Genomic DNA, 57504 nt, shown 5'->3' with positions numbered 1-57504 from the left:
AGGTAGCAACACCAAATTCGCGAGCTAATGGCTGGTAGGCCTGCTCAAAATCTGCGCGGTGCACCAGGTTGTACTGTGGCTGAATTGCTGCAGGCAAGGTGAGGTTGTTAGCAGTTGCATACTCCAGCCATTCACGAATGCGCTCTGGGGAATAATTGGACAACGCAATATTGCGGACCTTGCCGGACTTCACCAAAGAGTCATAAGTGACAGCCTGATCTGCGATTGACACATTTTCATCATCATAGTGGCTGTAGAAAATATCGATGTAATCAGTCTGCAGGCGCTCCAATGATGCCTCGAGAGCTGCAACTACGGAATCATGCTGCTGGTTGTCATAGGGAGCCAATCCGCCCATCTTGGTGGCCAGGACGATCTGCTCGCGGTTGCCGCGCTCCTTAAACCACTCGCCGAGGATGCGCTCTGACTGGCCGCCAGTGCCATCGCCTACCCATGATGCATAAAGGTCAGCGGTATCAATGTGGGTGCCACCAGCAGCAACGAAGGCATCAAGGACGGCGAATGAGGTTTCGCGGTCTGAGGTCCAGCCGAAGGTATTGCCGCCGAGGACCAGGCGTAGGTTTGGGGTGACAGTGTCAGCCATTAAAACTCCTATGTTAATTTGCTTAATTTTTGGGTGGGTCCCCACCCTAAGCCCGCTAACTTGATGTGTCAACTTGACGCGTCAAGTGATGGGTTATACTTGGGTTTATGAATCAACCAGAATCCCCTCGCTGGCTTAATGCAGAAGAAATGGACACCTGGCTTTCCCTATGGTCAGTCATGGAATGGCTACCCACTCGCCTAGATGACCAACTGCGAGAAAATGCCGGTATCTCCTTAGCTGAATATAACGCGCTCTCCCAAATTTCTCAGGCGACCGAGATGTCAATTCGCATGAGCACATTGGCAATAGGCGCCAATATGAAATTGCCCCACTTATCGCGTGTGATTACGCGTATGGAAAAAGCAGGCTGGGTGCGGCGTCTCCCCGACCCCACCAATGGCCGCTTTGCTTTGGCGCAGCTAACCGATGCGGGCATGGAGAAAGTTAAAGCCACCGCACCAGGCCATGTAGACGCCGTGCGACGCTTTGTTTTTGATCATCTTTCCAGCGAACAAACCACAGCTTTAGGGCTGGCCACGGCCACAATTGCCAATGTTATTGATGCGCCGGGCTGCACCACCTAAGGCGGTGTTGACTCAGGCAAAATGAAACCCCTGTGGGGCCTCTCTCTTCCTCTAGAGAGGCCCCACAGGGGTTGGTTTGTACCTCGAATCCGGAGGGGATTCTGATCCGTACTGCCAACTAATGCACATTAATCAACAATACGAAGCTGTACTTCAAACCGGTGTTCATCCGCTAGATTTTCTAGCACCTCTCGGAATTTGTTGAGTTCATCATGGGTTCCGGTAATCACCTCTCGGCACTCAATGAGGCCAAGTTCAAAAGGGTCACGGCGCCATGCCGTAAACCAATGAGCGGTGAGCGGATCCTTATTAGAACCGCACAATTCCGAAGGGCTCGGAATGCACACAACCATCGCAGATTCAACAGTCTGACGAAGCGCACTTGGCATAGCGCTAATTTCTAGAACAGCAGTATGCGCAGGGCGTGCAACCTCTTCAAAAGAATCCGCCACGGAGGTTTTAAGTTGGGGTAGTCCCGTGTCCTCCCAGAAGTCTGCCTTAAACAGGTCCGCCTGATGACGGGTCCGGGTGGGCACGGTTAATGCATTGTTCGTCATGTCGGGTTCCTTCGGCAACACTTGACAACCTTCAACCTCTCACCACGCCGAAGCACACTAAGAAATTAAAGGAAGTAAGACGAGGTTCGTCTTCCCCAACGGCCTCGCGTGTGCGTCAATTTCCTTCAAAGACTTAAAGGCGATTCTGGTTGAGTTAAAGTCCGCCGGCAACCCTCAATCTGAGGTTTATCCCCCATTTAATAAACCTCAAGTTGAGCTTTAAACTTAGTCCTTTTGCTGGGCTGAGTTCTTGTCACTTGGTTCACATCAGACTCAAATAGTCCCAGTTTCCCCAGTGCAGGGCTATAAAAGAGCCATAAGACTAGGCATTAAGCTCTGCCCAGACCTCATCATTAAAAGGTGTCCATGCTTCTTTAGCCCAGGGACCGAAGTCACGGTCAGTGAGCACCACGCCTGCTTTGCCGGTGCCCGGCGCCATCCAAAGGAAGGTGCCCGACTGCCCAAAGTGTCCAACAGTGTTGGCTGGCATGGAATTTCCAGTCCAGTGCGGGGACTTAGACCCCTTAATTTCAAAACCTAGCCCCCAAGGACAAGGCTTCTGCATGCCATAACCTGGCACGGTGCCAATTAATTCTGGGAACTGCACAGTGCAGGCTTCTGCAAAGGTTTCTGCAGAGATCAAGGTCGGCGCAATGATTTCTTGAGCAAAGGCGGTGAGATCGGCAACGGAGCTGCGTGCACCGAAGCCTGCCGAGCCCCAGAGTTTGGAGTTGGTCATGCCCAGAGGCGCAAAAAGTGCTTCCTGCAGGTACTCCCGATAAGGCATTTCTACTTCTTGAGCCACTGCATCGGCCAAAATATCCATGCCCGCGGAGGAGTAAATACGACGCTCTGCCACGCCTTTTTCAGCAACTGGCATATTCGCGGCCACGCCAGAGGCATGGGAAAGCAAGTGGCGAACGGTCGAGCCCTCAGGCCCCAAAGGCGTATCTAGCTCAAAAACGCCTTCTTCCAAAGCAATGAGGAAACCATAGGAAGCGAGCAGCTTGGTCACACTCATGAGCTCGAAAGGCTGATCCACATCTCCGAAGGTATGAACAGCGTCATCAGCAATCACACTGGCAGCCACATTCGGGACTGGCCAGGACTTGAGTGTGTTGAAGCTTTGCATAGTTCCAGACACTAGCAATCACTCTGTTAGATTCCTGGCAACCTCACCCGCGACACGCCCAAAAATTTGGTTCTCCCCCATGATTACACCCACCCAATCACAGCCAGCTCCCCTAAGATTTCAACAAAGCTGCAGCTAGATACAATAAACCCCACTCACACCGAGATTAAGAGATGTAAGTGGGGCAATTGTGGGGCCACCGGGGCTCGAACCCGGGACCAATGGATTATGAGTCCACGGCTCTAACCGACTGAGCTATAGCCCCGACCGCTGCGCATAGGCAACGTGAACATTATAGCTATGCCTACTTCACCTCACCGAAATACCCACCCGAATTAATTAATTGCGCTGCACAACCACCACATATGGAGGATCATCAAAGCAACAGGTTCCAACTGATCACCGTCGATGGGAGCGCTACCATGCCAGAAAATCAGCTATCTAGGCGCACATTTCTACAATCCTCCGCCCTGGCGCTCGGAGTCACCGCCCTACCCACCACTGCGCATACCCACGCAAGCGAGCACCGATTGTTCCAACATGGTGTGGCCTCCGGCGATCCGACGCCCACATCTGTAATCATCTGGACGCGCATCACCCCCACTCCAGAGGCCATCCCCGGCAGCAACCTCGGGCCAAACATCACCCTGAACTGGGAAGTCTCCCCCACCGCAGACTTCCACACCATCACGCGCAGTGGCACGGCCACCTCTTCGGCCACCAGCGACCACACCATCCACATCGACGTCACCGGCCTCGAGCCGGCCCGCCGCTATTTCTACCGTTTCAGTGTCCCCAACGGTGAAAAGTCCACCGTCGGCATCACGTCGACAAGCACGCTTTTCAACGCACCCCTCAGCCAGTTGCGCATTGCGGTTGCCTCCTGCGCCAATTGGGAGGCGGGATTTTTTGCCGCCTATGGCGATATTGCCCGCCGAGCTCAGCGCGGCGAACTCGACGTGCTGATTTTTCTTGGTGACTATATCTACGAATATGCCCGCGGAATGTTCGCAGGTAAAAGCGGTGCTGTTCGTGATCATGAGCCAGCCTGGGAGACGCTCACGCTTACCGATTATCGCGTGCGTTATGGCCATTACCGCGGTGATGAGCAGCTCCAAGCAGCCCATGCTGCCCTGCCCTGGATTGCGATGTGGGATGACCATGAAACCGCCAATGATGCCTGGCGGGAAGGTGCTCAAAATCATTCAGCTGCTGAAGGCGATTGGAATATTCGTAAATCCGCAGGGTTCCAGGCCTATCTGGAGTGGATGCCGATTCGCGCCACCACCACGTTATTCCGCAGTTTCCAGTTTGGGGATCTCGCCACACTGTCCATTCTTGATCTACGCAGTTTCCGCGACGTCCCACCGACGCATCAACAATGGCTGCAGGGACAACGTGAGAAAACCATGATGGGCTCCGAACAATTCCAATGGCTAAAAAACACCGTGGAAAACACCACAACTTCCTGGAATATCATCGGCAGCTCAGTTATGTTTGCCCCCATGCAGCTCAGCGGCGCTCCCCTGGCTCAGCTTCCCGATCCACTACCAGCCAATATGGACCAGTGGGATGGATATTCCCAAGAACGCGATCGTCTCTTGAGCATTCTAGCTGGCACCGGGCAACCCACGCTCTTCCTCGCCGGCGATATCCACTCCGAATGGGCCAATGAAATCCGCTTTGATAACCAGAAAATCGGCGTCGAAGTAGTGTGCAGCTCTATTACCTCCGCAAATGTCGATGATTATCTGCATTTACCCGCAGACAATTCCGTGTCGGTGCAAGCGGAGAACTTTATTCGCAGCAATAGCCCAATTGTGCGCCACGTTGATGTTGATGCCCATGGTTATTCCACTGTGGTTCTATCCCGCGATCTGGTGCGCGCTACTTGGCACCGTGTTGCAGATCTTTCTCAGGCTGACTCACCCGTGCAGCCAATGGCCCAATTGGACTGGAAACCACGCTCCGGATTTACCTCCTAAGCTGGCGATTTGTAACTCTTTTAGGCTTAAAGATATAGTTACATCTCGTTGCAAGGAAGAAATTCCAAACAGCTTATTCCTCTATAGCTCAGTTGGCAGAGCATTCGACTGTTAATCGAAGGGTCACTGGTTCGAGCCCAGTTGGAGGAGCAAATACTTCGCCCACAGTTCTTGTGAACTGTGGGTTTTTTGTTGCCCAAAATGGCACCCACCTGCCGATTTTGCAAAAAGTACACTTCTGACTATGCTTGATCAACGTTAGATGGAAGCACTTCCAGACAACTTATTCCTCTATAGCTCAGTTGGCAGAGCATTCGACTGTTAATCGAAGGGTCACTGGTTCGAGCCCAGTTGGAGGAGCAAATACTTAAAAGTCAGCCCCGGCCTGTGAGGTCGGGGCTTTCCTTTTCCCAACTGTCACCTATAGCACTATAGAAAATCTCTGAATTCCTTTTCTGTAGGACAGATTCGTTCTACTCTGGCTGCATGACCATTCCCAGTACCGCCCCGCAACACGATATTCCCCTCGATACTCTGCTGGAAGATTATGCCTTCATCTCAGATACGCATACCGGCGCATTAGTATCCAAAATGGGCAGTATTGACTGGCTCTGCCTGCCACGTTTTGATTCCCAAGCAATGTTTAGCCGTTTGCTCGGCGACCGCGAACACGGACACTGGAGCTTAAGAATCGACAATGGTGAGGTTATTAGCCAAAGCTATTTGGGGGATTCCTTCGTGGTGCAAACCGTATGGAGCTCGCCCACCGGCACCGCCCGCGTGGTGGACTTCATGCCCATCCATGGCACCGATCAACCAGACCTCACCGACCTGGTCCGCTCTGTGCACTGTGTGGAAGGCGAGGTAGAGGTGGAATCAATCCTGCGCCTGCGCTTTGATTATGGTGAATCCACACCATATTTCCGCACCACCACGGTTCATGGCCTAAGCATTGTCCAAGCTGTTGCTGGCCCCAATGCGGTCTATGTACGTGGCCCCGAAATGCCACACCGTCCCTCCAAGGACTGCCATAGCGGCTCCTTTAAACTTACTGCTGGTGAGTCTGCGGAGTGGGTGCTTACTTGGACGCAGTCTTTTGATGAGCATCCTCCGATGCCTGATTATTCTCACTCGCTTGAATCAACGCTGGCCTTTTGGGCGAGCTGGGCGGATCAGCTGCCACCGCAGAATCTTTATGATGCGGAAGTTCGTCGCTCCATGCTGGTGCTGCGCGCGCTCACCGATTTACGCACCGGTGGCATCGTAGCCGCTCCCACTACCTCCCTTCCAGAAGATTTTGGGGGCGTGCGCAACTGGGACTACCGCTATGTCTGGTTGCGCGATTCTGCGCTCACCATTGAGGCGCTAGTGGAATATAGCTTCTCCAAGGCAGCATTGCAATGGCGCACCTGGCTCTTGCGCGCCATTGCAGGTGATCCGGAGAACCTAAGAATTATGTACGGTCTCGGGGGCGAAAGGCACCTTCCTGAACGCGAACTCCATCACCTGCGTGGCTATGAGGATTCCACCCCAGTGCGCGTGGGCAATGGCGCAGCCGAGCAATACCAAGCCGACGTGGTGGGCGAGGTCATGATCGCGCTGGAAACAATTCGACGTGCAGGGTGCGCCGAGGATGAATTCTCCTGGGGCATGCAAAAGGCCATTTTGGAGTTCCAGGAAGCCAATTTTGATCGCAAAGATCAGGGCATTTGGGAGATGCGCTCTGAGCCGCAATTTTTCACCCATGGCCGCGCCATGATGTGGGCTGCCTTTGACCGCGGTATTAAAGCCATTGAGGAATACGGCTTTGATGGCCCTATTGAGCGCTGGCGGGAACTCCGGGCGCAGCTGCGGACGGAAATTATGGAGCAGGGCTTCAACGAGGACATCCAAGCTTTCACCCAGTGTTATGACAACACCACCATGGATGCCTCGCTGCTCCAGCTCGCCCAAATCGGGTTTATTGGCTACGACGACCCCAAAATGCTCAGCACCGTAGCACGCATTGAACAAGAGCTTCTCGACGCCGACGGTTTCCTGCACCGCTACCCCACCGATGGATCAGATGGTCTCACCGGCGATGAATATCCCTTCTTGATCTGTTCTTTTTGGTTGGTGGAGCAATACGCCCACACTGATCGTCTTGACGATGCCAAAGAGAAAATGGCCCGGATTCTTGCGGTCCAAAGTCCACTGGGGCTGCTGGCCGAAGAATATTCCACCACCCATAAGCGCTTGGCTGGCAACTTCCCGCAGGCCTTTTCTCATATCGGCTTAATCAGTGCTGCCCGAGCCATCAATTTCGAAGAGGCGCGAAACAGGTAAGATCGGAGGTGTTATAGCCACAGCGGGTTGCTGTGGTTTGAAGATCAAAACTTTGTAGGGAGAGTTATCCACACATGATCCAGTTAGTGATCGGCGCTGCAGCTGGCTACGTTTTTGGAACGAAAGCAGGACGTAAGCGTTACCACCAGATCAAAAAAGGATATGAGGTTGCGGTTAACTCGCCCGCCACTAAAGCAGCAGTAAATGCTACTCGACGGGCGATCGCCAACAAGCTTGATCCACAACCTCGTATGAAAGAGGTTAAAAACCTACGTACCAACGATGGACACCAGGTTCTAGAACCAGATCAGGACTAGCCCCGGAAAGCACGGTCGAGAAGCTCTCGCCGTGCTTGTTCCAGCGCTACCAAATCTGCAAAAAGGGAGTTATAAGCCTGCTCATCATCAGAGGGGCGCATCCTTTGCAATTGACTCTTGAGAATCGCAATCTGATTTCCTACTCGAGTCTCCTGCAAACGTGAAAGCACACCATCGGTATATGACTCCAAATCGGCAGTTTCCACCTCAATTTCTTCCATTGCCAGCTCGGATACCAAAGAGGTGCCCAAAAGATCGGTCATATTTTCCGACACACTGGGCAGCCAATCTTTGCCGTCAAGAGCCTGCGCACATCCACCAGCAGCAGCAATGGCATCACGCACCATCCGATAGGCCGGATTAGTAAAGCTATCCTGAGGCAGTCCATCAAAATAGGATCCCGCTAGCTCTGGGTATTGCAAGGCAATCTTGAGGGACTCCCGCTCCTGCCACAACACGGGGTTGCGCGGATTCGGCAGCGACATTGTAGGCCTGGTCTGCTGGTTTTCCTGTGGCTTATCAAAACGGGTTGCACGCAGTGGCTTTTTATCCCGCTTTGGTCGGCGCACCTCCTCATGAACCTGGCGCAAAACTTCTGCTGGATCTGCCCAACCAACCCAGCCGGAGAGCAAACGCGCATATTCGGATTGCAGAGTTTTATCGCGAATCTCAGCCACAATCGGCACCGCGCGTCGCAAAGCAGAAAGACGTCCTTCAACGGTGTCGAGGGCGTATTCATTGATGATGGACTGCAGCACAAATTCAAACATGGGGATGCGGCGGGCCACCAGGTCGCGCACTGCGGCATCACCGCGTTCTAGACGCATATCGCAGGGATCCATACCGTTGGGGGCAACGGAGACAAAGGACTGCCCAGTGAACTTCTGATCGCCCTCAAAGGCGCGCATAGCTGCCTTCTGGCCGGCTTCATCACCATCAAAGGTGTAGATGAGCTCACCGCGGAAATAGTTGTCATCCAGCATGAGACGACGCAGCATCTGCAGGTGCTCTTCACCAAAGGCGGTGCCACAGGCAGCCACAGCGGTGTCTACGCCGGCAGCATGCATAGCCATAACATCGGTATAGCCTTCCACCACGACAGCCTGGTGGCTGGCAGCAATCGCCTTTTTGGCGGTATCAAGGCCAAAGAGCACCTTTGACTTCTTGTACAACAAGGTCTCTGGGGTGTTCATATACTTGCCCATTTTGTCGTCATCAAAAAGTTTGCGGGCGCCAAAACCGATGACATCGCCAGAAAGATTCTTAATGGGCCACAGAAGGCGGCGCTGGAATTGATCAATCGGTCCGCGCTTGCCCATTTTGCTCAGGCCCGCAGCTTCCAATTCCTTATATTCAAAGCCCTTCTTCAGCAGATGCTTGGTTAAGGTATCCCAGCCAGCTGGTGCATATCCACATTCAAATTGGTAGATATGCTGCTGGCTAAAACCACGCTGCAAAAGGAAATCTCGGGCAGGCTGCGCTTCGGGAGTTTCTAATTGTTCACGATAAAACTGGTGCGCAGCCTTGTTTGCAGCAATAAGGCGCTGGCGGGTGCCTGGTTCTTCCCGGTTTCCCGGCCCACCACCCTGGTAGTTAATTTGGTAGCCGATTTTTTCAGCACAGATTTCTACCGCCTCAGGGAAGGAAATATGTTCCATCTCCATGAGGAAGGAGAACACATCTCCGCCTTTGCCAGTGGAAAAGCAGTGGTAATAGCCGCGGTTGGGGCGCACGTGGAAAGACGGAGTCTTTTCATCTTTGAAGGGGGAAAGACCTTTGAGGGAATCTGCACCAGCTGATTTGAGCTGTACATAATCCCCTACGATCTCTTCGATCGGCGTTCTTTCCCGGATTGCCTGAATATCACTTTCCGGAATGCGTCCCTTAGCCATGCCCATCACTTTAGCCCTTTCCAAGCTTGTGCCAATATTGATGTTATGCAAAATGGTAAGAAGGCTCTTGGCGGTGTCCTGGGATTAGTAGTTGTACTTGGTGCAGCCTGGTTTGGAATTGATCTCACTGATTCAAATACCCAGACTTCGAGCGCCTCAAGCAGCCTCGCGGCCACAACTTCCCCCAGCTCTACCAAGAAGAGCACCTCGGCTACCAGCGCAGCCCAAAGCACCAGTCGATTAGATACTTGCTCACTTGATGAGCTACCGGAGCAAGCGGATCTGGTGGTCGATGATATTCTCGCCGGTGGACCATTTGATTATCCCGAAAATGACGGTGTGCGCTTTGGTAACTATGAGGGCGTACTTCCCGATGAAGCCAGCAGCTACTACCGCGAATACACGGTGGAAACTCCAGGTCTAAGCCACCGCGGCCCCTTAAGAATTGTTACCGGTGGTGGCAGCGAAACCGATCCTGAAGTGTGGTACTACACCTCAGATCACTATGAGACTTTTTGTGAGATCACCGATGCGGAGAATTAGATGAATATTGTCCTTAGTGGAACCTTTAGGACTCGCCAGGATTTCTTTGTACTGCTGGGACGTGCGGCCTGGGGCATTGAACGCCCAGCACCTACCAATCTGGATGGCATGGTGGATTTGATTCGGGAAACCGGCGTCAATCGCATTAGCGTTACAGGAACTTGGTTGGTGAACCCGCGGGAATCGCTCAAGATTGAAGAAGTTTGTGATGATTTGGGGGTTGACCTCAACATCAACTTCTAACTCCTAAAGACAAAGATCCTGCCATGTGGAAACCCACGTGGCAGGATCTTTTCGTCGAAAAGCGCGCTTTTATTCGACGGTGACGGACTTAGCCAGGTTGCGTGGCTGGTCCACGTTGAAGCCCTTTGCGGTGGCTACAGCGCAAGCGAAGATTTGCAGTGGTACGGTGGCCAGCAGTGGCTGCATCAGGGTTGGTGCCTGTGGGATGCGGATGATGAAGTTAGCGTAATCGTTAACAGCCTCATCGCCTTCCTCGGCAATAACGATGGTGACAGCGCCACGGGCGCGGATCTCCTGGATGTTGGAGACGACCTTGGAGTGCAGGGAATCGCGACCGCGAGGGGAAGGAACGATAACGAATACCGGCTGGCCTTCCTCGACCAAAGCGATAGGACCGTGCTTAAGCTCGCCGGCAGCAAAGCCTTCAGCGTGCAGGTAGGCAATTTCCTTAAGCTTCAAAGCGCCCTCGAGGGCAACTGGGTAACCAACGTGGCGGCCCAGGAAGAGCACGGACTTGGCGTCGGCCATGTCTTGGCCCAGCTTCTTAACCTGCTCTTCATTGTCAATCACGCGCTGGATCTTCTCTGGCATTTCGCGCAGGCTCTGCAGTACGGTTGCAACCTCATCAGCGAACTGGTTGCCGCGCAGCTGTGCCAGGTAAAGACCAAGCAGGTAGGAAGCAGTGATCTGAGCCAAGAATGCCTTGGTGGAGGCAACGGCGATCTCAGGACCTGCGTAGGTGTAGATAGAAGCGTCTGCTTCACGTGGCAAGGTGGAACCAACGGTGTTACAGATAGCAACAACCTTGGCACCCTGCTCACGGGCGTGGCGGACAGCCATGAGGGTGTCCATGGTCTCGCCGGACTGGGACAGAGCTACCACGAGGGTCTTCTCGTTGAGGATTGGGTCGCGGTAACGGAACTCGTGAGCGAGCTCAACCTCGGTTGGGATACGGCACCAGTGCTCGATAGCATAACGTGCAACCTGGCCTGCATAAGCAGCAGTGCCACAGGCAACGATGATGATCTTGTCGATGCTGCGCAGGATTGATTCGTCGATGCGGAGCTCGTCTAGAACCAGCTTGCCCTCTTCGTTGAGGCGACCCATGAGGGTATCGCGCACAGCTGCTGGCTGATCGTGGATTTCCTTATCCATGAAGGAGCTGAAGCCACCCTTTTCGGCAGCTGCAGCATCCCACTCGACATCAAAGGGCTTACCTTCAGCTTCGGAACCATCAAAGTTGGTGATGGTGTAATCATCAGCGGTGATGATAACTACCTGGTCATTAGCCAGCTCAACAGCCTTGCGGGTGTAATCAATGAAGCCGGAAACGTCAGAGCCAAGGAAGTTTTCGCCTTCGCCAACGCCGATAACCAAAGGAGAGTTACGACGAGCTGCAACGATGCGGTCAGCGTGATCAGCGTGAATAGCAAGCAAGGTGAAAGCACCTGCAAGACGCTTGCCGGTGAGCTGCATTGCCAGGGTGAGGTCACCATTTGCCTCGGTGTTATAAATTTCAGCAAGCAAAGAAGCAGCAACTTCAGTATCGGTATCAGATACGAAGTTGTAGCCCTTAGCGGTAAGTTCAGAGCGCAGTTCTGCGAAGTTTTCAATAATGCCGTTGTGGACAACAGCGAGCTTGCCGTTGGAAACAACATGGGGGTGCGCGTTTACGTCGGTAGGTCCACCGTGGGTTGCCCAACGGGTGTGGCCAATACCAAGAATTGAATCTGGAAGAGGTGCTTTGGCGATTTCTGCTTCCAGTGCAGCAACCTTTCCAGCCTTCTTTCGGTAGCCGATCTCGCCGTTGGCGTGAACAGCAATACCGGCGGAATCGTATCCACGATATTCCAGGCGACGCAGCCCCTCAAGGACAACGTCTAAAGCAAAATAATCACGGGAGTCGCCCGCTTGGCCAATATATCCAACAATTCCACACATGCGCACGACTTTACAACAAGTTCAGCATTAATACCCGTTTAAGTCCCCTCTTAGAATCACCCACTGCACTGACCATGGGTTTTTCCCATTAATTGTTATCCAAATTAAAGGAGGAGACCCTAATTCAGAGATCTACCGAAGGACTTTTTGTCACATTTTTCAAATTTTCTTTAATTCTTCCACTTAAGACAAAAGCACTGGAAAAATACACAAAATGCCCATTAACCCCTAGCCACTTCGGCGAATTTCGTCACATTTTAAACAAATCTGTCAGTATCCCACCTCAAAGCACTTCAGCAGAGTTGCAGCTTCAGTATTGCGGTCAAACACTCGAATATAAAAGGACCTCAACTGCAGCCAGAACGCGCAGCCTCGCACTGCCCCTCGCAGTCTCCCAAAATCAGCCCAAAAATCCAGAAATCTCCGCGGCATTCCGCGCCAAACGTTCCAAACGGGATTCCGTCATTGAGGCAATCTGATCAACCACCACACGCGCACGGGCGGCATCGGAGTCAGCCTCCACAAACCACTGACGGAACATCGGATCCAAGGACCCCGGCGCGCCGAGCATGAGGTATTCATAAACTCGGAAAATGCGTTCGCGCTGGCGATCTTGCCGTGCCATATGCCCTGGATCATCCATCACATATAACACTGCCAAGGTTTTCAGCAGTTTCACCTCGCGCGCAGCAACCTCCGGAATCACCAGATCCCCAAACATGCGCCCCACGGTTATGCCCTGCTCACGCGCAGCTTCCTTGGTGGCAGCGATGGTGGCACCAACATAACGCCCCACCAATTCCGAGGTCATGGCTTTAAGCGCGGAATAGGACCGCAGCGTGAAATCAAAATCAGCAGCAGCCACTACCACCGGCAGTTCCCGCAATGAGGCAGCACCTTCAATAAGTTCTGCTGGATCGCCACCAAAAGCTCGCGCGCCTTTCTCAGCCAGGGCTGCAAGCTCCACCAAGTCCCAGAGGACTTTCAGATCAATGCGGCCAGAAACAATGCCGTCTTCGACATCGTGGACGGAATAGGCGATGTCATCAGAGAAGTCCATAACCTGGGCTTCCATGGGTGGGCGCAGATCCGAATGGCCTTCACGCACCCAATGCAACAGCTCGGCATCCTCATCATAGGCACCATATTTACGGTTCACGCTGCCATCAGCATTGGTTTTGGTCCACGGGTATTTGCAGGCCGCATCCAAAGTCGCGCGGGAAAGGTTGAGCCCAAAACTCTTACCTTCCGCAGAAACCACCTTGGGTTCCAAACGGCTTAAAATCCGCAGTGTTTGCGCATTCCCCTCAAAGCCACCGCAATCTTGAGCAACTTCATTAAGCGCTGTTTCCCCATTGTGACCATAAGGCGGGTGGCCAATATCGTGGCATAAACCAGCCAAATCACAGAGGTCTGGGTCCAGATCCAGACCAGCGCCAATACCGCGGGAGATTTGCGCGACCTCCAAAGAGTGCGTCAAACGGGTGCGTGGGGTGTCACCGTCATTTGGTCCAACCACTTGCGTTTTATCAGCAAGTCGTCGCAAAGCAGCTGAGTGCAACACGCGCGCCCGGTCGCGTGCAAAGGCGCTGCGGGAGTCGGGGGCCTCGGCGCTAAGCTGGCTTAATTTGGGCGCTTCAACAAAAAGCCGAGCATTATCTGCAGGTTGATAAGGGTACATCTACTTCTTTAGCCTCCGCAGCTGGTCATGGCGGGCGCGCCGGGACGGCCTAATAAACGCCTGAATCGAGCGCAATACATCCTCAACTTTAATAGCCGCCCCGCGCCCCAGTGTCCGCGACACGTCCTGCACCACTACCCCGCCCCACTCGTGGGCTAAGGTCAAAAAAATAGCTTGTCGACGCAAACCTGGTGGGGCTAAACGGAGTCGGTGAGGGAAAGGCCCGAAAACCTAGGCGGCGCGCCAGGCGCACCGCTCGATAAGAATGGTTGGGGTCAGTAATAATAAGCACCCTTCCGACTGCTTCCGGATCTAATGCCATATAAGAGGTATAAGTGTCATTCCCAATGGGTGAGACCTCAATGAATTCTTTGGGCACCCCAGCCTCCTGCAAGTAAGTGGCTGCAACCTCTGCCTCGCTAAAACGGTCGCCAGGCAGATTTCCACCCACCGTATAAATCATCTGACTACGATGCTGCTGCCACAATTGCGCAGTATGTTTTAGCCGCGCAGCAAATTGCTGGGATGGACGACCATCATATTGCGCCGTGCCCAGGACCAATAAAGAATCCACCTGTTGGGGATCATTGGGATAACGCCGCAGGGAATAAAGCTGAATTCTTAAGACCAGTTGGGCTATAAGTGCCCCGCTGCCGATTGTGAAAGCTTGAAAGAACTTTTTCATCCCCACCAGTCTGCCAGGGGTTCTCGGTAAGGTGGTACCCATGAATCCACGTTTGGTGCCTTTTCAAAAAATAGCTGCTCGTTCCTGTATCTCCCTGGCCATTGGAGTTGGTTCCTTAACGTTAATGGCCATGCCTTTAGCCCAGGCTGAGGAGCTCTCCGTGCTGGCGGAGGCGCCGGATTATTACACAGAAAATGTCACCGATTACACCGGTTTACTCAGCTCCACTGAGCAAAGCGAAATTCAAACAGCAATTGATGAGGTTAAAGCCTCTGAACAAAAGGTCATTTTTGTCATATACCTCAACTCCTTTGATGGCATGGATGCCCAAACTTGGACCGAACAAGCCTTAGAGATCAATGGCTCCGGCAATGTGCTGATCTACGCCGTATCCCCGGAAGAACGCCAATATAGCATTGCTGGCGGTACACAGTGGAGCTCCACCGAATTAGATAATGCCAATGAAGCCGTTTTCCAGGCACTCTCCCAGGATGATTGGGCTGGTTCCGCGCTAAACCTTGCGCAATCTGTCACCGGTGGTGGCGCTGGTTCTTCTGGTTCCTCTGACTCTTCTGGTTCCTCGGCAGCCTGGTTGGGAGCAGCTGGAGTTGGCGTTGTAGCTGCAGGTGGTGGCCTCTGGGCTTATAACCGCAATCGCAAAAAGAAGACCGATTCCGCCACCTTAGAAGACGCCCGCAGTATTGATCCCCGCGATACCTCCCGCTTGATGCGCTTGCCATTGGAGACCTTGGAGGCTTTGGCACAGGAAGAACTAACCTCCACCGACGAATCCATTCGTGGCGCCAAAGAGGAACTAGATATTACAACTGCGGAATTTGGCCCGGAACGAACTCGCAGCTTTATCCGCGCCATGAATAACTCCACTGGCACCCTCCAAAGAGCCTTTGAGATCCAGCAGCGCCTCAATGATTCCATCCCCGAATCTGAGGCTGAAAAGCGCTCCTTGCTGGTGGAAATCATTTCTTCCTGTGGTCAGGCCGATGATGCACTCGCAGCCGAAGCCAAAAACTTTGCTGATATGCGCAACCTGCTCATCAACGCCAATACCCGCCTTGATGAGTTCACCCGCCAATCTGTGGACCTAAGAACTCGTTTGCCACAAGCCACCGCCACCTTGGAAGGCTTACGCACCCGCTACTCCGCCGAGGTTTTGGAGAGCATCGACGATAACGTGGTCCTCGCAACCGGTTCCCTCGAGGAAGCCGAAAAGGTGTTGGCGCAGGCTTATGAGCTAGAGGCAAAGCCAGCGGGCGAACAAGCAGGTCTGATTGATGCCATCCGCCACATCGAGCACGCACTGGCCACGGCCGATAAATTGCTTAAAGGTGTAGAAAACGCCGATACCAATATCTCCACGGCAAAAGCCAATATCGCGCCTCTTATCTCCGAGGTGGAAGTTGAGATCAACGAGGCTGCCCAGCTTAAAACCACTGCTGCCAATGATGGTGCCAAAGCTGATTGGGCTACCCTAGACGATACTGTGCGTGCCGCTTCCGCTGCTTTAAGCACAGCCCGTACCACTGCTGATGCCGATCCTCTCGGCGCCTATACCACACTGGTTGATGCAGATTCTGCCCTGGATACCCAGTTGGATCTTTTGCGAGCCACCGCCACTGATCAGGCCAATCAATTGCGAATTTTTGACCAGCAATTGGCCACCGCCCAGCAACAAATACAAGGTGCCGAAGATCTTATTTCCACCCGTGGTCGCATTGTAAAGTCCGAGGCGCGCACGCACCTTGCCAACGCTCAAAAACTCCACGCCATGGCTATGCAAAACCGGGTTCGCGATACCCGCGCCGGTTTGGATTATGCACGCCAGGCGACGGTGGCTGCGCAAAGGGCAAGCACCGCAGCTAAAAATGACGTCACCGAATACAACAACCGTAATCGCCGAAACAACTCCAGCGGTGGGGCGACCGGCGCAATTGTCACCGGTATGGTGCTGAACTCCATCCTCAACAGTGGTCGTGGTGGCGGATTCGGAGGTGGCTTTGGTGGCGGCGGTGGCAGCTTCGGTGGAGGCGGCGGTGGCGGAGGATTCCGCGGTGGCCGCTTCTAGGGCTTAAATTTTAGGCCTTAAATTTTGGGTCTGCGTACTGCGGAATCAACCAGGACGCAGGCCCAACTTAGAAACACTGCATCCACAAAAGGCAGGGCATCTTCACCTGCAGTGCCCACCGTAAATTCCACTTTTCCACTGGTCATGGGCCGCATTTTGGCCACCTCTAGACCTTGGTTGGTGATAATACGTTCTTTGCGCCAGGGCGAAACACGCTTGAGCTCATAGGTCCTTTTACCGCACACTGCTTTAAGGTCTGCGACAGTAAAAGATTCCTGCATGACGGTATAAACCTCACCGCCGGATAAGGTGGCGCGACACCGGAACTTCATTGTCCCGGGAGTTGATTCAATAAGCAGGCGTTCATCGGCTACGTAGAGGACATCCGAGCGCACATCAGAAATAACCGCGCCCGAAGCGTCGAAAAGCTCATTGCCCAGCCACACCCATGTTTCCTCGGCGTGCCGACCGAAAATTCCCGCTTTTGGGCGCTCAAAACCGTCCATACCTAGATCCCCAGTTCTTAGATAAAGGTCATAAAAATGATGAACGGGGTGAGGATGATTAAGAAGATTGTTAAGCCCCAGCTAGAGCCCAACATTCTCGATTCCAGGGTTTTGCGCGCGATCCAGGACAAAAATACTTCTTGTTCGGCGGAGACGGTGCTACCTTCTTCAAACTCTAGAACGGAAGCACGCATGCCGTTATTAACGCCACTGAATTGAGCTACTTTCTGTTCATTGGCGTCGTCGATAATCCAATTGGCTTTTTCTTCATTGATGGCGGTCATTTCAACGCCAGCCATATCGATGGTGATGCGTTTAGCGTGGGAGAAGCCCTTGTCTACAACTTGTGCTTTGAAAACGCGACCATCTGGCAAAGTGGCGGTGGCTGTGCCTGCGATATCGAAGGATAAATTCCACTGCTGCTCCCCCACTGTGGCAGTGGTGTCAAAAGCTTTTGCGGTTGACTCACCGAAGGTCGCAATTTTGGATTTTTCTTGCCCCCGAAGCAAATCAACAAAAAGCTGTCCGTCCTTCTTAAAGCGCTTGCCCCAAGAGGTATAGGAGGAGTTCACAATCAGATCCTTCGTTGTCATGCGAACAGAATAGCACCGGCCGAAGGTGGCCGGTGCTATGTGTGGTGGAGATTAGTGCCTTAGAAAAATTAGCAACCAATCAGACGCTGAGCCAGGAAGCCCTGCAGCTCATCGATAGGAACACGAACCTGCTCCATGGTGTCGCGCTCGCGGACGGTGACTGCCTTATCCTCGAGGGAATCAAAGTCAACGGTGACGCAGAATGGGGTACCGATTTCATCCTGGCGACGGTAGCGGCGACCAATTGCTCCGGAGGTGTCATAGTCGACGTTCCAGAACTCACGCAGGTTAGCTGCCAATTCCTCAGCAACTGGGGTCAAGGTGTCCTTCTTGGACAGTGGCAGAACTGCCACCTTGACTGGAGCGAGGCGGCGGTCAAGCTTCAAAACGACGCGCTTATCGACGCCACCCTTGGAGTTTGGAGCCTCATCCTCGTGGTATGCGTCCATGAGGAACATCATCATGGCGCGGCCAAGGCCTGCGGCTGGCTCAATAACATAAGGAATCCAGCGCTCGCCGGTCTCCTGATCGAAGAAGGAAAGATCTTCGCCGGAGCCTTCGGAGTGCACGCGCAGGTCATAATCGGTGCGGTTGGCGATGCCTTCGAGCTCGCCCCACTTGCTATTGGCAAAGTTGAAGGCGTACTCGATATCAACGGTGCGCTTGGAGTAGTGAGAAAGCTTCTCTTTGGGGTGCTCGTAGAGGCGCAGGTTCTCTGGCTTAATGCCGAGGTTGAGGTACCACTGGTGGCGGGTATCAATCCAGTACTGGTGCCATTCTTCATCCTCGCCTGGCTTGACGAAGAATTCCATTTCCATCTGCTCAAATTCGCGGGTACGGAAAATGAAGTTACCTGGGGTGATCTCATTGCGGAAGGACTTACCCATGTTGGCAATGCCGAATGGAGGCTTCATACGTGCAGAGTTCATCACGTTCTTGAAGTTCACGAAGATACCCTGAGCGGTTTCTGGGCGCAGGTAGTGCAAACCTTCTTCATCATCAACTGGGCCAAGGAAGGTCTTGAGCATGCCGGAGAAAGCCTTTGGCTCAGTCCAGTTACCTGGCTGACCGGTCTCAGGATCGTTAATGTCAGCAAGGCCATTTACCGGTGGGTGGCCGTGCTTTTCTTCATAAGCCTCGAGCAGGTGATCTGCACGGTAGCGCTTATGGGTGTGGAGGGATTCCACCAGCGGATCGGTGAAGACCTCTACGTGGCCTGAGGAAACCCAGACCTGGCGAGGCAGGATGACGGAAGTGTCTACGCCAACTACGTCTGGGCGGGAAGTAACCATGGCACGCCACCACTGGCGCTTGATGTTTTCCTTTAGTTCAACGCCCAAGGGACCGTAATCCCAAGCAGAACGAGTACCGCCGTAGATCTCGCCACAGGGGTACACCAGTCCACGTCGTTTACACAGGTTAACCACGGTGTCGATGATCGATTGCTGAGCCACGTCGGATGCTCTCCTCCAGGTCGAATGAAAATTACTCAAAGCTTCGCGTCCCCTTCGGGACATACTGACCCAATCTTAGACCAAGCATTAACCGAGTCGACTGATAGGTCTAAAAATCTTCCACAACTCAAGTTTTACTTATATGAGTCGTTTGATAGATAAGAATAAAATTGCACAAAAGAAAACTTGCACATTGTTCAATCAGAACAATAAATACACACCCCAATCATAAAACCCCAAGTGGAAGAAAGCGAAGGTGAAAATGTGGTTTTAGCTTTTTAAGTAAATCCTTAATACTGGATGTGTGCTAGTTCTCAAGAATTCCCACGGCGGGTTTTCATTAGAGGAATGAGGTATTCAAATGATTCCAAACTCCACACGCAACTTCTTTAGGTCAGCCAATGAAGGCCTAGGTAGTCGAACCATCGGTGAGATGGCCACCGCCCCCTCCTCCCACTTTGACTCCAAAGAAGTCTCCATGCTGGGCAATGTGCTTCGCGCTTTGGACTCCCCAGTGCGTATTGAGATCGTTTTGGCACTCAACGAACGTCCTCACTATGTCCATGAGCTTGTCAAACGACTTAATAGTTCACAACCGCTTATCAGCCAGCATCTCAAAGTGTTGAAGTCTGCACACGTTGTTGATGCTGAACGCAAAGGTCGCCAGATGACCTATTTTCTCGCGGAGCCTTTGGTCATCGACATCTTTGGTTTAGCCCTCAAAGCTGCCAAAGCCGAGCAAGTGTAGACTTCCACTAAACAAATTTCTTGTTGAGGAGGACTTCCGATGGCTATTAAGCAGAGCTCCACTCCAAAGTTGGGGGTCCGTAGCACCAAGCAACGCAAAGCTGTGGTTGATGTTTTAGAGAACATGGACAACTTTGCTTCGGCCAAGGAAATTCACCTCGCCTTGTCCGCCAAAGATCTCGCAGTGGGACTCACTACGGTGTACCGTACGCTACAGTCTCTGGCAGATATTGGTGCAGTTGATGTCCTCAATGTCACTGGTGGCGAAACGCTCTATCGGCAATGTCATGCTGAAGGCCACCACCACCACTTGGTGTGCACCAACTGTGGCCGCACCGTGGAAATTGATGGTGGCCCAGTGGAAACGTGGGCGCAGGAAGTTGCCCGCGAAAATGGCTTTAGCGTGAGCAGCCATGAAGCAGAGATTTTCGGGCTCTGCGAAAACTGTCGCTAAAGCACCATGCCAAAGGCTAGGCCCAGCACATAGGTAATTAGTGCTGCGCCATAGCCAATTGCCAACTGCCTAATGGCTCTAAAAGCCGGTGGTTTTCCAGAAAGCACACCCGTGATGCCACCAGTTGCCATCAGCGAAATTCCCACCAGAATGAGTGAAATCACGGCAGCAGGCAAGCCCTCTAGCCCCAAAAGATAAGGCACGATGGGAATGAAGGCGCCAATCGCAAAGGCACAAAAGCTAAAAAGTGCTGCCGAGCGCGCAGAACCCGCATCATGCACGACCGGGTCTGCCAGCGTATTTTCTGTAAAGCGCTGCTGGTTTTCAAACCTTTCAAAAACTGCAGCGGCTCTCTCCTGAGCTTCTACTTCACTCAAGCCACGCGCCCGGAAAACCAACTCCAGTTCATTAGCTTGGACATCAAGTTCACCAATGGCTTCATGAGCTTTGGGGTCTGGGATGGATGCATCCAGCAGTTCGGTTTGGGAGCGTACTGAAATAAACTCACCAGCTGCCATGGATAATGCACCAGCGAGCAGTCCGGATACACCGGTAATAATGACCACCTGCGGTGCCACACCACTGGCCATCACACCCATGACCAGGGCGACATTGGACACCAGGCCATCGTTAATGCCAAAAACAGCGGCACGGAAATTGCCACTCATTTGTTCGCGACCACGGCTGGCCAAACCGCGAACTACCTCGGCGTGGATTCTTTCATCGGCCGACATTTGTTTGGCGGCGTCAGCATCGGAATCATAGGGGCTACGAGATTCTGCGGACTGCAGGAGCGCCAAGGTAAAAACTGAGCCAAAACGACGTGCCAAAAAGCCCAATAACCGCGTTTTTAGATCAGCCTTCGGGGGATTGAGGGCGGCGTCGCCAAGCTTATCTAGCCAATAAGCCTCGTGGCGAGCTTCGGCCTCAGCCAGCGCCAGCAGAATTTCTCGCTCCTCGCCCTCGCGGCGATCGGCGAGGTCGCGGTAGGCGGCGGCCTCTGCGCGCTCATTGGCCAGGTAGCCACGCCAACGTTTAATTTGCTGGGCGGTGGGCTGATCTTGGGTCATGGTTTCCTTTAGGCGCTGCCGAAACGGCGATCGCGTTTGGCGTATTCCAGCACGGCATCAAAAAGATCCTGCGGGGTGAAATCTGGGAATAGCTTGTCTTGGTAGACCATTTCCGCATAGGCGGACTGCCAGAGCAAGAAGTTGGAGGTGCGTTTTTCACCGGAGGGGCGCAGGAAGAGATCAACATCGGGCATATCCGGTTCATCCAAGAAGTTCGGGAAGGTCTTCTCGTTGATCTGCTCCGGGCGTAGTTCCCCGGCGGCTGCCTGACGGGCAATCTCGCGGGCGGCGTCGATAATTTCTGCGCGGCCGCCGTAGTTGACGCACATGGCCAGCGTCATTTTGGTGTTGTTTTTGGTTAGTTCTTCGGCAGCTTCCAGCTCTTGAATAACTGATCGCCACAAACGTGGGCGACGGCCAGCCCAGCGTACGCGCACGCCCTTTTCATTTAGGACATCGCGCTGGCGACGCAAAACATCACGATTAAAGCCCATGAGGAAGCGGACCTCATCGGTGGAACGACGCCAATTTTCAGTGGAGAAAGCATAAGCCGATAGATAAGGAACACCGAGTTCGAGGCAGGCGTCAACCACATCCATTAGCACTGCTTCGCCGCGCTTGTGGCCTTCGGTTCTTTTCATTCCGCGTTCCGTGGCCCAGCGTCCATTTCCATCCATCACCAAAGCAATATGCTTGGGCAGAAACTTGGCTGGAATATCGGGTTTCACAAATTCGCTCACAAAGAACCATTGTGCCATGAACCGCGCTTAGGCTTGGTCAAGCACTGCCAAAGTGGGAAGCTTGCGCTCCATATGCCATTGCAAATGTGCAGTAGCCAGGCGATGCACCGTGGGCATTAGCTCAGGGTGTTCTTGGGGAACGCGCAAAGGTTGGCCATTGGCCACCAGCCACATCATATGGAGTGATTCAGCGGAAACTTCTGCACTGCCTGGGGGCCGGCAATATAGGCATACTGCTCCCCCAGCTCCCGGGTGGAAGGCATTATGGGGGCCAGTTCGGCCACAGGCTGCGCAATCAAAGAGGCTGGGAGCCCAACCGGCGTGATTCATTGCGCGCAGCATAAACTCATCAAGCACCAGCATTGGGTGCGAGGCATCTTGAATGGCCTGGAGTGCGCGAGTGGTTTCGGCAAAAAGATGGGCGTCTTCATCCATTCCCACAATGTGGGTGGCAATATCTAAGATCGCCGAGGCGCAGGAGTAGCGGGTGAAATCCTCAATAATGCCTGAGGCATAATAAGCCACCGTGTCCGCACCGGAAATGGTGGCCAAGTTACGGCCTGGATAGAGCTGCACATCTAGTTCAACAAAGAGCTGTAGCCGGGAGCCAAATCGCGATTTTGAACGACGCACTCCTTTGGCCACAGCCCTCACCAAGCCATGGTCGCGTGTGAGAAGGACGATAATGCGGTCTGCTTCCCCATAATCATGGGTTTTGACCACTAATGCTCTATCTCTAAAGCTTTCCCTACGCACCGCTAACCTTTAAATACTTGTTTTTAGAATCCGAGGCGGTTCAAAGCCTTTGGATCGGACTGCCAGTTCTTCAAAATCTTAATGCGCAGGTCAAGGAAGACATTCTGGCCCAAGATTCGGATGATGTCCTGGCGGGAGTTGTGGATAATTCGGCCCAGGCGCTGACCATTACGGCCCACAATAATATCCTTTTGACCAGGACGTTCCACGTAGATGATGGCGTGGACGGTCAACACACCATTGCGCTCTGGATCTGGCAGGATCTCATCAACTTCCACGGCAATAGAGTGTGGGAGTTCATCTTTAAGGCCAGCTAGCGCTGCCTCACGGATAGCCTCAGAGATGCGGGTATCGCTATCTTCATCGGTGAGGTGGTCATCTGGGTAGAACTTTGGCCCCTCAGGAAGCAGGCTGGTCATGACCTCAATCAAGGTCTCGATGTTTTCGCCAGAGGTAGCAGAAACAGGTACCACCTCGCTCTTTCCGTCGAGAAGCTCATGGACAGCCATAAGCTGTGCTGCAACCAGGTCGCGGGAAACACGGTCAGCTTTGGTGACAATGCCGAGGATCTTGGTCTTAGGCGACACATTGCGCACGGCGTCTAGGATCCAGCGGTCGCCGGGACCAATTTTTTCATTGGCAGGGATGGTCAGACCGATAAGGTCAACATCGGCATAGGTATCTTTGACGGCCTCATTGAGGCGCTCGCCCAGCAAAGTGCGGGGGCGGTGCAAACCGGGGGTGTCCACCACGATGATCTGCGCATTCTTGCGGTGTACCAAACCGCGGATGGGGTGGCGGGTGGTTTCTGGCTGGTTTGCAGTGATCGCAATTTTTTCGCCCACGAGGGCATTGGTCAACGTTGATTTGCCGGTGTTTGGGCGTCCAACGAAGCTGACAAAACCTGAACGGAAACCTTCAGGGGTGTCATTAAAATTCATAAATCCTCTAACTGATTTGGGGATGATCGAAATAGCTCTCGCCTTTGGGTCTAGAAACACAAAAGAGACTATTTACCTTGGTCTCCCAAGCATAGTCCCTAAAGGCAATGAATCCCCCATCTACTTTAAAGATCGTTATTCATCTTCTACCTGGTGTGGTTCTGAGACGACCACCACGACAGAGTGCATCCGCAAACGTCCACGGCGGTTTCTTTCACCTTCTGCAATAAGTTTCAGGCCCGAGCTTTCCACTGTTGCACCTGGCAAAGGCACACGACCGAGCTCATAGGCAATCAGGCCGCCGACGGTATCCACCTGATCGAGGACATCCTCGGAAAACTCCACTTCCTGTTCCAATTCTTCCTCAATAGTTTCTTTGAGGTCATCCAAGGAGAGGCGGGAAACAACGCGGTAGGTGCGCTCGCCAATCTTTTCAATGGGAGCTACTTCACGGTTGTCATATTCATCGGCGATCTCGCCAACAATTTCTTCCAAAATATCTTCAATGGAAATCAGGCCAGCTACGCCACCATATTCATCAATGAGGATTGCGATGTGATTGTGTTCCTCCTGCATTTCCTGCAGCAGTGCATCCAAAGATTTAGAGTCTGGCACGAAAGTTGCCGGACGCATAACCTCATCGACGGTAACGGAACGTCCGCCATCGGTAGCATAATAGGTTTTTTGCACCAGGTCTTTGAGGTACACAATGCCGATAATGTCATCCACATTCTCCCCAATGACGGGAATGCGGGAGTGGCCTGAGCGCACGCACAGAGCAGTTGCTTGGCCTGCGGTTTTTCCAGATTCAATCCAAATCATCTCTGGGCGTGGCACCATCACCTGGCGCACGGTAGTGGAGGCAAGATCAAAAACGGATTGGATCATCCGCCTTTCCTCTACTTCCACAATGCCGTGTTCCTGGGCGATATCCACCATTTCACGCAATTCAACTTCAGTGGCATAAGGTCCGTTGCGGAAGCCTGGACCTGGCGCAATGATATTTCCCACCCAAATGAGCACGCGGGCTAAGGGGCCAAAAACCTTGGCAAAAATGCCAAGCATAAACGCGGAGCGCAACATGAGGGTATAGGGATTTTTCCTACCCACGGTGCGCCCAAAAACGCCCACCACGGCGAAGGTTACCAAGGCAACACTGATAATTGCGGCGAGGATGCCCCAAGCCCAATTGTCAATGATGCTAATGGCAATTGCTCCGGCCAAAACTGCAGCTGTGGAATCCAGCAGCGTGCGCAGCATAACAAGCATATTGATATGGACGGCACGGGTATCAATGACATGAAGCAGCGCGGCAGATCCTGCCACTTCATCCTTATGCATTTGTTCCACGCGCGCCCGTGAGACCATGGATAGTGCCGATTCCATTGCTCCAAAGAAGCCAGATAGGATCAGCGCCAGAATCGTGGCAATGCCTAACCAAATGACATAGTCGTCCACTTAAGGTTTTTCCTCCGCAGTCGGCTCTTCTGCGCCCGAAGCAGCGCCGCCAGGCACACCCGAGGCATCAGCAATCATCTGTTCATCCAGCTCCAGGCGATCCGCAGCGGTGGGGAAAGCTCCTGGACCTGAAGGCTTGGGCTGGTAATTCACTCCGCGCGCTTCTAAGTTGTCATACCAATCAGCGAGCAGCTCATTTTGCAGAGCGAACATTTCGCGCTCTTCAGCTGGATCCACATGGTCATAGCCCAAAAGGTGCAGGCTGCCATGCACCGTGAGCAGCGCTAATTCATGGGCTAGATCATGTCCAGCTTTTTCGGCCTGCTTAGCAGCAAATTCTGGGCAGAGCACAATATCACCAAGCATGGATGGCCCAATATCGGCGCCGTCTGGACGGGCATAACCAGGGGTGAGCTCATCCATGGGGAAGCTCATCACATCGGTTGGGCCTTCCAAATCAAGCCATTTAGCGTGGAGATCAGCGATGGTCTCTAGATCCACAATGTGGATGGAGGCTTCAGCATCGGGGTGGATATCCATTTCCCCCAGGGCGAAGGAGAGCACGTCAATGAGCATTTCCTCATTAACACCCTCATAGCCTGATTCATTAAAAACTTCGATGCTCATTAGTTAGATTCCTCTCGGGATTCTTTTCGAGCTTCCTCACGAGCACGAGCTCGCTCCGCAGCACGCTTTGCTTCTAGATCTTCATAATCCTCATAAGCATCCACAATGCGACCAACCAACTGGTGGCGGACCACGTCGGAGGAATGCAATTCTGCGAAGTGGACATCATCAACATCGCGGAGGATATGACGCACCAAGCGTAAACCAGATTTCTGACCACCAGGCAAGTCAACCTGAGTGATATCGCCGGTCACCACCATCTTGGAACCAAATCCCAAGCGGGTCAGGAACATTTTCATCTGCGCTGGAGTGGTATTTTGCGCCTCATCCAGGATCACAAAGGCATCGTTAAGGGTACGGCCACGCATATAGGCAAGTGGCGCAACTTCCACAATGCCTGCTTCCATAAGCTTTGGGATAACCTCAGGCTCGACCATATCGCGCAGTGCATCATGCAAAGGTCGCAGGTAGGGGTCAATTTTTTCATTGAGGGTACCGGGCAAAAAGCCCAGCTTCTCGCCGGCCTCCACGGCAGGACGAGTCAAAATGATACGGCTGACCTGCTTAGCTTGGAGGGCTTGTACCGCCTTGGCCATAGCCAAATAGGTTTTACCGGAACCTGCAGGACCCAGGCCAAAGACGATGGTGTTTTCATCAATGGCATCTACATAGGACTTTTGTCCAAGTGTTTTAGGTCGAATAACCTTGCCACGGCGGGCAATAATGTCACCGGTGAGGATCTCTGAGACTGTCTGCGGGGTTTCCACATTGATAATGCTGATGACATTTTTGACAGTCTCAGGGCTAATCACATGGCCACGGCGCGCAATGGCCTGCAGCTCATCAAAGATTTTGCCGGCACGGGAAACCTCAACGATAGGTCCGGTGAGTTCAATGCGGGTGCCTCGGACGTGGATATCGCAGTCGATTTGATTGTCCAAAACTCGTAGGTTTTCATCATGAATACCTAAAACGGTCTGGGCATATTCACGCTCTAGGTTATAGCTCGTGGTTACCACATCGGTGCGGGTGCTTCGCGGGGCGGTCACAGTGCTGTATTCGCCTGCTTTCTGGGATGGATTTTCTTTGAATTAACACTACCAGCGCGCAGAGAGCACACCGATGGCTGCAAGTGCCACCATGCCCGCTGAGGCTGTTCTTAACACTTCCGGACCAAGCTTGACGGTATGCGCGCCGCGAGCACTAAAACGCTCAATTTCCTCCGGCGCCACACCACCTTCTGGTCCAATAATGACCACCACATTGCCGGAGAAATCTAATTCCCGGATCGCCGCGGTTGCCTCCTCGTGCAGGATAATCGCGAGGTCAGCGTCGTCGATAAGCTTCTCGACGTCCTCAGCGCCCGCTACCCCACTGATTTCAGGGATGGTGGCGCGCCGCGATTGTTTGGCAGCCGCTTCCGCGGCTGCCTGCCATTTGCTTAAGGATTTAGCTTCTTTTCCTGCCCACTTCGCTACACAGCGACTAGCCTGCCAGGCCACAATTTTATCGGCGCCACCTTGGGTGAGCAGATCAATGGTCAGCTCGGAGCGCTCCGACTTGGGGATCGCCTGCACGATGGTGACATGGGGGAAGGGGCGTGGGATTTCTGCCACCGAATCCACCACCACATCGAGTCGGTCTTTGCCACTGACGGCGCGGACGGTGCAGGTACGCGCGGTGCCACGGCCGTCGATAAGCGTGATCTTTTCCCCAGCCGTAATGCGTTTCACGGTCACTGCATGGCGGCCTTCGGGGCCGGTGAGGGTGGCGGTTTCACCGGCGGCGGCGGAGGTGTCGGAGATGAAGACAGGAAGCGACATTACTTGCGGAACTTATTCTTTAGCTTGTCAAAAAATCCGGCTTCTTCGCCTTCGCGGTGTACGCCAGCGCTGTCCTTGCGGTGGCTGCGGATTTCCTCAAGCAGCGCGCGGGTGCGATCGTCCAGGTCGGTAGGCACAAAGAGATCCACATGTGCCATGAGGTCGCCGTGGCCTTCGGCGCGCAGGCGTGGCATGCCCTCGCCGTCCAAGGTGATCACATCATTAGGCTGAGTACCTGCAGGAACGCTGATCTTTACCTCTTCACCATTGAGAGATTCCACCTCGAGGTCGGTTCCCAAAGCCGCATCGATCATAGGTACGCGGATGCTGGCGTGGAGGTTGTCACCATCGCGGGTAAACACCGCGTGTGGGCGCACCATGACCTCAATGTAGAGGTCGCCAGCAGGGCCACCACCAGCGCCAACCTCGCCCTGGCCAGCCATGCGGATACGCATACCGGACTGGATGCCAGCAGGAATGTTGGCAACGATGTCACGGCGCGCACGCACGCGACCATCGCCAGCACATTCAGTACAAGGATCTGGGATAACTTCACCGGTGCCATCGCAGGTGTGGCAGGCGCGGGAGGTCATCACATTGCCCAGGAAGCTGCGCTGTACCTCTTGGATTTCCCCGCTGCCGTTACAGGTTGTACAGGTTACTGGCTTCTTATCGGAGGCAGATCCGGAACCATGGCACTTGGTACACAGCACGGCGGTGTCCAGGGTGAGATCCTTCTTAGCTCCGCTATAGGCTTCCTCCAGGGTGATGGAGGTACGCCACAGGGTATCGCTACCAGGCTGAACACGGGAACGTGGGCCGCGGGATCCGCCGGCGCCACCACCAAAGAAGGCATCAAAAATATCGCCCAGGCCACCGCCACCAAAGCCGCCGCCGAAGCCACCGGCTCCAGCTCCGCCGCCTTGCTCCATGGGGTCTCCACCCATGTCAACGATGCGACGCTTATCAGGATCGGTGAGCACCTCATGAGCTACTGAAGCTTCGCGGAATTTCTCCGCTGCTTCCTCGCCGGGGTTCACATCTGGGTGGTATTTGCGGGCAAGCTTTCGGTACGCCTTCTTGATCTCTGACTCGGTTGCATTGCGATCGACTCCGAGAATGCCGTAATAGTCACGTGCCACGGTGGGTGATACTTCCTTTGGTTAAAATCAGAGGGATAAAAGATTATGAAACAAGTGGTTTATTATACCCGCAGCCTATTCTCCTGCGAGCACACGACCAACATACTTAGCAACGGCTGAAACCTTCGAAATTGTTCCCGAATAGTCTATATATGTTGGGCCAACCACACCTAAAGCTCCTAAAGCACTGCCCTGGGAACCATAAGCGGTGGTGATCACCGAGGCGCTGTGCAATTCCACATCCTCATTTTCACCACCAATATGCACCCGCACCTCATTGAGGTCCGTGACATTGGAGAGCAATTTCAGCATCACCACTTGTTCTTCCAGTGCTTCCAACACCATAGGCAAGGTTGCCGAGGTCTCTCTATTAAGCCTGGTCAAGTTGGAGGTACCCGCCAAAATCAAGCGATCCGAAGGCTGATCCACCAAGGTATTAACCAAAACATCACAGCATCTGCGCAGCGCTCCCCTAATTTTCTGCGGGGCCCGCGAGGCTAATTCCTCCAAAGCCGCAGAGGCAGCGCTCAGCGTCTTTTCTGCCAAGGTGCCATTAATAAGATCGCGCAGCACGTTAACATCTTCGGCAGCCAGGGGTTCGTCTAATTCCACATTGCGCTGGTCCACGCGCCCGGTATCGGTGATGAGCACCAGGAGCAGACGCATTGGTGAAAGTGCGACCACCTCGCAGTGTTTTACCCGCGCGGTTTTAAGGGTAGGTAGCTGCACCACAGCAGCCTGGTGGGTGAGCTGGGAAAGTAACTGCACCGAGCGGCGCAGCACATCTTCCAAGTCCACGCCACCTTCAAGGAAACCTAAAATGGCACGGCGTTCAGCCAGGGAAAGAGGCTTAATGTCATGGATGGAATCCACAAAAAGGCGATAGCCCTTTTCTGTTGGCACGCGCCCAGAACTTGCGTGTTCTTGGACAATATAGCCATCTGATTCCAGCACGGACATATCATTGCGAATCGTTGCGGAACTGACGTTGAGTTTATGCCGTTCCAGCAGCGATTTGGATCCCACCGGCTCCTGGGAGGCGATGTAGTCCGCAACGATAGCCCTTAATACTTCGTATCTGCGCTTTTCCGTTGAGCTCGCCATGATAGATACCCTACTAATCTTTTGAACTTTTATGCTTCTTCACTAAGGAGAATATCGGCGATGATTCCGTCGGCAAGCAAACGCCCGGCCGCGGTCACCGCAATATTGCCGCGCTCGTTGAGCTCCAACAACCCGCCCTTAATATGGCGCTCAATCACTGGAGTGGCCGCAGCCGAGAACACCGTGCGTGGCACGCCCTGTTTGAGGCGCAAGCCGAGCATGACCCTTTCGGTGTGGTGATCAGCAGCGCTGAGCAGCTCAGTTTCCTTAATAGGCAGCTCACCGGTGGCAATTTGGGCGGCGTAACGGGCTGGATGCTTGACATTAAAAAAACGGCGATCGCCCATATGGGAGTGCGCACCAGGGCCTGCACCCCACCAATCGCCATCAACCCAATAGCCCATATTGTGCTTGCATTCGCCGCCTGGCTTCGCCCAGTTTGATACCTCGTACCAGTCAAAACCAGCTGATTGCAGGCGCTGATCAATCATCTCATAGCGGTCGGCGTAGGTGTCCTCATCGGGCTGCGACAGCTCGCCTTTATTGACCTTGCGCGCCATCGCAGTGCCGTCCTCCACAATGAGGGAATATGCAGACACGTGATCCACATCGGCATCCAAAATGGCATCCAAGGTGGCGCGCACATCGTCATCGGTTTCGGTCGGGGTGCCATAAATCATGTCCAAATTGACATGTTCAAAGCCCGCAGCATTTGCCTCCTTGGCCGCCGCGACTGGGCGACCTGGGGTGTGCTTGCGATCCAAAACCTTTAAAACGCTTGACGACGCCGACTGCATGCCTAAGGAAATACGCGTATATCCAGCCTCTTTTAGCTGGCTAAAAAACTCTGGAGAGGTGGATTCCGGGTTGGATTCCGTGGTGATCTCGGCCCCCGGAGCAACCCCGAAGGTATTGCGAATTCCATTGAGCACCCGGGTTAGACCATCGGCGCCGATAAGTGATGGCGTGCCACCCCCGATAAAAATTGTTTCCGCCTGACGTGGATCATCCAGCGAGGCCACAGCCATTTCTAATTCTTTTTCCAAAGCATCCAAATAGCTATCTGGACCCGCACTGGTACCCAATTCACCTGCGGTATAGGTGTTGAAATCACAGTAACCGCACCTTGTTGAGCAAAACGGCACATGAATATACACACCAAAAACTGACATACCCCCAAGCCTAGTGTGTACCCCCTTTACATGAGAATTTGGAGCACAACATTCCAATTTGCTGTCAAAGCGGTAAAGTGCACACTATGAACCGGAAGTTTGCTGCAGCCTCAGTGCTTGCTGCGCTCTTTTTCCACGTGGCCCCTGCACAAGCTTCTGAAACCCCTGCCTCCACCACCACACAGCCAGACACTGTGCTGACCACTCTCGTGGCAGAGCCCAACGCGATTACTACCGAGCCTGCGGATGAGTGCGATTTTTGGCAGGATGCTGCTGGTCAGCCCGGTGCAGTCCTGCGGATTCCTTTTCAGGGTGAGCAGAAACTCTCCGATATTAAGGTAGAAACCTCCAAAGCTTTTGAGGATTTCCGCACCATGGTGGAGCTGGACAATAGCATTTTGGTTTATATCCCCAGTGATTTCCAGGGCGCAAATCAGGCCTCAGCAGTGTTTAAAGTTTCCGATGATTTTGGCGAGATCGATACCTTTGCCATCAAGGTCGATTACCCTAGTGCCGCTGCAGCGCCTGAGGAGAATCATTCTATCCTCTTCAAAATTATCTGTGAGCTGGCCTATCGTATCCCCCAGTTGCCTTTTGCCTCCAGGATTTTCGGCTTTTAATTCCTTTTAGCTTCACACGCTGCGTGCAGAGCCACTAAGTGTGGAGTTTAGGAAACAGCGTTGCGCTTTTGCGCCAATTTATCAGCCACGCGCGCCACCACGGCATCAATTCTTACGCGTTCTAAGAGGAATGCCGGCGGATTACTGCCACGCATGGTGCGGACATAAGCCGGGTTCGCGCTAGCTACCGCGTCCATCCACGCCCGGGTAGCGCTTTCCACCACGGCTGCAACGCGACCATAAAGCAGTGGCAGAGACAGCGAATCCAAGTCATTGGCCACCTTATTGGTTTGCGCCAAAACCCAGTCCACCGTTAATTCCAAGCGCTTCACCACGGCCTCCGAACGCGCATCCAAAGCTATGGATAAATCGCGCACATCAATGGGGCCACCGTCGATCTCAAAATCTTTTTCCAGCTCCGGCCCGGTTAGCCTTTCAGGCTTGTCGACGTGCACCTCCACCGCGTCGCGGGCGCTTACAGTGCCCTGACGGATTCCACTGGTCAGCGCGTGGCGCAGACCAGAAAGTTCAGCCACCACGCTGCGGGAGTCATCGCGAGCCTCAGCAACGATTTCTTCAAATTCTGCGAGGCAATCTTCTACGAGTTCCACGTCCCAGTCGGAAATGGCTTCCATGAGGTGTTCAATGTATTCGGCAACTTCATCGCCGATATTAAAAATTTCCTGGGTGAGTTCGCGATGGCGTAGTTGTGCGGTGGTGCTGTTCATATGAGCCGATACACCTTCCTTTTCTGCAATCCGAGCTGGCTTTTGACCAGCGTTCACACCAGGAGTTAGCAATAACAACATTGGTTTTATTGCACCCCTTGAGACCCTCAAGTAACACTTGAGAGTTTTCTCTAACGGGTGTTGACTTTATGGGAATCAGCTTGGAAAAGCAGAGTGGCGCGCCGGTGAATCCCATCAAAAAAATTGCAAAACAAAAACCTGCCCGCAGCCTCCACGGTTGCGGAGAATGCGAGCAGGTTGGTGATGTTGTTTACCAGGGCAAAGGTGGTAATTTCAGCGCTGCGACTAATTCATTAAGAATATCGGTGGCCGCACCGCGCGGTTTTTCGTCGTCAAGCCTGGAAAGGTACTTGTCAACCACCTTCAAGGCAGCTGGCTCGCCCATGCACTCGACCACGTACTGGGGGTTGTCCTGGGCAAAGAACCACTCGGCGTCGCCGAAGGAGAGCCCCGGGTTGGAACCGAGGGTGAAAAATTCCTCATCACCCTCGGAGCCAGTGGCGGTGATATAGGCAAAATCTTCCATCACACCGACGGCAAACTTGGTGGACTCTGCACCAATTTCCGTTTTGGTCCAGGTTGAACCATCCCAATCAAATTGCACGTTTGCTCCGCTCATCGGTTGTAAATGTGGTCAATGGCGTCAGCATAACGCTGGACCACAATGTTGCGCTTCACCTTCAGAGTTGGGGTGAGCTCATTATCTGCCTCGGTGAGATCACGATCAAGAATATAGAATTTCTTGATGGCCTCCGAGTGAGACACCGTGGCGTTGGCATTGTTAATGGCGTCTTGGACCTCCGCGCGCAGTGCTGGGTTGGTGGCGATGTCAGCGACCGAGCGAGATTCTGGAATATTGTGGTTTAGCTTCCAGCGCTTGAGCATATCGGGATCCAGAGTGACCAGCAGGCCCACAAAAGGCTTGCCATCGCCAACAATCATCGCCTGGCTTACCAATGGGTGTGCCTTGATGATGTCTTCCATCGGGCCTGGGGATACATTCTTTCCACCTGCGGTAACAATCAAGTCCTTCTTGCGGCCAGTGATTAGGAGATGGCCGGAATCCATAAGTTCACCGAGGTCGCCGGTGTTAAACCAGCCATCCTGTAGGGCTTCGGCGGTGGCTTCTGGGTTGTTCCAATAACCCTGGAAGAGCATCTCACCCTTGAGCAAGATCTCACCGACCTCATTAATACGGATGGTCATACCGCCTAGTGGCTTGCCCACGGTGCCGATCTTTTGGTCCTCAAAATCCACGGCTGCGGCAGCGGCGGATTCAGTAAGGCCATAACCTTCATAAATTGGGATGCCAATGCCGCGGAAGAAGTGCAAAAGTTCCTGTCCCATGGCAGAACCACCGGTGATGGCGTACTGCACAGAGTTGCCCACTGCTGCGCGGATCTTGGAGTAGATCAGGCGGTCAAACACCTTGTGTGACAACAGCAGCGCACGGCCTGGGCCTTCTGGAGTATCCAGCGCCATGGAGTATTCGATAGCGGTTTTCTCAGCGCGGGCAAAAAGTGCAGCCTTAACAGGGCCACCTGCTGCAGCGTTGGTGGCTGCGGCATTACGCACCTTTTCAAAGACGCGAGGCACACCCAGAATGAGGTTGGGGCGAGAACGTTGGAATTCCAAGGTCAGGGTGCTGAAATCAGACCAGTGAGACTGAGTTGCGCCAGCAATAGCAAAAGCCAGGTGCACTGCACGTGCCAAAACGTGAGCCAAAGGCAAGAAAGTAAGGATGCGGGTTCCCGGAGCTGCAATGGCACCGATGGGGTTGGTGAGTAGTCCACGTACCTCAGCTAGCCAGTTGTAGTGGGTAAGCACACAGCCCTTGGGGCGGCCGGTGGTGCCGGAGGTATAAACCAATGACGCGAGATCGGAAGACTTGGTGTTGTGGATGCGCTCCCACACTTGCTCATCGGGGAGGTCACGGCCTTCAAACTTGAGGGTATCTAGTGCGGAGGCATTAATTTCCAAAATGCGCCGCAGCTTTGAGCCGGAGCCCTTAAGTGCTGGGGTGCCGTCTTCACCAAGAACCAGGTTCTTCATGAGGTCGGTGTGTTCCGGGGTTTCGGTGATTGCCAACACCGCGCCGGAATCCTCAATAATCCACTCCACCTGAGACAGGGAGGAGGAGCTATAAATGGGTACGCTAGCAGCACCTGCAGCCCAAATGGCGAAGTCTAAAACTGCCCATTCGTAGCGAGTATTCGCCAGCAGAGCAACACGATCGCCCTGCTCCACGCCAGTTGAAATAATGCCCTTGGCGACGGCAAAAACCTCATCCTGAAATTCTTGGGCGGTAACATTAACCCATTCAAAGTTGGCGGGCTTGGTAAAAAGCACACCATAAGGGCGGGCTTTTACTTGATCCAATAATGCGGTCAAGCAGGTGTCTGCTTCTCCGATTGTGTATTGGGCAGGGGTGGAATATTCCTGCAGGGTGTTTTGCGCTGTCATCGTGAGATTCTTGCCTTTCGAATATCTTTAAGGATCTGATTCCTAGCAATGGGCAGGTGTTCTCTATAGTTCTAAAGCTCTCGGGCTCTAAACCTCTAGGTGCCATCTTAAAGAATCTTTGACACATGGTTCCCACTGGTTCCCCTCCTCGTCCCTTCCTCTTCCCCTCCTCTTCTCAGTTCTCGCTGGCCGAATTGCGCTGTCAGCTTTGCTGTTGATTGGCTACACCTTCCTCATAGCTTGCACTGTGCTGCAAAACTCAGCAGTGAGCAAAAATATTTTTAAGCTGAGAAGAATATCCGTAACCATGCTTTAGCTGCAGTTTTGATTATTTTTAGGAAAGGAATTTACCCACTTTTGCACCCTCGGTGCAGGTTTAGGTGTCAGCGGGCGTTATTGGTGGCATGATATTGACTTGTGACTGCACGAGGACCTTTGAATGAATTGGCCGACATATACGGCGTATCCACTTCCTACACCGATTACAAGGGCGCACATGTGGAGGTCAGCGATGACACTCTAGTGAAGATCCTCCGCGCTTTAGACGTGGATCTTGGCTCCCCAGAGACTTCTGCCGAACCCAGCGATGAGGTACTCAACGAGGCGATTAGCCGATTCCACGACCGCGAATTTTCCCGCCCGCTGCCACCTTGCGTGGTAGCAATTCAGGGCACGGAAGTTACCTTCCCCGTCCACGTTCATGATGGCGCCCCCGCCGAGGTTCATATCACCTTGGAAGATGGCAGCACCCGCGAAACCTACCAGGTAGAAAACTGGACGCCCCCGCGGGAGATCGACGGCATCACCTGGGGTGAGGCTTCCTTTAAAATCCCGGCAGACCTCCCTCTGGGCTGGCACCAGCTGCACCTTAAATCTGATGAGTTGGAATATAGCTGCGGTTTGATCATCACCCCGGCGCGCCTGTCCACTGCAGATAAGTATCTCCAGTCCCCTCGCACCGGCGTAATGGCCCAGATTTACTCTGTGCGTTCTACCCTTTCTTGGAGCATGGGCGACTTTAATGACCTTGGTAACCTCGCCAGCGTTGTAGCCCAAGATGGCGCAGACTTCCTGCTGATTAACCCCATGCACGCTGCTGAGCCACTACCTCCTACCGAGGATTCCCCTTATCTGCCCACCACCCGGCGCTTCATCAACCCCATCTATCTGCGCGTGGAGGATGTGCCTGAGTTCAATCAGCTAGATATTGAACTTCGCGATGATGTGGCCGAGCTGGCTGAGGAATTCCGCGAACGTAACCTCAGCTCCAACATTATTGAACGCAATGATGTGTATTCCGCCAAGCTGCAGGTTTTGCATGCTATTTATGATCTCCCGCGCACTGCAGAACGCGAAGCAGATTTTGTCGCTTTTGTGCAGCGCGAAGGCCAGGGACTTATTGACTTTGCTACCTGGTGTGCCGATCGTGAAATTGATCAGTCGGCCTCTGCCCATGCAGAATTGCCAGACCGTGATGAACTCACCATGTTCTATATGTGGCTGCAGTGGCTCTGTGATGACCAGCTCGCAGCTGCGCAAAAGCGTGCAGTAGATGCCGGAATGTCCATTGGCATCATGGCTGACCTCGCAGTTGGCGTACACCCAGGCGGTGCCGATGCACACAACTTGGAATATGTGCTTGCCCCTGATGCTTCTGTGGGTGCTCCCCCAGACGGCTACAACCAACAGGGTCAGGACTGGTCACAGCCACCCTGGCACCCAGTACGCCTCGCAGAGGAAGGGTATATCCCTTGGCGTAACCTGCTGCGTACTGTATTGCGTCACTCCGGCGGCATCCGCGTCGACCATGTACTTGGTCTCTTCCGCCTATTTGTCATGCCTCGTATGCAGTCCCCTGCAACCGGTACCTATATCCGCTTTGATCATGAAGCCTTGGTTGGCATCCTTGCCCTCGAGGCTGAACTGGCCGACGCGGTGGTTATTGGTGAGGATCTCGGTACCTTTGAGCCATGGGTCCAGGATTTCTTGGCCGAACGCGGCATTATGGGCACCTCCATCCTGTGGTTTGAGCATTCCCCCTCACAACAGGGCCCTCGCTTGCAGCAGGAATATCGTCCGCTGGCACTGAGCTCAGTGACCACCCATGATCTGCCTCCTACCGCCGGATACTTGGCGGCAGAGCATATTGAACTGCGGGAAAAGTTGGGCGTACTCACCACCGATCCTGCAGTAGAAGATGCTGAGGATCTGCAGTGGCAGGCGGAGATCCTGGATACTGCGGTAGCAGCTGGTGCGCTGCACCCAAGCTCCCAAGAAAATGGCAGCTATGTGGGTCTTCCCCGCGATGAGCGGGGCAGCCTGGCCGACCTCATGGCTGGTCTCCACGCTTTTGTTGCCGGCACCCCATCGGCACTCACATGTGTGTCCTTGGTGGACATGGTGGGCGATAAGCGCGCGCAGAACCAGCCTGGTACTACCCGCGAGCTTTATCCCAACTGGTGTATCCCACTGTGTGACAATGATGGCGAGCCAGTAAGCATTGAGGCGCTGCGCGACCAAGAGCTCTATCACATTGTGGCGCAGGCAGCCCGCCGCCCAAAGCAATAAGGCACTAAATCACCACAGTTGAAAATAATTGTTGACTGGGACGCTGATCTCTTCTTGAGAGATCATCGTCCCAGTTTTCTTTTTAGGCTCACTCAGCTTGTGGGCACTAGATTTGTCATGAACAATTGATTTTTCACAACCGCCCACATTGTCTAGAAGGCCACCACCCATGCGACTTCTCAGTCGAATTCTTAAAACCACTTCAGCCCTTTGGCCCTATTATCTCGGAATTATCCTGGTCTCCATTGTGGTGGCTGGGCTCTCCCTGGTTTCACCCTTTATCCTCCGCGCAGCCACCAACGCTATTGTTTCCGCAGTTACCGGCGATGTTTCCATCGAGGATGTCACCCGCACCATCATTTTCTTAGCACTTGGTCTTTTTGCAGCCGGCCTGCTGAACACCCTGATGAGCAATATCGGCGGCTATATCGGTGACGTCATGGCGTCACGTATGCGCCAAATCCTGGCTACTCGTTATTACGCCAAGCTGCTGGCACTGCCCCAAAAGTACTTTGATAATCAGGTCACCGGCACCATTATTGCCCGCTTGGACCGCTCAATTAACGGCATTACGCAGTTTATGCAGAGCTTCTCCAACAACTTCTTCCCTATGCTCATCACCATGGTGGCAGTGCTGATTATTTCTGCCATCTACTACTGGCCACTGGCCATTTTGCTGGCTGCACTCTTCCCCATTTATATGTGGCTTACCGCGCTGACTTCCAAGCGCTGGCAGGTCATGGAAGCAGATAAAAACAAAGAAATTGATATTGCCAATGGCCGTTTTGCCGAGGTTGTGGGCCAGGTCAAGGTTGTGAAGTCCTTTGTTGCTGAGACCCGCGAGCTCTCAGATTTTGGCAACCGCTATGGCCGCACCGTTGCCATTACGCGCCCGCAGTCCAATTGGTGGCACCGCATGGACACCCTGCGTGGGGCCGCGCTCAACATCATCTTCCTAGCGATTCACCTGCTGATTTTCTACCGCACCCTGCACGGTTATTTCACCATCGGTGATATGGTCATGCTCATTCAGCTTGTCACCATGGCACAACAGCCTGTCTACATGATGAGCTACATTGTCGATGCCGCCCAACGCGCCATCGCCGGTTCCCGCGACTACTTCGAGGTCATGGAGCAGCCTGTGGAACCCACCGCAAACAAGGAGCTGGTGGCTGCCACCGAAACCAGCGACACCCCTAAGCTCAGCCCAGTCAACCCGGCACCGCTGCCTGCCGGGGAACCCGCCATGCTTTTCGACGACGTGACCTTCGCTTATGAAGAAGGCAAACCAGTTATCTCCAATGTCACCATCAGCGCTCGTCATGGTGAAAAGATCGCTTTGGTTGGTGAATCTGGCGGTGGCAAGTCCACCCTGGTCAACCTGTTGCTTGGCCTTTATAAGCCAAATTCTGGAAACCTCGCCGTCTGTGGCCAAGATGTCCGCAACCTCACCTCTGAGCAATTGCGCGCTTCTGTGGGCGTGGTCTTCCAAGATGCCAGCCTATTTTCTGGCACCATCGCGGAAAATATTGCCTATGGCCGCCCCGGCGCCACCAAGGATGAGATCATCGCCGTGGCTAAAAAAGCCAATGCACATGACTTCATTTCTGCCTTCCCCGAAGGATATGACACCATCGTCGGCGAGCGTGGTCTTAAACTATCCGGTGGTCAAAAACAGCGTGTGGCAGTTGCCCGCGCCATGTTAAAAGATGCCCCGCTGTTGGTGCTGGATGAGGCAACCTCAGCCCTTGATACCAAGTCGGAGCGTGCAGTCCAAGCAGGCCTTGAGCAACTTATGGAAAACCGCACCACCTTGATGATCGCGCACCGCCTGTCCACCATCGCCAGTGTGGATACCATCGTCACCATTAAAGACGGCAAGGTTGATGAGATCGGATCCCCAGCCGAGCTCGCAGTTTCTGGTGGCATTTATGCAGAACTTCTGCGTCTAACTAACTCCACTGCCGAAGCCGATCGCGAGCGCCTGCGTGCCTTTGGTTTTACTGGTGACGCCCCAGTTGAGGAAGAAGAAGTCTAAAAAGAACATAAAAAATCCACCGCACCGCGAGTTTCCCTACGGTCCGGTGGATTTTTCTCTGTCCTAGAGCAAGGACACAAACCATGCCACAATCACAATAATTACCAAGACCCACAGGGCCTGGGTGACGCGGGATTGTGGGTACTTGCGCTTGCGCTTGGGAAGTTCTTGATCGCGTTTGCGAAGCTCTTCTGGGTTAGCCATGAAACGTCAGTTGTCCTTTCGGGAAGCTTTGGGTGCCTGCGGTTGCCCGCGGCGGAAAATCCGCAGGGCAGCAGCACCGGCCAAATCAATCACTCTTAACAAAGGAACTGCCAAAAGCGCGCAGACCAGCACTGATGCAATAATTACCAGCGGTGATTGGATCCACAGCGGAGCTACGGTGAGGTGCTGTGTTATCCAATCGAGGAATGCGGTCATGGCTGTTTAGCTTACACGCAGGCTCTTAAATAGCCCCAGCCAAACCACGGCGACGCAGCAAGGGACCCAGATCCTTGGAGCGGCCACGCAGGGTTTCAAACGCCTTGGTGTAGTCAGTTGATGCACCCTTGGAAAGCACCAACTCACGGAAGCGAGCACCAGCTGCCCGCGCTGCTTCATCAGAACCAGCCTTACCTGCTGCACCGGTCTCGGCAAACCAGTCAAAACCATCGGCATCCAGGGCTTCTGCCCACAGGTAAGAGTAATAACCGGCAGAATAACCACCGGCAAAAATGTGGTTGAAGTAGGTGGAACGATAACGAGGCGCTACCTTATCCACATCAAGGCCGGCAGCTGCCAAAGCATCAGCTTCAAATTGCTCAATATCGCTAATAGCTGCTGCTTCAGAGGCGCTGAGGCTGTGCCAGGCGAGGTCGATAATGGAGGCTGCCAGGTATTCGGCGGTGGCAAAACCCTGACCAAATTGCTTGGCGGCCTCAATCGCCTGCAGCAAAGAATCCGGAATCACCTCGCCGGTTTCCACATGGCGGGCATAATTGCGCACCACAGCGGGATCAAAGGCCCAGTTCTCATTAATCTGGGAGGGGAACTCCACATAATCACGAGGCACTGAAGTACCGGAGAAGCTGGGGTAACGCACCTTGGACAACAAGCCGTGCAGACCGTGGCCAAACTCGTGGAAGATCGTAGTCACCTCATCCAGGCTCAGCAATGCCTCGCCGGTGGTTGGCTTGCTTACGCCCATCACGTTGACCACCACTGGCTTAGTGCCCAGCAGTTCGGATTGGTCCACAAAGCTCGACATCCAAGCACCACCGCGCTTGGATGGTCGGCCATAGTAATCAGTCAAGATCAGACCAATGCCGGAACCATCGGCATCCTTGACCTCCCACACATCCACGCCCTCGGCATAACCCTGCAGGTCAGGGCGTGCCTCAACGGTGATGCCATAAAGGCGGTGAGCTGCATAAAAAACACCATCTTCCAGCACCTGATTCAGTGGGAAATAATTGCGCAGCTCGGTTTCATCAAGGGCAAAGTCACGCTCGCGGACTTTCGCCTCCCAGAAGCTCCAGTCTGCTGCTTCCACCTGCTGGCCATGGGCTTCGGCTTCTTCAGCAGAAAGCTTATATTCAGCCTTGGCATTGGCAGAGGCTGCGGGAGCTAGATCATAAAGCAGTGCGCGCACCGCGGCCACGTCATCGGCAGTTTCTTCTTCGATCACATAATCGGCGTGGGTGTCATAACCCAATAAAGCAGCACGCTCGGCACGCAGGCGCACAGTTTCTAAAAGCACCTCTTTATTGGAGGCGGCGCCGCGCTTTTGGGAAGCCTGATAAAGTTTGGCGCGGGATTCTTGGGAGGTTAAAGTAGCCTGCTCGGACTGCACCGTGGGCAGTTCCAAAGGCACCACATAACCCTCTACTCCGGTGGCCTGGGCATAATCGGCAGCTGCAGAAATTCGCGCCGGGCTAAAACCTTCTAATTCAGCAGCCGAGAAGTTTACTGCCAGCTCGCGGGTGTCTTTTAAGAGGTTGCGGCCAAATTCTTCCGACAGCGCCGAAAGGCGCTGGTTAATGTCTGAAAGCCGGGCCTTTCCGGTGGCGTCGAGTGCTGCCCCGCGGCGTCGAAAAGCTCTTTTGGTATGTGCTAAAAGGCGCTGAGATTCTTCATCTTCGGGGGCGCTCACAGCTTCCACGCGGGCAAAAAGCTCGGCGTTGTGGAAGATGGAATCAGAATGCGCGGACAGTTTAGGCGCAATTTCCTGCGCAATCTGGTCCAACTCCGGGGAGGAATCGGTGCCCTGCAGGTTAAAAAACACCGCTGCCACACGGTTGAGCGCTTGCCCGGCGCGCTCGAGGGCCTCGATGGTGTTCTCCCAGGTAGGTTCCGCGGGGTTGGCGGCGATGCCTGCGATCTCGGCATCGTGCTCAGCCAGCGCAATTTCAAAGGCAGGCAGGAAATCCTCGGTTTTAATATTGGCAAAATCTGGTAGTTGGTAGGGCAGGTTACTTGGCTTTAGTAGATGATCAGCAGTCATAAGGCTCGATCCTAGTTGCTAAGGTTTTCTTCATGTCTGTCACCTCAGTCACCGTCACCTGTCCGGCAGGCCAGATCACGGGCGAGCCCCACCTTTTCCGCTCCATTCCCTATGCGCATGCTGAGTCCTTTGCCGATGCTTGCAAGCTGGAGCCGGGAACCATTGACGCGCGCACCGCGGCTGAGCGTTTGCACCTAACGGTGGCCACCCCGGAAGCTCGTTTCGGCGCTGACTTCCCCGTCATCGTTTTTATCCACGGTGGCAGTTATGAGGCCGGCACCCGTTTTGATCCCCGCACCGCGCCGGAGTTTTTTGTCGAGCGCGGTTTTGTAGTGGTTTTGGTGGACTACCGCCTGGGTGTGGAAGGTTTTGTCCGCTTTCATGATGATGAGCCCAACCACTACCGCGGCATTGATGACTGCGGTCTGGCGCTGGAGTGGGTGCAAAAAAACATTGAGTTTTTTGGCGGCGATCCCACCAATGTCACCCTCATCGGCCAGTCCGCGGGCGCCGGCATTGCGCTCTGGCTTGCGCGCCTAGACCACTACAAAGGTGCTTTTCGACGCCTGGTTGCGCTCTCCCCTGGCTTCCCGCGCCAGCCATTTCAGGCCCGAAAAGGTGCTTTGCGACGCAGCCTTGGCAAACCCATCACTCGCACGGCCCTTGCCAAGATGAATCCAGAAAAACTGGCTAAGGGCTATGCGCGGTTCAGACGACGCTTTTTTAATGACCTCGCACTTGGACCATTCCCCTATGATCCAGCAGAAATGGCTGAGCTCGATTTCATTATTTCTGCCACTCGCGATGAAATGTATAACCATCCCGTCGGCAAGCGTCTAGATCAGCGCGGTTTTGGTCTCGGCCTGATCATGCGGCTTTTGGGGATCAAAAATATTAGGCCTTATCTGGCTGCTGCCCGCAGCATTGATAATCGCGTGGTGGGACGCGCCATTGGCGATGCCATGATTAGGCGCTTTGTGGCACAGACCGAAAAAGGCTGGTGGATTGAGTTCCCCGGACGACACTGCGAAGACCTCATATGGATCTTCCGCGAAGATTCACAGGCACATCATATTATTGCCGATTTTGCCCGTGGCAAGAAGCCTTTTTGGCCTTTGTATGATCCGACCACCCGCCAAGCGTTATCCCTAGTAGAGGGTAATCCGGTGGTGGTGCGCGATCCGCTGCGGATGGTGCGCGAAGCTTTTTAACAGTTTTGGGGGTTAGGTTTAGTGCTCATCTGCGAAGCTGCTGCGATATCTCTATTGTGGCTTTTATGACTGACACCTCACCGCTGAATTCAGAGCTTATTCCTGAGTCTTCTGTTCGCCCTGTGATTGATGCCGAAGGTTATATTGTCGAGCATGAATCCGAGGAGTACCCCTCCCCCACACCTGCTCCCGGTGAACAACCCTGGGAGAAAAGCCAAAGGGAATGGTACAAAGAGGCCGTCTTTTATGAGGTGCTGGTCCGCGCCTTTTATGACCCTGAGGGCAGCGGATCAGGCTCTCTTAAAGGACTGACCGAAAAGCTGGATTACATCCAATGGCTGGGTGTGGACTGCATTTGGATCCCACCATTTTATGATTCCCCGCTGCGCGATGGCGGTTATGATATCCGCAATTTCCGCGAGATCCTGCCCGAGTTTGGCACCGTAGCTGACTTTGTGGAGCTTGTGGACCAAGCCCACCGCCGCGGCCTGCGCGTGATTACTGACCTCGTAATGAACCACACCTCCGATGAGCACCCCTGGTTCCAGGAATCACGCCGTGATCCAGAGGGCCCTTATGGTGATTTTTATGTGTGGGGTGATGATCCCAACCTCTATAGCGAAGCCCGCATCATCTTTATTGATACTGAGGATTCCAACTGGACCTATGATCCAGTGCGCAAGCAGTACTACTGGCACCGCTTCTTCTCCCACCAGCCCGACCTCAACTATGACAATCCTGAGGTTCAGGAAGCCATGCTGGATGTGCTGCGTTTTTGGCTAGATCTTGGCCTGGATGGTTTCCGCCTGGACGCGGTGCCCTACCTCTTTGAGCGCGAGGGCACCAATGGTGAAAACCTCAAAGAAACCCATGATTTTCTCAAGCGCTGCCGCGCCGTTGTAGAGGCTGAATACCCGGGACGCATTCTGCTGGCTGAGGCAAACCAATGGCCACAGGATGTGGTGGAATACTTCGGCGAAAAGGAAAAGGGCGATGAGTGCCATATGGCATTCCACTTCCCTTTGATGCCTCGAATTTTTATGGGCGCACGCCAGGGTTCACGTACTCCCATTAGTGAGATTTTGGCCAATACTCCTGACATCCCAAAGACTGCACAATGGGGTATCTTCCTGCGCAATCACGATGAGCTCACCCTGGAGATGGTCTCTGATGATGAGCGCGCCTATATGTACTCCCAATTTGCGAGCGAACCCCGCATGCGCGCCAATGTTGGTATCCGTAGGCGCCTGAATCCGCTTTTGGAAGGTGACCGCAACCAGCTGGAACTCCTGCACGGCCTCTTGTTGTCCCTACCTGGTTCACCAGTGTTGTACTACGGCGATGAGATCGGCATGGGCGATAATATCTGGCTGCCAGACCGCGATGGTGTGCGCACTCCCATGCAGTGGTCCAGCGACCGCAATGGTGGTTTTTCCAAGGCTGATCCGGAGCGCCTTTACCTGCCTGCTATTCAAAATGATCAATATGGCTATGCCCAAATGAATGTGGAAAGCCAGCTCAAGCGTGAAAATTCACTGCTGCGCTGGATCCGCAATCAGATTATGATCCGCAAGCAATATCCTGCTTTTGGTGCTGGTACCTACCGCGAGGTGAATTCCACCAATGAGGCAGTTTTGACCTTCCTGCGGGAACACCGTGGACAGACCATCTTGTGCGTGAACAATATGTCCAAGCATCCGCAGGCAGTGTCTTTGGACCTGCGTGAATTTGCTGGCCGCACCCCGCGTGAATTGTCTGGTGGGCAGCTCTTCCCCACCATCGCGGAGCGTGAATGGGTTGTCACCTTAGCGCCGCACGGCTTCTTCTGGTTTGATCTTTCCGAACACGATCTGGAGGACTAACACATGAGTATTGGTCAGCACATTATCAACGAGCGTTTTTATGGCGCGAAATCCCAAACCATTAACAATGTGGAAATCGTGGCCTCTAAGGAGCTCGGCGAAAACACCCTTGCCATCGTCCGCATTAATAGCGCGCTCTACCAGCTGTTTGTCAATGTTGATGGCAAGGATGTGCTGCTCAATCATGTGGCAGAAGTAGGACCAAGCCTTGGCGAATGGTCCTCCCTGACTCCTTTTCCTGAAGGACCTTTTAGGCCTTTAAGCGGAGAGCAGTCCAATAGTTCTTTTATCACCACCGGCGAAAACGCGGTGATTGTGAAGTACTTCCGCAAATTGGAGGCAGGCCGAAACCCCGATGTGGAATTGCTCTCCCAGATTCCGCAGTGTCCAAATATCGCCCCGGTACTGGGCTTTTCCGAGGTTGTTCTAGGAAATTCCCGCTATACGCTGGTAATGGCGCAGCAATTTATCCCAGGAAAAGATGGCTGGGCGCATGCGCTTTCCACTACTTCCGACTCCTTTGCTGCAGATGCTGAACTGATCGGCCAAGCCACCCGCAATGTGCACTCGGCCTTGGCAGAAGCGTTTCCTACCAAGGTGGTTCCCGCTGCAGATATTGCCCAAGGCCTAATCAACCGCCTGGATTCTTTGATCCACCAAGCCCCTGAGCTGGAGCGTTTTAGGGAACCTGCTACCGCGGTCTACCGTTCTTTGGAGCAGGATGTGCGGATTCAAAGGATTCACGGGGATTTACACCTGGGCCAAATGCTCAAAACTGATGACCGTTATATCCTCATCGATTTTGAGGGCGAACCGGCCCGTCCCCTAGAAGAACGCAAGTTGCCTGATTCTCCGCTGCGAGATTTAGCTGGAGTTATCCGCTCCCTTGATTATGCAGCGCATTTTGATGGTGGCGAACATCAGAGCTGGGCGGATGAAGCAACGGCGATGTTCTTGGCAGGCTATGGCAGCATTGATGATCAAGAGCTGCTCAACGCCTATATTTTGGACAAGGCGCTTTATGAGGTTGCCTATGAAACAAATAACCGCCCCGATTGGGTTCATATCCCTCTCGAAGCGGTACAACGCGCGCTGGCTTAAATCTTAGAGATCAAAAGCTTCCAAAATTGCCTGACGCAGTTCTGGATGGCTGAGCTGATCCACCATCCAGGGTGAGAACGCAAACGGTGCAGCATCCACGGCGTCGAAAAGCTTTTGGGGCTCAACCCACACGAACTCCTCAACCTCGGCAGCAACCGGCTCAACATGCTCGCCGATGGCGAGCCTGACCAGGTGGACTGGGCAAATTTCCCACTCCACGATGCCGGTGGCGTCGACGGCGCGGTACTGATAATCGCCAAGGATTTCCTCGATGTCCAGGAAGGAGTCCTCCTGCAAGTTCAATTCCTGCGTACCGCGGCGTCGAATAGCGTCCGCGTTGGTCTCATCTGGAGCCGGGTGGCCACACATGGAGTTGGTCCACACGCCTGGCCAGGTCTTTTTACCCAGCGCACGGCGGGTAATCAGCAGTTCTCCACGGGGGTTGAGAATGTAGGTGGAAAACGCAAAGTGGAGGGGCGTGTCTTTGGTGTGCACGGTGTCCTTCGGCGCAGTGCCGATAGCATTGCCCTCGGAATCGGCCAGTACAACTAGTTCAACCTCAGTAGTCATGCCCTCCACCTTAGCCAACTTCCCCTGTTAACCCCGCACCCAGTCTCCAATCACACCAGGAATCACCGGCCCGCGATCACCCAGCAACGCCGCAATATTCCGATCCTCTTCCACCGCGGACGTCACCGATTTCACCTTGCCGGTATTCTTCTGCCCACCCGCCGGTGCGCCCATGGGCATCATCGGCATCATGCCACGCCCCATTGTGCTTTGCGACGCCTTCCCGCTTCCCGTTCCCGGCGCGTTGAGTGCATTGCTGCCATGCGCGCTAGACCCCACAACCGGGCTGGTTTGCGGCTTGGACTGCAGCCGGGATTGACCGGTGGTGCCTGCGCCACCACCAAGGCCTGCCCCGCCCATCATCGGTGCCATTCCACTACCCATTGCTGATGCGCTTTGGGTTCTGGAAGTCATTCCAGGTTCTGCTTTCATTCCAGAACCAGCGGGATTTAGACGGTTTGTTTGGGAGGTGGAACCGAGGGCATGTTTACCGGTTCCACTTCCCATAAGCCCGGTGGCACCAGGGATAACACTCATGCTGCTAGGTGCACCACTTGTGCCCGAGCCATTCCCTAAGCCTGCACCAACTGAGGTTGTTGCAGGAAGTGTTCCTGTTGCGCCGATTCCCCCGGTTGAAGCTGTCATGGTGGAAGCATCGCCGATCTCTAGACCTTCGACATTTTCTGACACAGTGCCAAAGCTGCCCGCGCCAACCTGAGAGGCTGCCCCCACAGCACTTCCCAGATTTTGCAGTCCAGCTGGGGTTAGCCCCGCTGCGCTCCAAGCCTGACCACTGCCGGAGATTTCTTCCATCCCCAAGGCGATTTCTCCAGCGGTGCCATCAGCATGGGTAATTTGCATGAGGTTATTTAATGGCGGAATTCCCGACATCACATCTGCTTGAAAAGTGCCATGGAAAGAAGCCAGGAATGCTCTTTCCGCTGCAGCCCTTTCGATTGGTTCCGGGATCATGTTGATTGATAATGCAGCCATCATCACCTGCATTCGATGGCCGGTGTAGATGCGGTTGAGTGTGCCTACCGACGATGCCATCACACGAGCATTGGCTGCAAAAGTAGCCCCCGCATTGGCAACCTCTGCAATATTCTTGGCTGCTTGTTCAAAGGTCTCGCCCGAGTTTTCCTCATGCAATTGCCGAGCAATGCTGGTGAGCGCAGCAGAAACATCACTAATAGCCGACGCCATGGAGTTCCATGAACCCTGCGCCTCCAGAACCGCCCCCGAGTTGGTTCCGGAAAATTGGCTACTCAAAGAGTTGATCGATGTTGCTGGCCGCACCACCGGCGGACTAAAAACAAATGATTCAAAGCGTGGTGCAGGCCGTTGCGGGAAGAGCACTGACTCCTCCGCTACTCGACCACCGGTATCAGCAATGTCCATCCCCCTGGCAAAAAGTTCATCCTGCCCGGACAACGCCTCAACTGATGCTTTAAGTGCAGCCCGCAGCCATTCGATTTGTTCTGCGTAGGATGCGAGAACTGATTGAGAAGACCCCACTCCCGAAGTAAAAACTGCGGAATGGTTTGATCCCAATTGATCGAGACCAGAAACAGTCGAAAATAAACTCAGCAAACCTCCCCGCGATGATAACTGCGAAGCTGAAATAGCCTCGTGTTGTTGTTCAATGAGTTTATCGATGGCGCTATTTACGCTTAATAAATTGATCTTCAGGTTCATGAAGAATCCTTCGCTCCCAAGATTAGTTCTTCCAATATCCTCACTGCTTCCGCACATAGGACATTCGGTTCCCAACCGGAACCTACTTCGTAGTAATCGACTACAAATCTGCCCCAGTCATAATCAACCGCGGCTTCACATTGTCTGGCTTGAGATGGCATTTTGTGAATATAAAGTTCAGGAACTCGGGATCCATCCCAATCGACGGGATCAAGGCCTTCTTCTTGAACTCGTTCCCGATCAATTTGATCCGTAGCGACCAAGAACACTCCTTTGAATTTTTCAAAGTCATTGGAGGCAAAGCTGCATCCCAAAGACCCAAAATTCATGTCTGCAGACGTTGCAATTTGTTTTCCCAGACCCAGATTCGTGAAATCCTCATCGCTGAACACCTCGCAGGGATCAAATTGGCTGGCGAAGATTCCTTCTTCGGTTTGAAACGTCGTCGATATTTCAGTTGTACTCTGGCTTTCGGTGACTGTGACAGTCGTCGAAACGCTTTCCCCCGTGGCACAACCGGAAAGGACACACGCCGTCATGCAAAGAACCAACCAGGCCCGCCGCATAGAAAACCCCGAATCTTTGTAGTCGAAATGAATGCCTTGGAAAGGCACTCACTAGGGTTAGACTGCGAAAGATCCGGGGAGGTTCCCTGAGTTTTAAAAATTATCCAAGATTGTTCAAATTGCCACTATAAATGACATTTCCGATCTTGAATTCTGCTGACCATAAAGAGCTATTCGACGTATTAAAGGCGTACTGCAGGTTGGTGGTTGCACCGGCGCCTAGTGGGAGATCTAAAGGAATATTGTCATCGCCTGTAAGCGGTTCAATATCTGTCTTGTTGCCATTGGAATCCTCAAGCTGCAAAGTCGGCGCAGCAAGAGCATCTACCGGAAGAGGTGCGTCGTTAAGGTTTTTAATTGCTACATAAATAATGGAGCCGCCGTTTGTTCCATAACCGGTGCCCTGAAAGATCACTTCTAGGTGGAGACCTGGATCTTCCATAACTTCTTCACCGGTGGGAGCGGTAACAGGCTCAACTTCTTCTGCCTGAAATACGGGAGTTGAAGAGGTGGTTACTTCGATAGATTCAGTAGGTGTAACGCCTGCTTCAGTATCGCCATTTTCGCTGGAACAGCCTGCAAGAAGAGCAACTGCAAGTAGCGCGGGAATCGTCCTCAACTTCACGTCGGGCTCCTTCGTAATCATAGGTTCTCTAAAAGTTTACTAGCCTAGATGGTATGCGCTTTCCAGAACTCCAAGAACTTAAAAACCGCCAAACTTTGAAATGGACTCGATATTCGCCCGATGTCCTCCCCCTGTGGGTCGCTGAAAGTGATTTTGGAACCTGTCCTCCGCTAAAAGAAGCACTTGCAGACGCAGTTGAACGCGAAGTTTTCGGTTACCCACCAGATCACACGGGCCTCAATGATGCACTCGCAAGATTCTATGAGCGCCGCTATGGTTTTGGCCCAAAGCCAGAAAATATCTTTGCGATCCCTGATGTTGTTCGTGGTCTAAAGCTTGCCATCGAGCACTTCACCAAGCCGGGCTCTGCAATCATTGTTCCGCTTCCTGCCTACCCTCCTTTTATTGAGTTGCCTAAGGTTACTGGCCGTCAAGCAATCTACATTGATGCTCATAAGTACGATCTCAAGGAAATCGAACAAGCCTTTGCTGATGGTGCAGGCTCCATCTTGTTCTGTAATCCTCACAACCCGGTTGGCACTGTCTTTTCTGAAGGCTTCATCCTTCAGCTCACCGACCTGGCAGCGAAGTACGACGCGCGCGTCATCGTTGATGAAATCCACGCTCCCCTGGTTCTAGATGGTGAGCATGTCGTTGCTGCTGGTGTATCTGAGAATGCAGCCAAGGTGTGCATCACGATCACCGCAACTTCCAAAGCTTGGAATACCGCTGGCCTTAAATGTGCACAGATCTTCTTCACCAATGATGAAGATGTCCAGGCATGGAAGAGATTGTCCGATATCACTCGTGACGGTGTTTCCATTTTGGGTCTCATCGCTGCGGAAACTGTGTACAACAAGGGCGAGGAATTTTTGGACGAAGAGCTGGAGATTCTCCACTCGAACCGTGACTTTGCAGCTGCTGAATTAGAGAAGTTGGGAGTTAAAGTTTTTGCTCCTGCAGCCACCTACTTGATGTGGCTAGATTTCTCGGACACCAAGATCGCTGCATCGCCTTCTAAAATTTTAAGGGAGCAAGGTAAGGTCATGCTGAATGATGGCGCAGCGTTTGGAGGTTTCAAATCCTGCGCCCGCCTTAATTTTGCATGTTCCCGAGAAACCCTTGAGGAGGGGCTGCGCCGAATCGCCAGCGTCCTATAAATGAAAAAAGCTGTCCTTATCACTTCTTTGATGTTGTTTTCCATGTTCTTCGGAGCTGGAAATCTCATCTTCCCACCTATGCTCGGCCAATCGGCAGGCACTAACTATTTGCCTGCGATCCTGGGCTTCTTGGCCACTGGAGTTCTTTTCCCTGTTTTAGGAATCATTGCTGTGGTGGTCTCGGGAGAAAATGTTAAGGACATGGCTGGCCGCGGTGGCAAAATCTTTGGGTTATTGTTCCCTATTGCTGCTTATCTCTCCATTGGTGCCTTCTACGCTTTACCCCGAACGGGAGCGGTGAGTTATGCCACGGCGGTCGGCGTCGATAATGCGCTTTATTCAGGTATTTTTAACTTCATTTTCTTTGCCGTCGCGCTTGCATTGTCATGGAATCCCAATGGTCTAGCCGATAAGCTCGGCAAGTGGCTTACCCCGATGTTGCTCCTGCTCATTGTGGTTTTGGTGACCTTGTCGATGTTGACGCTGCATGGTACTCCGGGTGAACCTACTGAGGCTTATGCCACCCAGCCTGCTGGTGTAGGACTGCTTGAGGGCTACATGACAATGGATACCATCGCTGCGCTGGCCTTTGGCATTGTGGTGATTTCTGCCTTTAAGTACCAGAAGGTAAAGAAGGTTCGTACCGCGACTGTGATTTCTGCGTTTATAGCCGGTGCTTTGCTGGCAGCGGTCTACCTTGGTCTGGGCCAAATTGGCCAGGTTATTGAAGGCGATTTTGCCAATGGCTCCGGGATTCTTAATTCCGCAGCTCACGCAACCATGGGCACGCCTGGCCGAATCATTTTTGTTGCCATCCTTATTCTCGCGTGTATGACCACTGCAGTTGGACTAATCGGTGCAACGTCTGAGTTCTTTAATTCCCTGCTGCCTGGAATTAGTTATCACATCTGGGCTGTGGTTTTTGCACTGATTTCTTTTGGTGTCGCAACCCTGGGTCTAGAAACTGTGCTGGCAATTGCTGCGCCAGTGATCGGCTTTATTTACCCAGCCGCCATCACCTTGGTGTTCCTCACCCTGATCGAGCCAGTGCTCTTCCGCTTTAATTGGACTTTCCTGCTGGGCATTTGGGTATCAGTTATTTGGGCGCTGTTTATGACGGTTCCAGCGCTGACCCCTTATGTAGAGTGGGCGCCATTGCACAGCATGTCTCTGGGCTGGGTTGTTCCAGTTCTGGTTGCTTCCGTAATCGGAATGGTTATTGATGGGAACAAAAAGCTAAGCCCACGGGTTGAAAAGAAAGCTGCTGTAGTCGCTTCCTAAGGAGAATTTAGATGTCTATCCCACTTTCACTGATTGATTTTGCCACCATTTTCGAAGGTGAAAGGCCTGGTGATAGCTTCAAGCGCTCCGTTAAAATGGCTCAAAAAGCTGAAGAGCTGGGCTTCAAGCGCATCTGGTATGCAGAACACCACAATATGGAGCACATCTCGTCTGCTGCTCCTGCCGTGTTGATTTCTCATATCGGTGCGCACACCAAGACCATTCGTCTGGGTGCTGGTGGCGTAATGCTGCCCAACCACTCCCCTTATGTGATTGCGGAGCAGTTTGGTACCTTAGCTGAGCTTTATCCTGATCGTATTGATCTGGGACTAGGCCGTGCTCCCGGTACTGATATGAACACCCTGCGTGCGTTGCGCCGTGATCCACAGGCGGCGGAGACCTTCCCGCAGGATGTGGTGGAGCTGCATTCCTACCTCACTGGCCGTTCCCGTTTGCCAGGTGTTAATGCCATCCCAGGCAAGGGCACCAACGTTCCGCTCTACATCTTGGGCTCCTCTCTCTTCGGCGCCCAGCTGGCCGCACAGCTTGGACTGCCTTATTCCTTTGCTTCCCACTTTGCGCCCATGCATTTGGAGCACGCCGTGGAGACTTACCGCAAGACTTACCAGCCTTCTGAAGCTCACCCTGAGCCTTATGTAATTGCCGCCGTAAACGTCACCGCTGCTGATTCCCGCGAGCTTGCTGAGGAACACTTCGCGCAGGTCGCCCGCAAGCGTGTGCGTGCGATGGCAGCCCGCGGACGTCGCATCACCGAAGAGCAGTTGGATGCTTTGATGGAGTCCCCTGCTGGCCGTCAGATTGTGGACATGTTGCGCTACACCGCCATTGGTACCGGCGCAGAGGTGAAGGAGTACCTCGAGGGCTTCACCAAGACTGCGCAGGCAGATGAGCTCATGATCTCTTTGCAGTCCCCAGATACCGAGGCCACCGCTCGCAATATGGAGATCCTCGCTGAAGCTTGGATTTAAGTTTTATGGAAACAGACCCCCAGTGCCCTCCCTAATAAGGGTGGGCACTGGGGTTTCGTCGATAAGCGGCGCTAGGTGAGCCGCCCTAAACGGTCAACCTCAAGCGCAGGGTGATCCTCCAACAAAAACTCAACCACCTCAAAAGGTTGAGGATCCGCGCCTTCTGGAAAAGCCACCACATATGGCTTGATGGACGCCACGCCATCGCGCTCCACGCGCTCACCAATATGCGCCGGCAAAAACGCCGCATAGGACCCCCGAATATCGGACCACAATTGCACGCGCGCCAGCTCTGATACCGGAAAATGCACCCCGGTATGCACGATGTTAATAAAATCATCAACCACCAACACCGCTTTTCGACGTCGCAACCACACAGCACACATCGAAAGCAGTGCGGCTAAAACGCCGCAGCCCGGCGCGGCGGCAGCAATTGCATAAAGAGTGCGCCAGGTTCCGGTGGCGTCATTCCACGCAACCATAAAGTAAATCAAAAAAGGCAGGCAGATCAGCACGAACACGACACAGATCATCATCGCTTTGGAAGTCACCAGCGCGGGGATGCCGGTTCGAACTTTAACTGCACTCATGAGACCTAATGCTAACCTGCCCCGCCCAGGATCAATGAGATAGCCACCAAAACTGGGAAAGAAATCAGCGTGGACACTACCCCGGTATCGCGCGCCATCACCTCCGCAGTCCTAAACCTCAAGGCATAGGTATAAACATTTTGGGCGGTGGGCAGGGCTCCCAAAATGGTGGCAGCCAACAAGGCCGAACCTTCCATTCCTAAAGACCACGCCAGACCTGCTGCGACAAGGGGGTGAATGAAATTCTTAAACCCTACTGCCATGAACACATCGCGACGCGCCACCTGCCCCTTTTGCAAAATCCTGCTGTGCGAAAGCGACAATCCAAAAACTACCAAGGCCAGTGGCACTGAGGCATTGGCCAACATGGCGATGGGCTGTTCAATAAATCCTGGCACATTAAGTGGGCTCAGCGAGATCGCAATACCAGCAATTGCCGCCAACACCATGGTGTTGGTCAGCGGTGTAACCACAAGGTTGCGCACCAAATTGGTGGACTTCTTGTTGGTCAAAAGATCCAGCATGGTCGTAGTTACCGGCGCATAAAAAGCCACCTGGAAAAGGATGACGGGCACCACCACGGTGAAATCATCCAAAATATAGGCAGCCAGCGGAATGCCCAGATTTCCGGCATTGGCATATGAGGCTGCCAGCATGCCGACAATGGATACAGCAGCACTCCTTTTGAGGAAAAACTTCATGACTATAAAGAAGGCAAAACCAACCAACAGTGCTGAAAGTGCAATAACGACCAGGTTTAATGAGAAGATCTGTGAGACCTCCGCCTTGGTGACACGATCAAAAAGCAGGGCTGGGGTGGCCACATAATAAACAAAAAGGCCGAGGCTTCTTTGAGCATCTTTGCCCAAGGTTCCACGACGTCCCAGCACCACACCCACACCGATAACGATGAAGACCACCGTAAAGCCCATTAGCACCTGTTGCATGCTCGTTATTGTGCCACGCTGCAGTTCCGGTGCAGCTGCTGGGCTCCCCCAAGGCGGCCTCACATTTAGTGTCCTTTAGTTTCAACGACTAACCTCAGTTCTCATGAAGCAAGCGAGACGCATCCTGTCTGCGTTGGCACTTTCGAGCATCTTCTTAAGTGCATGTTCAGCAGGATCAACCTCCTATCAACAGCCCCCGGCCGTTGATCAATCAGCCATTGTGGTGGCCACAACTTCAGCACCTGCATCCCTCGACTTCACCAACACTGCAGGTGCTGCCATTCCCCAAGCCCTCATGTCCAATATCTATGAGGGCCTCGTTCGCATTGATTCCGCAGGCGAGATTCAACCGCTGCTTGCCACCTCCTGGGATATTTCTGCTGACCGCACGGAATACACCTTCCACCTGCGCGAAGGTGTGAGCTTTTCTGATTCTTCCCCATTTAATGCGGAATCTGCCAAGTTTTCCATTGATCGCGTAAAAACCGACTGGACTAATGGACTGAAATCCGGCATGGATGTGGTGGCCTCCACTGAAGTGCTTGATGAGCACACTTTGAAGGTGACATTATCCAAGCCCTCTAATAAATGGTTGTGGAGTATGGGCACTGCTATTGGAGCGATGATGACACAGTCCGGCGTCGACAAGCTTGCCACTGTGCCTATTGGTACCGGCCCGTACACGGTGACCCACTGGGCGGTCGGCCAGTCTTTGGGTTTTAGCGCGCGCGCCGATTATTGGGGCGAGCGGCCGGCAAATGATGCCGCGACCATCCGTTATTTTGGTGATGCCACGGCCACCACCAATGCGTTGCAAAGTGGCGATGTGGATATTATTTGGGCCATGCAAGCGCCCGAACAGCTATCAATTTTGGATGATTATCCCGTGGAAGTGGGCACCACCAATGGTGAATTATTGCTATCCATGAATAATCAACGTGCGCCTTTTAATGATGTGCGGGTGCGTCAAGCAGTGATGTATGCAATCGACCGCGAGGCTGTTATTAATACAGCCCTGGAGGGTTATGGCACCGATACCGGCGGGGTTCCCGTCCCGCCGACCGACCCTTGGTATGAAAAATCATCCCAGTATCCTTATGATCCGGAGAAGGCGCGCGAGCTTTTGGCGGAGGCCGGAGCTACCGAAGCGGAAATTACCCTGTCTATTCCTTCACTCCCCTATGCCCAAGCTGTGTCCGAGATCCTCTATTCCCAGCTCAAGGATGTGGGATTTGAACCGCATATTGAGTCCACGGAATTTCCGGCGGTATGGCTTTCACAAGTGTTAAAGCAAAAGGATTATGACATGTCGCTTATTGCGCATGTGGAACCGCGCGATGTGCCCACCCTTTTTGCGCCTGGTTACTACCTGGGATTTGATGATCCCCAAACCCAGGAACTGCTGGCACAGGCCGACACTTCTGCGGACGAGGTGGGTGTTATGAAAGCTGCGGTTGACCGGATTATGGATCAAGCTGGCGCAGATACCCTGCTCAACGTGGCAAATATTGTGGTGATGGATAAGGACATCACCGGAGTTGATCCCAATGTGGTCTCCGGTGCGCTGACGCTGTCCACGATTGGAAGGGCGCAATGACTTCTCTCAGCTCCGGTGCTGGCCGTGGCTCCAGCTCGGCTTCCGGCCTCAAAACCTTCGGGCTGACCGCACTGCGTTATCTGCTCACCATGGTCGTCGCCAGTGTGCTCATCTTTTTGCTGATGCGCGTAGTACCTGGCGATCCAGCCGCCATCGCACTAGGCGTTACCGCCACCCCAGAAAGTTTGGCTGCACTCCAAGCCCAATTGGGCACCGATCAGCCCTTGATCACCCAATATTTCAGCTGGGTTTCGGGAATGCTCGCGGGCAACTTTGGTACCTCTTTAAGTTCTGGCCAAGATACCTCACCGATTATTTTGGACCGCCTTGCTGTGAGCCTCATCTTGGTGGGTTCTTCCATGGTGCTCAGCTTGATCATCGCTGTTCCAGTGGGTGTTATTGCAGCTAGACGCGGAGGCGCACTGATTTCTGGATTAAGCCAAATCGGCATTGCCATCCCCAGTTTTTTGGCAGGCATTGTGCTCATTTCCTTTTTCTCCCTGGGTTTGGGCTGGGTTCCGGCCAATGGCTGGGTGCCACCCAATGAAGATTTTGGCGGTTTTCTCTCCCGCCTCATCCTGCCGGTGTTATCACTTTCTGCAGTTCAGGGCGCTATTCTCACCCGTTATGTGCGTTCAGCAGTAGTTGATGTTTTGAGCGAAAACTATATGCGCACCGCCCGTTCCAAAGGAATGTCACAAACCAGAGCGCTGCGGGTGCATGGCCTGCGCAATGCTGCGCTGCCGGTTCTAACCGTCACTGGCTTGCAGCTAACCACCCTGCTTATTGGTGCCGTGGTTATTGAAAAGGTCTTTGTTATCCCCGGCATTGGCTCCATGCTTTTGGAATCGGTGTCCAACCGAGACCTCATTACCGTGCAGTCCATTGTCATGCTCTTGGTGGCATTTACCCTGTTGGTCAACCTGGCAGTGGATCTGCTCTACCAAATCCTTGATCCCCGCATTAGCCTCCGGGCCAAGAACTAAGGAGGCCTTAAAGATGACTCTTTCTAAAATGCCTCTGGCAGGCAAAATCGGTGGCAGCATTGTGGCAATTGTGGTGCTCCTGGCACTCATTTCCCTGGTGTGGACTCCCTATGATCCTGTCCAAGCCTTCCCCGAGCAGCGCCTTGAGGGCAGTTCCTGGCAGCATCTTATGGGCACTGATCGTTATGGTCGCGATGTGTTTTCCCAGATCATGGCCGGTTCCCGCATTACCTTAATGG

Annotated in this window: 53 protein-coding genes, 3 tRNA genes and 1 pseudogene (2 of these 57 running past the window's edge); 23 read left to right on the top strand and 34 right to left on the bottom strand. The window is 53.5% G+C overall.

Going from position 1 to position 57504, the window contains the following annotated elements:
• Window positions 1-604: the 5' portion of an aldo/keto reductase gene (locus SFC07_RS01095; protein ID WP_411206380.1), read on the bottom strand. The gene continues 329 nt to the left of window position 1, outside the view; 604 of the gene's 933 nt are visible here — the first part of the coding sequence; it begins with the start codon at window positions 602-604; the stop codon falls past the left edge of the window.
• Window positions 605-711: 107 nt separating this feature from the next.
• Here SFC07_RS01095 and SFC07_RS01090 point away from each other — a divergent pair, with 107 nt between their 5' ends.
• Window positions 712-1191, top strand: coding sequence for a MarR family winged helix-turn-helix transcriptional regulator (locus tag SFC07_RS01090; protein ID WP_411206379.1), 480 nt, complete (start codon window positions 712-714; stop codon window positions 1189-1191).
• A 128-nt stretch (window positions 1192-1319) separates the two neighbouring features.
• Here the strand turns inward: SFC07_RS01090 and SFC07_RS01085 are convergent, their stop codons facing one another.
• The 3 genes from SFC07_RS01085 to SFC07_RS01075 form a co-directional block, all read right to left on the bottom strand.
• Window positions 1320-1748: a hypothetical protein gene (locus SFC07_RS01085; RefSeq protein ID WP_411206378.1), complete on the bottom strand. Its 429-nt coding sequence runs from the start codon at window positions 1746-1748 to the stop codon at window positions 1320-1322.
• A 322-nt stretch (window positions 1749-2070) separates the two neighbouring features.
• Entirely contained in the window at window positions 2071-2880 is an 810-nt protein-coding gene (locus tag SFC07_RS01080; RefSeq protein WP_411206753.1) for a serine hydrolase domain-containing protein, read from the bottom strand.
• Between the two features lie 191 nt (window positions 2881-3071).
• Window positions 3072-3145, bottom strand: a tRNA-Ile gene (locus tag SFC07_RS01075).
• 157 nt (window positions 3146-3302) lie between these two features.
• Between SFC07_RS01075 and SFC07_RS01070 the strand changes: the two genes are divergently transcribed.
• The 5 genes from SFC07_RS01070 (at window position 3303) to SFC07_RS01050 (ending at window position 7507) form a co-directional block, all read left to right on the top strand.
• A complete protein-coding gene (locus tag SFC07_RS01070; protein ID WP_411206377.1) occupies window positions 3303-4865 on the top strand; it encodes an alkaline phosphatase D family protein in 1563 nt (520 codons plus the stop codon).
• 77 nt (window positions 4866-4942) lie between these two features.
• Window positions 4943-5015: transfer RNA gene (locus tag SFC07_RS01065), tRNA-Asn, on the top strand.
• Window positions 5016-5152: 137 nt separating this feature from the next.
• Window positions 5153-5225 (top strand) — tRNA-Asn (locus SFC07_RS01060).
• A gap of 126 nt (window positions 5226-5351) precedes the next feature.
• Complete coding sequence (locus tag SFC07_RS01055; RefSeq protein WP_411206376.1) at window positions 5352-7190, top strand: glycoside hydrolase family 15 protein; 1839 nt, start codon at window positions 5352-5354, stop codon at window positions 7188-7190.
• 74 nt (window positions 7191-7264) lie between these two features.
• On the top strand, window positions 7265-7507 hold the full coding sequence (locus SFC07_RS01050; protein WP_411206375.1) for a hypothetical protein: 243 nt from the start codon (window positions 7265-7267) through the stop codon (window positions 7505-7507).
• Here SFC07_RS01050 and dnaG read toward each other — a convergent pair.
• Window positions 7504-9405 (bottom strand): DNA primase, encoded by a 1902-nt coding sequence (gene dnaG, locus SFC07_RS01045; protein ID WP_411206374.1) that lies wholly within the window; start codon window positions 9403-9405, stop codon window positions 7504-7506. The two genes, SFC07_RS01050 and dnaG, sit on opposite strands and share 4 nt — an antisense overlap.
• A 39-nt stretch (window positions 9406-9444) precedes the next feature.
• On the opposite strand from dnaG, the gene SFC07_RS01040 reads away from it, so the two are divergent.
• Together SFC07_RS01040 and SFC07_RS01035 are read left to right on the top strand one after the other, a co-directional pair.
• Window positions 9445-9942: a ribonuclease domain-containing protein gene (locus SFC07_RS01040; RefSeq protein ID WP_411206373.1), complete on the top strand. Its 498-nt coding sequence runs from the start codon at window positions 9445-9447 to the stop codon at window positions 9940-9942.
• Window positions 9943-10185, top strand: coding sequence for a hypothetical protein (locus tag SFC07_RS01035; RefSeq protein WP_411206372.1), 243 nt, complete (start codon window positions 9943-9945; stop codon window positions 10183-10185).
• A gap of 69 nt (window positions 10186-10254) precedes the next feature.
• Here SFC07_RS01035 and glmS read toward each other — a convergent pair whose 3' ends face one another.
• From glmS to SFC07_RS01020, 3 genes and pseudogenes are all read right to left on the bottom strand, one after another.
• Window positions 10255-12126, bottom strand: a complete 1872-nt coding sequence (gene glmS / locus SFC07_RS01030; protein WP_411206371.1) for a glutamine--fructose-6-phosphate transaminase (isomerizing) — start codon at window positions 12124-12126, stop codon at window positions 10255-10257.
• Window positions 12127-12526: 400 nt separating this feature from the next.
• A complete protein-coding gene (locus SFC07_RS01025) occupies window positions 12527-13807 on the bottom strand; it encodes a deoxyguanosinetriphosphate triphosphohydrolase (RefSeq protein ID WP_411206370.1) in 1281 nt (426 codons plus the stop codon).
• Window positions 13808-14411 (bottom strand): annotated as a pseudogene (locus tag SFC07_RS01020) (YdcF family protein).
• Window positions 14412-14532: 121 nt separating this feature from the next.
• Between SFC07_RS01020 and SFC07_RS01015 the strand changes: the two are divergent.
• Window positions 14533-16575, top strand: a complete 2043-nt coding sequence (locus SFC07_RS01015; protein ID WP_411206369.1) for a TPM domain-containing protein — start codon at window positions 14533-14535, stop codon at window positions 16573-16575.
• A gap of 17 nt (window positions 16576-16592) precedes the next feature.
• Here the strand turns inward: SFC07_RS01015 and SFC07_RS01010 are convergent, their stop codons facing one another.
• The 3 genes from SFC07_RS01010 to SFC07_RS01000 form a co-directional block, all read right to left on the bottom strand.
• Entirely contained in the window at window positions 16593-17081 is a 489-nt protein-coding gene (locus tag SFC07_RS01010) for a hypothetical protein (protein WP_411206368.1), read from the bottom strand.
• A gap of 17 nt (window positions 17082-17098) precedes the next feature.
• A complete protein-coding gene (locus SFC07_RS01005) occupies window positions 17099-17674 on the bottom strand; it encodes a hypothetical protein (RefSeq protein ID WP_411206367.1) in 576 nt (191 codons plus the stop codon).
• Between the two features lie 68 nt (window positions 17675-17742).
• Window positions 17743-19128: a glycine--tRNA ligase gene (locus SFC07_RS01000; protein ID WP_411206366.1), complete on the bottom strand. Its 1386-nt coding sequence runs from the start codon at window positions 19126-19128 to the stop codon at window positions 17743-17745.
• Window positions 19129-19489: 361 nt separating this feature from the next.
• On the opposite strand from SFC07_RS01000, the gene SFC07_RS00995 reads away from it, so the two are divergent.
• Together SFC07_RS00995 and SFC07_RS00990 are read left to right on the top strand one after the other, a co-directional pair.
• A complete protein-coding gene (locus tag SFC07_RS00995; RefSeq protein ID WP_411206365.1) occupies window positions 19490-19876 on the top strand; it encodes an ArsR/SmtB family transcription factor in 387 nt (128 codons plus the stop codon).
• Window positions 19877-19915: 39 nt separating this feature from the next.
• On the top strand, window positions 19916-20329 hold the full coding sequence (locus SFC07_RS00990; RefSeq protein ID WP_411206364.1) for a Fur family transcriptional regulator: 414 nt from the start codon (window positions 19916-19918) through the stop codon (window positions 20327-20329).
• On the opposite strand, the gene SFC07_RS00985 is transcribed toward SFC07_RS00990, so the two are convergent.
• The 11 genes from SFC07_RS00985 to hemW all read right to left on the bottom strand — a co-directional run bounded on the left by SFC07_RS00985 (window position 20326) and on the right by hemW (window position 31162).
• The gene (locus SFC07_RS00985) at window positions 20326-21399 is read right to left on the bottom strand and encodes a VIT1/CCC1 transporter family protein (RefSeq protein ID WP_411206363.1); all 1074 of its coding nucleotides are present in this window, start codon (window positions 21397-21399) and stop codon (window positions 20326-20328) included. The genes SFC07_RS00990 and SFC07_RS00985 overlap by 4 nt on opposite strands.
• Window positions 21400-21407: 8 nt before the next feature.
• Window positions 21408-22139, bottom strand: coding sequence for an isoprenyl transferase (locus SFC07_RS00980; protein ID WP_411206362.1), 732 nt, complete (start codon window positions 22137-22139; stop codon window positions 21408-21410).
• Window positions 22140-22166: 27 nt separating this feature from the next.
• Window positions 22167-22895: a DNA repair protein RecO gene (gene recO, locus SFC07_RS00975; RefSeq protein ID WP_411206361.1), complete on the bottom strand. Its 729-nt coding sequence runs from the start codon at window positions 22893-22895 to the stop codon at window positions 22167-22169.
• A gap of 23 nt (window positions 22896-22918) precedes the next feature.
• Window positions 22919-23836 (bottom strand): GTPase Era, encoded by a 918-nt coding sequence (gene era, locus SFC07_RS00970; RefSeq protein ID WP_411206360.1) that lies wholly within the window; start codon window positions 23834-23836, stop codon window positions 22919-22921.
• Between the two features lie 135 nt (window positions 23837-23971).
• Entirely contained in the window at window positions 23972-25294 is a 1323-nt protein-coding gene (locus SFC07_RS00965; RefSeq protein ID WP_411206359.1) for a hemolysin family protein, read from the bottom strand.
• Window positions 25295-25921, bottom strand: coding sequence for an rRNA maturation RNase YbeY (gene ybeY / locus SFC07_RS00960; protein WP_411206358.1), 627 nt, complete (start codon window positions 25919-25921; stop codon window positions 25295-25297). It lies immediately after the preceding gene.
• Entirely contained in the window at window positions 25921-26940 is a 1020-nt protein-coding gene (locus tag SFC07_RS00955) for a PhoH family protein (RefSeq protein WP_411206752.1), read from the bottom strand. The genes ybeY and SFC07_RS00955 overlap by 1 nt, the downstream gene beginning before the upstream one ends.
• Window positions 26941-27018: 78 nt before the next feature.
• Entirely contained in the window at window positions 27019-27744 is a 726-nt protein-coding gene (locus SFC07_RS00950) for a 16S rRNA (uracil(1498)-N(3))-methyltransferase (RefSeq protein WP_411206357.1), read from the bottom strand.
• Window positions 27744-28886: a molecular chaperone DnaJ gene (dnaJ, locus tag SFC07_RS00945; protein WP_411206356.1), complete on the bottom strand. Its 1143-nt coding sequence runs from the start codon at window positions 28884-28886 to the stop codon at window positions 27744-27746. Before dnaJ ends, SFC07_RS00950 begins: the two co-directional genes overlap by 1 nt.
• 75 nt (window positions 28887-28961) lie before the next feature.
• Window positions 28962-29990 carry a heat-inducible transcriptional repressor HrcA gene (gene hrcA, locus SFC07_RS00940; protein ID WP_411206355.1) on the bottom strand — a complete coding sequence of 343 codons (1029 nt, stop codon included), beginning with the start codon at window positions 29988-29990 and terminating at the stop codon, window positions 28962-28964.
• Between the two features lie 29 nt (window positions 29991-30019).
• The gene (hemW, locus tag SFC07_RS00935; RefSeq protein ID WP_411206354.1) at window positions 30020-31162 is read right to left on the bottom strand and encodes a radical SAM family heme chaperone HemW; all 1143 of its coding nucleotides are present in this window, start codon (window positions 31160-31162) and stop codon (window positions 30020-30022) included.
• An 86-nt stretch (window positions 31163-31248) separates the two neighbouring features.
• On the opposite strand from hemW, the gene SFC07_RS00930 reads away from it, so the two are divergent.
• Window positions 31249-31782, top strand: coding sequence for a hypothetical protein (locus SFC07_RS00930; RefSeq protein ID WP_411206353.1), 534 nt, complete (start codon window positions 31249-31251; stop codon window positions 31780-31782).
• 47 nt (window positions 31783-31829) lie between these two features.
• On the opposite strand, the gene SFC07_RS00925 is transcribed toward SFC07_RS00930, so the two are convergent.
• The 3 genes from SFC07_RS00925 to SFC07_RS00915 form a co-directional block, all read right to left on the bottom strand.
• Window positions 31830-32510 (bottom strand): hypothetical protein, encoded by a 681-nt coding sequence (locus tag SFC07_RS00925; RefSeq protein ID WP_411206751.1) that lies wholly within the window; start codon window positions 32508-32510, stop codon window positions 31830-31832.
• A gap of 271 nt (window positions 32511-32781) precedes the next feature.
• Entirely contained in the window at window positions 32782-33150 is a 369-nt protein-coding gene (locus tag SFC07_RS00920; RefSeq protein ID WP_411206352.1) for a hypothetical protein, read from the bottom strand.
• Complete coding sequence (locus tag SFC07_RS00915; RefSeq protein WP_411206351.1) at window positions 33147-34994, bottom strand: AMP-dependent synthetase/ligase; 1848 nt, start codon at window positions 34992-34994, stop codon at window positions 33147-33149. The genes SFC07_RS00920 and SFC07_RS00915 overlap by 4 nt, the downstream gene beginning before the upstream one ends.
• 417 nt (window positions 34995-35411) lie before the next feature.
• On the opposite strand from SFC07_RS00915, the gene malQ reads away from it, so the two are divergent.
• Window positions 35412-37562, top strand: coding sequence for a 4-alpha-glucanotransferase (malQ, locus tag SFC07_RS00910; RefSeq protein WP_411206350.1), 2151 nt, complete (start codon window positions 35412-35414; stop codon window positions 37560-37562).
• A 169-nt stretch (window positions 37563-37731) separates the two neighbouring features.
• Complete coding sequence (locus tag SFC07_RS00905) at window positions 37732-39600, top strand: ABC transporter ATP-binding protein (RefSeq protein ID WP_411206349.1); 1869 nt, start codon at window positions 37732-37734, stop codon at window positions 39598-39600.
• A 63-nt stretch (window positions 39601-39663) separates the two neighbouring features.
• On the opposite strand, the gene SFC07_RS00900 is transcribed toward SFC07_RS00905, so the two are convergent.
• From SFC07_RS00900 to SFC07_RS00890, 3 genes are read right to left on the bottom strand one after another with little or no spacing between them, the layout of a single operon-like run.
• On the bottom strand, window positions 39664-39804 hold the full coding sequence (locus SFC07_RS00900; protein WP_411206348.1) for a hypothetical protein: 141 nt from the start codon (window positions 39802-39804) through the stop codon (window positions 39664-39666).
• A gap of 6 nt (window positions 39805-39810) precedes the next feature.
• Entirely contained in the window at window positions 39811-40020 is a 210-nt protein-coding gene (locus tag SFC07_RS00895) for a hypothetical protein (protein WP_411206347.1), read from the bottom strand.
• A 25-nt stretch (window positions 40021-40045) separates the two neighbouring features.
• Entirely contained in the window at window positions 40046-42082 is a 2037-nt protein-coding gene (locus tag SFC07_RS00890; protein WP_411206346.1) for a M3 family metallopeptidase, read from the bottom strand.
• 32 nt (window positions 42083-42114) lie between these two features.
• Between SFC07_RS00890 and SFC07_RS00885 the strand changes: the two genes are divergently transcribed.
• The 3 genes from SFC07_RS00885 to SFC07_RS00875 all read left to right on the top strand — a co-directional run bounded on the left by SFC07_RS00885 (window position 42115) and on the right by SFC07_RS00875 (window position 46256).
• Window positions 42115-43293, top strand: a complete 1179-nt coding sequence (locus SFC07_RS00885) for an alpha/beta fold hydrolase (RefSeq protein ID WP_411206345.1) — start codon at window positions 42115-42117, stop codon at window positions 43291-43293.
• A 65-nt stretch (window positions 43294-43358) separates the two neighbouring features.
• A complete protein-coding gene (gene treS, locus SFC07_RS00880) occupies window positions 43359-45155 on the top strand; it encodes a maltose alpha-D-glucosyltransferase (RefSeq protein ID WP_411206344.1) in 1797 nt (598 codons plus the stop codon).
• A gap of 3 nt (window positions 45156-45158) precedes the next feature.
• Window positions 45159-46256, top strand: coding sequence for a phosphotransferase (locus SFC07_RS00875; protein WP_411206343.1), 1098 nt, complete (start codon window positions 45159-45161; stop codon window positions 46254-46256).
• Window positions 46257-46259: 3 nt separating this feature from the next.
• Here the strand turns inward: SFC07_RS00875 and idi are convergent, their stop codons facing one another.
• The 4 genes from idi to SFC07_RS00855 are packed head-to-tail and all read right to left on the bottom strand — an operon-like array spanning window position 46260 to window position 49715.
• Window positions 46260-46826: an isopentenyl-diphosphate Delta-isomerase gene (gene idi, locus SFC07_RS00870; protein ID WP_411206342.1), complete on the bottom strand. Its 567-nt coding sequence runs from the start codon at window positions 46824-46826 to the stop codon at window positions 46260-46262.
• A gap of 27 nt (window positions 46827-46853) precedes the next feature.
• Window positions 46854-48524 (bottom strand): hypothetical protein, encoded by a 1671-nt coding sequence (locus tag SFC07_RS00865; protein WP_411206341.1) that lies wholly within the window; start codon window positions 48522-48524, stop codon window positions 46854-46856.
• Window positions 48521-49138, bottom strand: a complete 618-nt coding sequence (locus SFC07_RS00860; RefSeq protein WP_411206340.1) for a DUF3558 domain-containing protein — start codon at window positions 49136-49138, stop codon at window positions 48521-48523. The genes SFC07_RS00865 and SFC07_RS00860 overlap by 4 nt, the downstream gene beginning before the upstream one ends.
• Before the next feature lie 52 nt (window positions 49139-49190).
• On the bottom strand, window positions 49191-49715 hold the full coding sequence (locus SFC07_RS00855) for a hypothetical protein (protein ID WP_411206339.1): 525 nt from the start codon (window positions 49713-49715) through the stop codon (window positions 49191-49193).
• 53 nt (window positions 49716-49768) lie between these two features.
• Between SFC07_RS00855 and SFC07_RS00850 the strand changes: the two genes are divergently transcribed.
• From SFC07_RS00850 to SFC07_RS00840, 3 genes are read left to right on the top strand one after another with little or no spacing between them, the layout of a single operon-like run.
• Entirely contained in the window at window positions 49769-50875 is a 1107-nt protein-coding gene (locus SFC07_RS00850) for a MalY/PatB family protein (protein ID WP_411206338.1), read from the top strand.
• Window positions 50876-52156: a branched-chain amino acid transport system II carrier protein gene (brnQ, locus tag SFC07_RS00845; protein ID WP_411206337.1), complete on the top strand. Its 1281-nt coding sequence runs from the start codon at window positions 50876-50878 to the stop codon at window positions 52154-52156. It abuts the gene before it with no gap.
• Window positions 52157-52167: 11 nt separating this feature from the next.
• Window positions 52168-53145 carry an LLM class flavin-dependent oxidoreductase gene (locus SFC07_RS00840; protein ID WP_411206336.1) on the top strand — a complete coding sequence of 326 codons (978 nt, stop codon included), beginning with the start codon at window positions 52168-52170 and terminating at the stop codon, window positions 53143-53145.
• Between the two features lie 71 nt (window positions 53146-53216).
• On the opposite strand, the gene SFC07_RS00835 is transcribed toward SFC07_RS00840, so the two are convergent.
• Both SFC07_RS00835 and SFC07_RS00830 read right to left on the bottom strand, forming a co-directional pair.
• The gene (locus SFC07_RS00835; protein WP_411206335.1) at window positions 53217-53735 is read right to left on the bottom strand and encodes a hypothetical protein; all 519 of its coding nucleotides are present in this window, start codon (window positions 53733-53735) and stop codon (window positions 53217-53219) included.
• A gap of 11 nt (window positions 53736-53746) precedes the next feature.
• Window positions 53747-54682, bottom strand: a complete 936-nt coding sequence (locus tag SFC07_RS00830) for an AEC family transporter (protein ID WP_411206334.1) — start codon at window positions 54680-54682, stop codon at window positions 53747-53749.
• 103 nt (window positions 54683-54785) lie between these two features.
• Between SFC07_RS00830 and SFC07_RS00825 the strand changes: the two genes are divergently transcribed.
• The 3 genes in view from SFC07_RS00825 to SFC07_RS00815 are tightly spaced (at most 13 nt apart) and all read left to right on the top strand, a layout consistent with a single transcriptional unit that may run on beyond the window.
• The gene (locus tag SFC07_RS00825; protein WP_411206333.1) at window positions 54786-56279 is read left to right on the top strand and encodes an ABC transporter substrate-binding protein; all 1494 of its coding nucleotides are present in this window, start codon (window positions 54786-54788) and stop codon (window positions 56277-56279) included.
• Window positions 56276-57265 (top strand): ABC transporter permease, encoded by a 990-nt coding sequence (locus SFC07_RS00820; protein ID WP_411206332.1) that lies wholly within the window; start codon window positions 56276-56278, stop codon window positions 57263-57265. The genes SFC07_RS00825 and SFC07_RS00820 overlap by 4 nt, the downstream gene beginning before the upstream one ends.
• Window positions 57266-57278: 13 nt before the next feature.
• Window positions 57279-57504, top strand: the start of a protein-coding gene (locus SFC07_RS00815; RefSeq protein ID WP_411206331.1) for an ABC transporter permease. 602 nt of this gene lie beyond the right edge of the window; only the first 226 of its 828 coding nucleotides appear in the window; its start codon is at window positions 57279-57281; the stop codon falls past the right edge of the window.

It is taken from the genome of Corynebacterium callunae, assembly GCF_046592015.1.
Classification (GTDB): domain Bacteria; phylum Actinomycetota; class Actinomycetes; order Mycobacteriales; family Mycobacteriaceae; genus Corynebacterium; species Corynebacterium callunae_A.
The sequence above is the reverse complement of the archived record's forward strand: the minus strand, read 5'-3'. Positions and strand labels throughout refer to the sequence as shown.

Coding starts and splice junctions, on each gene's coding strand:
- SFC07_RS00950 (WP_411206357.1), bottom strand. CDS start 27,744: ATGTCGCTTCCTGTCTTCATCTCCGACACCTCCGCCGCCGCCGGTGAA.
- SFC07_RS01070 (WP_411206377.1), top strand. CDS start 3,303: ATGCCAGAAAATCAGCTATCTAGGCGCACATTTCTACAATCCTCCGCC.
- SFC07_RS01025 (WP_411206370.1), bottom strand. CDS start 13,807: ATGTACCCTTATCAACCTGCAGATAATGCTCGGCTTTTTGTTGAAGCG.
- treS (WP_411206344.1), top strand. CDS start 43,359: ATGACTGACACCTCACCGCTGAATTCAGAGCTTATTCCTGAGTCTTCT.
- SFC07_RS00990 (WP_411206364.1), top strand. CDS start 19,916: ATGGCTATTAAGCAGAGCTCCACTCCAAAGTTGGGGGTCCGTAGCACC.
- SFC07_RS01085 (WP_411206378.1), bottom strand. CDS start 1,748: ATGACGAACAATGCATTAACCGTGCCCACCCGGACCCGTCATCAGGCG.
- SFC07_RS00905 (WP_411206349.1), top strand. CDS start 37,732: ATGCGACTTCTCAGTCGAATTCTTAAAACCACTTCAGCCCTTTGGCCC.
- SFC07_RS00835 (WP_411206335.1), bottom strand. CDS start 53,735: ATGAGTGCAGTTAAAGTTCGAACCGGCATCCCCGCGCTGGTGACTTCC.
- SFC07_RS00895 (WP_411206347.1), bottom strand. CDS start 40,020: ATGACCGCATTCCTCGATTGGATAACACAGCACCTCACCGTAGCTCCG.
- hrcA (WP_411206355.1), bottom strand. CDS start 29,990: ATGGCGAGCTCAACGGAAAAGCGCAGATACGAAGTATTAAGGGCTATC.
- SFC07_RS00865 (WP_411206341.1), bottom strand. CDS start 48,524: ATGAACCTGAAGATCAATTTATTAAGCGTAAATAGCGCCATCGATAAA.
- ybeY (WP_411206358.1), bottom strand. CDS start 25,921: ATGAGCATCGAAGTTTTTAATGAATCAGGCTATGAGGGTGTTAATGAG.
- SFC07_RS00820 (WP_411206332.1), top strand. CDS start 56,276: ATGACTTCTCTCAGCTCCGGTGCTGGCCGTGGCTCCAGCTCGGCTTCC.
- SFC07_RS01035 (WP_411206372.1), top strand. CDS start 9,943: ATGAATATTGTCCTTAGTGGAACCTTTAGGACTCGCCAGGATTTCTTT.
- SFC07_RS00920 (WP_411206352.1), bottom strand. CDS start 33,150: ATGAGCGGAGCAAACGTGCAATTTGATTGGGATGGTTCAACCTGGACC.
- brnQ (WP_411206337.1), top strand. CDS start 50,876: ATGAAAAAAGCTGTCCTTATCACTTCTTTGATGTTGTTTTCCATGTTC.
- SFC07_RS00925 (WP_411206751.1), bottom strand. CDS start 32,510: ATGAACAGCACCACCGCACAACTACGCCATCGCGAACTCACCCAGGAA.
- SFC07_RS01015 (WP_411206369.1), top strand. CDS start 14,533: ATGAATCCACGTTTGGTGCCTTTTCAAAAAATAGCTGCTCGTTCCTGT.
- SFC07_RS00830 (WP_411206334.1), bottom strand. CDS start 54,682: ATGCAACAGGTGCTAATGGGCTTTACGGTGGTCTTCATCGTTATCGGT.
- SFC07_RS00930 (WP_411206353.1), top strand. CDS start 31,249: ATGAACCGGAAGTTTGCTGCAGCCTCAGTGCTTGCTGCGCTCTTTTTC.
- dnaG (WP_411206374.1), bottom strand. CDS start 9,405: ATGGGCATGGCTAAGGGACGCATTCCGGAAAGTGATATTCAGGCAATC.
- SFC07_RS00915 (WP_411206351.1), bottom strand. CDS start 34,994: ATGACAGCGCAAAACACCCTGCAGGAATATTCCACCCCTGCCCAATAC.
- glmS (WP_411206371.1), bottom strand. CDS start 12,126: ATGTGTGGAATTGTTGGATATATTGGCCAAGCGGGCGACTCCCGTGAT.
- SFC07_RS00840 (WP_411206336.1), top strand. CDS start 52,168: ATGTCTATCCCACTTTCACTGATTGATTTTGCCACCATTTTCGAAGGT.
- SFC07_RS01055 (WP_411206376.1), top strand. CDS start 5,352: ATGACCATTCCCAGTACCGCCCCGCAACACGATATTCCCCTCGATACT.
- SFC07_RS01050 (WP_411206375.1), top strand. CDS start 7,265: ATGATCCAGTTAGTGATCGGCGCTGCAGCTGGCTACGTTTTTGGAACG.
- idi (WP_411206342.1), bottom strand. CDS start 46,826: ATGACTACTGAGGTTGAACTAGTTGTACTGGCCGATTCCGAGGGCAAT.
- SFC07_RS00890 (WP_411206346.1), bottom strand. CDS start 42,082: ATGACTGCTGATCATCTACTAAAGCCAAGTAACCTGCCCTACCAACTA.
- hemW (WP_411206354.1), bottom strand. CDS start 31,162: ATGTCAGTTTTTGGTGTGTATATTCATGTGCCGTTTTGCTCAACAAGG.
- SFC07_RS00885 (WP_411206345.1), top strand. CDS start 42,115: ATGTCTGTCACCTCAGTCACCGTCACCTGTCCGGCAGGCCAGATCACG.
- SFC07_RS01090 (WP_411206379.1), top strand. CDS start 712: ATGAATCAACCAGAATCCCCTCGCTGGCTTAATGCAGAAGAAATGGAC.
- SFC07_RS00900 (WP_411206348.1), bottom strand. CDS start 39,804: ATGGCTAACCCAGAAGAGCTTCGCAAACGCGATCAAGAACTTCCCAAG.
- SFC07_RS01040 (WP_411206373.1), top strand. CDS start 9,445: ATGCAAAATGGTAAGAAGGCTCTTGGCGGTGTCCTGGGATTAGTAGTT.
- SFC07_RS00875 (WP_411206343.1), top strand. CDS start 45,159: ATGAGTATTGGTCAGCACATTATCAACGAGCGTTTTTATGGCGCGAAA.
- SFC07_RS00850 (WP_411206338.1), top strand. CDS start 49,769: ATGCGCTTTCCAGAACTCCAAGAACTTAAAAACCGCCAAACTTTGAAA.
- SFC07_RS01010 (WP_411206368.1), bottom strand. CDS start 17,081: ATGGACGGTTTTGAGCGCCCAAAAGCGGGAATTTTCGGTCGGCACGCC.
- SFC07_RS00825 (WP_411206333.1), top strand. CDS start 54,786: ATGAAGCAAGCGAGACGCATCCTGTCTGCGTTGGCACTTTCGAGCATC.
- SFC07_RS01005 (WP_411206367.1), bottom strand. CDS start 17,674: ATGACAACGAAGGATCTGATTGTGAACTCCTCCTATACCTCTTGGGGC.
- era (WP_411206360.1), bottom strand. CDS start 23,836: ATGAATTTTAATGACACCCCTGAAGGTTTCCGTTCAGGTTTTGTCAGC.
- SFC07_RS00995 (WP_411206365.1), top strand. CDS start 19,490: ATGATTCCAAACTCCACACGCAACTTCTTTAGGTCAGCCAATGAAGGC.
- SFC07_RS01080 (WP_411206753.1), bottom strand. CDS start 2,880: ATGCAAAGCTTCAACACACTCAAGTCCTGGCCAGTCCCGAATGTGGCT.
- SFC07_RS00985 (WP_411206363.1), bottom strand. CDS start 21,399: ATGACCCAAGATCAGCCCACCGCCCAGCAAATTAAACGTTGGCGTGGC.